The 57,671-nt window shown below is 62.6% G+C and carries 58 protein-coding genes (2 of these 58 only partly in view); 7 read left to right on the top strand and 51 right to left on the bottom strand.

Going from position 1 to position 57,671, the window contains the following annotated elements; all coding sequences use genetic code 11:
- From LDL32_RS06785 to LDL32_RS06795, 3 genes are all read right to left on the bottom strand, one after another.
- Window positions 1-209, bottom strand: the 5' portion of a protein-coding gene (locus LDL32_RS06785) for a site-specific DNA-methyltransferase (RefSeq protein WP_233065453.1). The gene continues 895 nt to the left of window position 1, outside the view; only the first 209 of its 1,104 coding nucleotides appear in the window; its start codon is at window positions 207-209; its stop codon lies off the left edge, out of view.
- Between the two features lie 7 nt (window positions 210-216).
- Window positions 217-870 (bottom strand): ribonuclease HII, encoded by a 654-nt coding sequence (locus tag LDL32_RS06790; protein ID WP_233065456.1) that lies wholly within the window; start codon window positions 868-870, stop codon window positions 217-219.
- A gap of 157 nt (window positions 871-1,027) precedes the next feature.
- Entirely contained in the window at window positions 1,028-1,330 is a 303-nt protein-coding gene (locus LDL32_RS06795) for a CsbD family protein (RefSeq protein ID WP_233065459.1), read from the bottom strand.
- Window positions 1,331-1,516: 186 nt separating this feature from the next.
- Between LDL32_RS06795 and LDL32_RS06800 the strand changes: the two genes are divergently transcribed.
- The 5 genes from LDL32_RS06800 (at window position 1,517) to LDL32_RS06820 (ending at window position 12,429) form a co-directional block, all read left to right on the top strand.
- A complete protein-coding gene (locus tag LDL32_RS06800) occupies window positions 1,517-2,902 on the top strand; it encodes an MFS transporter (protein WP_233068750.1) in 1,386 nt (461 codons plus the stop codon).
- 177 nt (window positions 2,903-3,079) lie between these two features.
- Entirely contained in the window at window positions 3,080-4,318 is a 1,239-nt protein-coding gene (locus LDL32_RS06805; RefSeq protein WP_233065462.1) for an efflux RND transporter periplasmic adaptor subunit, read from the top strand.
- Window positions 4,319-4,385: 67 nt separating this feature from the next.
- Window positions 4,386-7,562, top strand: coding sequence for an efflux RND transporter permease subunit (locus LDL32_RS06810; protein WP_233065466.1), 3,177 nt, complete (start codon window positions 4,386-4,388; stop codon window positions 7,560-7,562).
- Window positions 7,559-10,855 (top strand): efflux RND transporter permease subunit, encoded by a 3,297-nt coding sequence (locus LDL32_RS06815; protein ID WP_233065469.1) that lies wholly within the window; start codon window positions 7,559-7,561, stop codon window positions 10,853-10,855. The genes LDL32_RS06810 and LDL32_RS06815 overlap by 4 nt, the downstream gene beginning before the upstream one ends.
- A gap of 59 nt (window positions 10,856-10,914) precedes the next feature.
- A complete protein-coding gene (locus LDL32_RS06820; protein ID WP_233068751.1) occupies window positions 10,915-12,429 on the top strand; it encodes an efflux transporter outer membrane subunit in 1,515 nt (504 codons plus the stop codon).
- A 59-nt stretch (window positions 12,430-12,488) separates the two neighbouring features.
- On the opposite strand, the gene LDL32_RS06825 is transcribed toward LDL32_RS06820, so the two are convergent.
- The 47 genes from LDL32_RS06825 to LDL32_RS07055 form a co-directional block, all read right to left on the bottom strand.
- Complete coding sequence (locus tag LDL32_RS06825; protein ID WP_007399653.1) at window positions 12,489-12,665, bottom strand: DUF1328 domain-containing protein; 177 nt, start codon at window positions 12,663-12,665, stop codon at window positions 12,489-12,491.
- A 60-nt stretch (window positions 12,666-12,725) separates the two neighbouring features.
- Entirely contained in the window at window positions 12,726-12,983 is a 258-nt protein-coding gene (locus LDL32_RS06830; RefSeq protein ID WP_233065472.1) for a hypothetical protein, read from the bottom strand.
- Window positions 12,984-13,091: 108 nt separating this feature from the next.
- Complete coding sequence (locus tag LDL32_RS06835; protein ID WP_233068753.1) at window positions 13,092-13,904, bottom strand: ABC transporter ATP-binding protein; 813 nt, start codon at window positions 13,902-13,904, stop codon at window positions 13,092-13,094.
- A gap of 12 nt (window positions 13,905-13,916) precedes the next feature.
- Window positions 13,917-14,681, bottom strand: coding sequence for an ABC transporter permease (locus tag LDL32_RS06840; RefSeq protein WP_233065475.1), 765 nt, complete (start codon window positions 14,679-14,681; stop codon window positions 13,917-13,919).
- The gene (locus LDL32_RS06845; RefSeq protein ID WP_233065478.1) at window positions 14,678-15,721 is read right to left on the bottom strand and encodes an ABC transporter substrate-binding protein; all 1,044 of its coding nucleotides are present in this window, start codon (window positions 15,719-15,721) and stop codon (window positions 14,678-14,680) included. The genes LDL32_RS06840 and LDL32_RS06845 overlap by 4 nt, the downstream gene beginning before the upstream one ends.
- Window positions 15,722-15,888: 167 nt before the next feature.
- Complete coding sequence (rplQ, locus tag LDL32_RS06850) at window positions 15,889-16,314, bottom strand: 50S ribosomal protein L17 (protein WP_034933165.1); 426 nt, start codon at window positions 16,312-16,314, stop codon at window positions 15,889-15,891.
- 33 nt (window positions 16,315-16,347) lie between these two features.
- On the bottom strand, window positions 16,348-17,367 hold the full coding sequence (locus LDL32_RS06855) for a DNA-directed RNA polymerase subunit alpha (protein ID WP_007399646.1): 1,020 nt from the start codon (window positions 17,365-17,367) through the stop codon (window positions 16,348-16,350).
- Window positions 17,368-17,490: 123 nt separating this feature from the next.
- A complete protein-coding gene (rpsK, locus tag LDL32_RS06860; protein ID WP_233065480.1) occupies window positions 17,491-17,883 on the bottom strand; it encodes a 30S ribosomal protein S11 in 393 nt (130 codons plus the stop codon).
- 79 nt (window positions 17,884-17,962) lie between these two features.
- A complete protein-coding gene (rpsM, locus tag LDL32_RS06865) occupies window positions 17,963-18,340 on the bottom strand; it encodes a 30S ribosomal protein S13 (protein WP_007399643.1) in 378 nt (125 codons plus the stop codon).
- 229 nt (window positions 18,341-18,569) lie between these two features.
- Window positions 18,570-19,229, bottom strand: a complete 660-nt coding sequence (locus LDL32_RS06870; protein ID WP_233065482.1) for an adenylate kinase — start codon at window positions 19,227-19,229, stop codon at window positions 18,570-18,572.
- Window positions 19,226-20,575, bottom strand: coding sequence for a preprotein translocase subunit SecY (gene secY / locus LDL32_RS06875; RefSeq protein ID WP_233065484.1), 1,350 nt, complete (start codon window positions 20,573-20,575; stop codon window positions 19,226-19,228). Before secY ends, LDL32_RS06870 begins: the two co-directional genes overlap by 4 nt.
- A gap of 158 nt (window positions 20,576-20,733) precedes the next feature.
- Window positions 20,734-21,222: a 50S ribosomal protein L15 gene (rplO, locus tag LDL32_RS06880; RefSeq protein WP_233065486.1), complete on the bottom strand. Its 489-nt coding sequence runs from the start codon at window positions 21,220-21,222 to the stop codon at window positions 20,734-20,736.
- A 1-nt stretch (window position 21,223) separates the two neighbouring features.
- A complete protein-coding gene (gene rpmD, locus LDL32_RS06885) occupies window positions 21,224-21,412 on the bottom strand; it encodes a 50S ribosomal protein L30 (RefSeq protein WP_007399639.1) in 189 nt (62 codons plus the stop codon).
- A complete protein-coding gene (rpsE, locus tag LDL32_RS06890; RefSeq protein ID WP_233065488.1) occupies window positions 21,405-21,983 on the bottom strand; it encodes a 30S ribosomal protein S5 in 579 nt (192 codons plus the stop codon). Before rpsE ends, rpmD begins: the two co-directional genes overlap by 8 nt.
- A gap of 17 nt (window positions 21,984-22,000) precedes the next feature.
- Window positions 22,001-22,363, bottom strand: a complete 363-nt coding sequence (gene rplR, locus LDL32_RS06895) for a 50S ribosomal protein L18 (RefSeq protein ID WP_233065490.1) — start codon at window positions 22,361-22,363, stop codon at window positions 22,001-22,003.
- Window positions 22,363-22,896 carry a 50S ribosomal protein L6 gene (rplF, locus tag LDL32_RS06900; RefSeq protein WP_233065493.1) on the bottom strand — a complete coding sequence of 178 codons (534 nt, stop codon included), beginning with the start codon at window positions 22,894-22,896 and terminating at the stop codon, window positions 22,363-22,365. Before rplF ends, rplR begins: the two co-directional genes overlap by 1 nt.
- A 10-nt stretch (window positions 22,897-22,906) precedes the next feature.
- The gene (gene rpsH / locus LDL32_RS06905) at window positions 22,907-23,305 is read right to left on the bottom strand and encodes a 30S ribosomal protein S8 (RefSeq protein ID WP_010506719.1); all 399 of its coding nucleotides are present in this window, start codon (window positions 23,303-23,305) and stop codon (window positions 22,907-22,909) included.
- A 12-nt stretch (window positions 23,306-23,317) separates the two neighbouring features.
- Window positions 23,318-23,623, bottom strand: coding sequence for a 30S ribosomal protein S14 (rpsN, locus tag LDL32_RS06910; protein ID WP_025811609.1), 306 nt, complete (start codon window positions 23,621-23,623; stop codon window positions 23,318-23,320).
- A gap of 105 nt (window positions 23,624-23,728) precedes the next feature.
- Window positions 23,729-24,298 carry a 50S ribosomal protein L5 gene (gene rplE / locus LDL32_RS06915; RefSeq protein WP_233065495.1) on the bottom strand — a complete coding sequence of 190 codons (570 nt, stop codon included), beginning with the start codon at window positions 24,296-24,298 and terminating at the stop codon, window positions 23,729-23,731.
- Between the two features lie 10 nt (window positions 24,299-24,308).
- A complete protein-coding gene (rplX, locus tag LDL32_RS06920) occupies window positions 24,309-24,629 on the bottom strand; it encodes a 50S ribosomal protein L24 (RefSeq protein ID WP_014105023.1) in 321 nt (106 codons plus the stop codon).
- Window positions 24,629-24,997 carry a 50S ribosomal protein L14 gene (rplN, locus tag LDL32_RS06925; RefSeq protein WP_007399629.1) on the bottom strand — a complete coding sequence of 123 codons (369 nt, stop codon included), beginning with the start codon at window positions 24,995-24,997 and terminating at the stop codon, window positions 24,629-24,631. The genes rplX and rplN overlap by 1 nt, the downstream gene beginning before the upstream one ends.
- Before the next feature lie 15 nt (window positions 24,998-25,012).
- Window positions 25,013-25,294, bottom strand: coding sequence for a 30S ribosomal protein S17 (gene rpsQ / locus LDL32_RS06930; RefSeq protein ID WP_233065497.1), 282 nt, complete (start codon window positions 25,292-25,294; stop codon window positions 25,013-25,015).
- A 13-nt stretch (window positions 25,295-25,307) separates the two neighbouring features.
- Window positions 25,308-25,544 (bottom strand): 50S ribosomal protein L29, encoded by a 237-nt coding sequence (gene rpmC, locus LDL32_RS06935; RefSeq protein ID WP_233065499.1) that lies wholly within the window; start codon window positions 25,542-25,544, stop codon window positions 25,308-25,310.
- 1 nt (window position 25,545) lies between these two features.
- Window positions 25,546-25,962 (bottom strand): 50S ribosomal protein L16, encoded by a 417-nt coding sequence (gene rplP, locus LDL32_RS06940; RefSeq protein WP_007399626.1) that lies wholly within the window; start codon window positions 25,960-25,962, stop codon window positions 25,546-25,548.
- Window positions 25,963-26,016: 54 nt separating this feature from the next.
- Window positions 26,017-26,694, bottom strand: coding sequence for a 30S ribosomal protein S3 (rpsC, locus tag LDL32_RS06945; RefSeq protein ID WP_233065501.1), 678 nt, complete (start codon window positions 26,692-26,694; stop codon window positions 26,017-26,019).
- 3 nt (window positions 26,695-26,697) lie between these two features.
- Window positions 26,698-27,099, bottom strand: coding sequence for a 50S ribosomal protein L22 (gene rplV / locus LDL32_RS06950; protein ID WP_233065503.1), 402 nt, complete (start codon window positions 27,097-27,099; stop codon window positions 26,698-26,700).
- A 2-nt stretch (window positions 27,100-27,101) separates the two neighbouring features.
- Entirely contained in the window at window positions 27,102-27,380 is a 279-nt protein-coding gene (gene rpsS / locus LDL32_RS06955; RefSeq protein ID WP_007399623.1) for a 30S ribosomal protein S19, read from the bottom strand.
- A gap of 12 nt (window positions 27,381-27,392) precedes the next feature.
- Window positions 27,393-28,223, bottom strand: a complete 831-nt coding sequence (gene rplB, locus LDL32_RS06960) for a 50S ribosomal protein L2 (protein ID WP_233065505.1) — start codon at window positions 28,221-28,223, stop codon at window positions 27,393-27,395.
- Between the two features lie 16 nt (window positions 28,224-28,239).
- Window positions 28,240-28,536, bottom strand: a complete 297-nt coding sequence (locus LDL32_RS06965; RefSeq protein WP_010506732.1) for a 50S ribosomal protein L23 — start codon at window positions 28,534-28,536, stop codon at window positions 28,240-28,242.
- Window positions 28,537-28,571: 35 nt separating this feature from the next.
- Window positions 28,572-29,186, bottom strand: a complete 615-nt coding sequence (rplD, locus tag LDL32_RS06970; protein WP_233065507.1) for a 50S ribosomal protein L4 — start codon at window positions 29,184-29,186, stop codon at window positions 28,572-28,574.
- Window positions 29,187-29,198: 12 nt separating this feature from the next.
- Window positions 29,199-29,882 carry a 50S ribosomal protein L3 gene (rplC, locus tag LDL32_RS06975; protein ID WP_233065509.1) on the bottom strand — a complete coding sequence of 228 codons (684 nt, stop codon included), beginning with the start codon at window positions 29,880-29,882 and terminating at the stop codon, window positions 29,199-29,201.
- Between the two features lie 10 nt (window positions 29,883-29,892).
- Window positions 29,893-30,201: a 30S ribosomal protein S10 gene (gene rpsJ / locus LDL32_RS06980; RefSeq protein WP_007282720.1), complete on the bottom strand. Its 309-nt coding sequence runs from the start codon at window positions 30,199-30,201 to the stop codon at window positions 29,893-29,895.
- A 105-nt stretch (window positions 30,202-30,306) separates the two neighbouring features.
- The gene (gene tuf, locus LDL32_RS06985) at window positions 30,307-31,497 is read right to left on the bottom strand and encodes an elongation factor Tu (RefSeq protein WP_233065511.1); all 1,191 of its coding nucleotides are present in this window, start codon (window positions 31,495-31,497) and stop codon (window positions 30,307-30,309) included.
- Window positions 31,498-31,590: 93 nt separating this feature from the next.
- On the bottom strand, window positions 31,591-32,067 hold the full coding sequence (gene rpsG, locus LDL32_RS06990; RefSeq protein ID WP_007399617.1) for a 30S ribosomal protein S7: 477 nt from the start codon (window positions 32,065-32,067) through the stop codon (window positions 31,591-31,593).
- Between the two features lie 15 nt (window positions 32,068-32,082).
- Window positions 32,083-32,454, bottom strand: a complete 372-nt coding sequence (rpsL, locus tag LDL32_RS06995) for a 30S ribosomal protein S12 (protein WP_003621118.1) — start codon at window positions 32,452-32,454, stop codon at window positions 32,083-32,085.
- A gap of 414 nt (window positions 32,455-32,868) precedes the next feature.
- A complete protein-coding gene (rpoC, locus tag LDL32_RS07000) occupies window positions 32,869-37,065 on the bottom strand; it encodes a DNA-directed RNA polymerase subunit beta' (protein ID WP_233065514.1) in 4,197 nt (1,398 codons plus the stop codon).
- A 102-nt stretch (window positions 37,066-37,167) separates the two neighbouring features.
- Complete coding sequence (gene rpoB, locus LDL32_RS07005; protein WP_233065516.1) at window positions 37,168-41,340, bottom strand: DNA-directed RNA polymerase subunit beta; 4,173 nt, start codon at window positions 41,338-41,340, stop codon at window positions 37,168-37,170.
- A gap of 256 nt (window positions 41,341-41,596) precedes the next feature.
- Window positions 41,597-41,971: a 50S ribosomal protein L7/L12 gene (gene rplL, locus LDL32_RS07010; protein WP_233065517.1), complete on the bottom strand. Its 375-nt coding sequence runs from the start codon at window positions 41,969-41,971 to the stop codon at window positions 41,597-41,599.
- A gap of 102 nt (window positions 41,972-42,073) precedes the next feature.
- On the bottom strand, window positions 42,074-42,592 hold the full coding sequence (rplJ, locus tag LDL32_RS07015; protein WP_007399610.1) for a 50S ribosomal protein L10: 519 nt from the start codon (window positions 42,590-42,592) through the stop codon (window positions 42,074-42,076).
- A 281-nt stretch (window positions 42,593-42,873) separates the two neighbouring features.
- A complete protein-coding gene (gene rplA / locus LDL32_RS07020; RefSeq protein ID WP_233065519.1) occupies window positions 42,874-43,569 on the bottom strand; it encodes a 50S ribosomal protein L1 in 696 nt (231 codons plus the stop codon).
- 5 nt (window positions 43,570-43,574) lie between these two features.
- Window positions 43,575-44,009 (bottom strand): 50S ribosomal protein L11, encoded by a 435-nt coding sequence (gene rplK / locus LDL32_RS07025; RefSeq protein ID WP_233065521.1) that lies wholly within the window; start codon window positions 44,007-44,009, stop codon window positions 43,575-43,577.
- 112 nt (window positions 44,010-44,121) lie between these two features.
- Window positions 44,122-45,744 carry an efflux transporter outer membrane subunit gene (locus LDL32_RS07030; RefSeq protein WP_233065523.1) on the bottom strand — a complete coding sequence of 541 codons (1,623 nt, stop codon included), beginning with the start codon at window positions 45,742-45,744 and terminating at the stop codon, window positions 44,122-44,124.
- Window positions 45,741-47,027: an efflux RND transporter periplasmic adaptor subunit gene (locus LDL32_RS07035; RefSeq protein WP_233065525.1), complete on the bottom strand. Its 1,287-nt coding sequence runs from the start codon at window positions 47,025-47,027 to the stop codon at window positions 45,741-45,743. The genes LDL32_RS07030 and LDL32_RS07035 overlap by 4 nt, the downstream gene beginning before the upstream one ends.
- Window positions 47,024-50,230 carry an efflux RND transporter permease subunit gene (locus LDL32_RS07040; RefSeq protein ID WP_233065527.1) on the bottom strand — a complete coding sequence of 1,069 codons (3,207 nt, stop codon included), beginning with the start codon at window positions 50,228-50,230 and terminating at the stop codon, window positions 47,024-47,026. Before LDL32_RS07040 ends, LDL32_RS07035 begins: the two co-directional genes overlap by 4 nt.
- Window positions 50,231-50,392: 162 nt before the next feature.
- Window positions 50,393-51,790 carry an ATP-binding protein gene (locus tag LDL32_RS07045; protein WP_233065529.1) on the bottom strand — a complete coding sequence of 466 codons (1,398 nt, stop codon included), beginning with the start codon at window positions 51,788-51,790 and terminating at the stop codon, window positions 50,393-50,395.
- Complete coding sequence (locus LDL32_RS07050) at window positions 51,780-52,517, bottom strand: response regulator transcription factor (protein ID WP_233065531.1); 738 nt, start codon at window positions 52,515-52,517, stop codon at window positions 51,780-51,782. Before LDL32_RS07050 ends, LDL32_RS07045 begins: the two co-directional genes overlap by 11 nt.
- Window positions 52,518-52,568: 51 nt before the next feature.
- On the bottom strand, window positions 52,569-53,876 hold the full coding sequence (locus tag LDL32_RS07055; protein ID WP_233065533.1) for a DNA recombination protein RmuC: 1,308 nt from the start codon (window positions 53,874-53,876) through the stop codon (window positions 52,569-52,571).
- A 242-nt stretch (window positions 53,877-54,118) separates the two neighbouring features.
- On the opposite strand from LDL32_RS07055, the gene dctA reads away from it, so the two are divergent.
- Both dctA and LDL32_RS07065 read left to right on the top strand, forming a co-directional pair.
- Window positions 54,119-55,489: a C4-dicarboxylate transporter DctA gene (gene dctA / locus LDL32_RS07060; RefSeq protein ID WP_233065535.1), complete on the top strand. Its 1,371-nt coding sequence runs from the start codon at window positions 54,119-54,121 to the stop codon at window positions 55,487-55,489.
- A 55-nt stretch (window positions 55,490-55,544) separates the two neighbouring features.
- The gene (locus LDL32_RS07065) at window positions 55,545-56,861 is read left to right on the top strand and encodes an MFS transporter (protein WP_233065537.1); all 1,317 of its coding nucleotides are present in this window, start codon (window positions 55,545-55,547) and stop codon (window positions 56,859-56,861) included.
- A gap of 354 nt (window positions 56,862-57,215) precedes the next feature.
- Here the strand turns inward: LDL32_RS07065 and LDL32_RS07070 are convergent, their stop codons facing one another.
- Window positions 57,216-57,671, bottom strand: the 3' end of a protein-coding gene (locus LDL32_RS07070) for a DUF3971 domain-containing protein (RefSeq protein WP_233068755.1). The gene runs 2,868 nt beyond the window's last position; only the last 456 of its 3,324 coding nucleotides appear in the window; its start codon lies off the right edge, out of view; its stop codon occupies window positions 57,216-57,218.

The raw sequence follows: 57,671 nt of genomic DNA on the forward strand, positions 1-57,671 counted from the left end.
TGCAGGTCGGTGAATTTGTCCCAGTCGTCATCCACCCCGTCGACAATGCTGTCATCGGGACGGCGGAGTTCCCCCTTCAACTGAAGGTTGTAGGGCGGGTCCGCGAACACGCAGTCGATCGAAGACGCGGGCAGGGTCTTCATCATCTCGACACAGTCGCCCCGCAGCACCTGGTCCAGGGGCAATTCCATCATAACTGCACCGCTCATGAATTGTTCAGCATGATGGCTGCTCCGCGCTCTGGGGGGAAGAAGGGGAAACGGAGGCCTGCAGGATACGGCGCACCGTACCGAAGGCCGCACGGTGATGCGGGCTGGCACCCTGCGCCATGAGGCCGGAACGATGGATGGCGGTGCCGTAGCCCGCGTTACGCTCCCACCCGTAGCCGGGCCATCGCCGCGCAAGGCGGGTCATGAGCCGGTCCCGGATGACCTTGGCAACGACAGACGCCGCCGAGATGGACAGGCTGATGCCGTCACCGCCCACGACGCATTGCGCCGGACACCCGAAATCGGGCGCGGCGTTTCCATCAACCAGGACAAATTCGGGCGGGCGGGGCAGACGCCCCACCGCGCGCTGCATGGCAAGCCATGAGGCGCGCAGGATGTTGTATTGCCCGATTTCCGCCACCGAGGCAGCCCCCACCCCGATCAGGACACCGGGGCTGGCCAGCAGCACATCATAAAGCTGTTCCCTGACGACGGGCTTCAGCTTTTTTGAATCATCGAGCCTGTCGGCCAGCACGCCGGGCACGCTGCCGGGGAACATGACCGCCGCCGCGACGACCGGCCCGGCCAGCGGGCCGCGGCCGACTTCGTCAACACCGGCGACCAGCCCCCCCCGTGCATGCTCAAGCGCGTAATCTGGCATCCATTCCTTCCTGGCCGGATGCGAACCGGACCGTCATGGCCCGATTCGCATCAGATTTCCGTTCTGGAAGGATGGAAACCATTTTTATGCAGGGTTGCGCAAGATGCTGTGGACTCATCGAGTCCCTTAAAATGAAAAAAAACGACTCGAGGCCGTATCAGCCCTTGCGGCGGGGAATGAAAAGCAGCCCCATGATCGTGCCCAGCACGCCCGCAATCGCCAGCGAGAACAGCGGGCGCTCACGCACGAAGGTCACCGCACGCTCGACCTTGCCTTCGCCTTCTTCGTACAGATCGGCGAATTCCTGCCGCGCCATGCCCGAAAGCTGGTCCATCTTGCCTTCGGCCTGCATCCCCATGTCACCCGTCAGGCCACCTGCCGCGTCCTTTACCCGGCCAACGCCCTGATCCAGGACACCCTCGACCTTTTCACCAAATGCCTTTTCCTTGTCGTCCGCCATGATTTTCACTCCGTTAATAGCTGGATATCGCTGTTGTGTAGCGTGGACCCCTAACGCCACGATGGCATGCAGGGTTCCGTACCCGCTATACCATGCCTGATCATGCCATCATTGACGACCGTCGCCCCCGCACTGCCTGATCCCGCTCCCGGCATGCCGCCCCTGCCCCCGTCGCGCAAAAGGCTCATGGCGCTGATCGTGGCCAGCCTCATGCTCATGGAACAGCTTGACGGCACGGCGCTGACCACGGCGCTTCCCGCCATCGCGCAGGATTTCCGGGTCGGCATTCCCGCAACCTCCATCACGCTTACGGTGTACATGCTGGGGCTGGCGGCGCTGATCCCGGCATCCGGGCATATGGCCGAACGCTTTGGCAGCCGGCATACCCTGCGCTGCGCCATCATGCTGTTCCTGTGCGGCTCACTTGCATGCGGGTGGGCGCACAGCCTGCCCGTGCTGGCCATGGCAAGGCTGGTACAGGGGGCCGGGGGGGCCATGATGGTGCCGGTCGGGCGGCTGGTGATCCTGCGCAACGTGGCCAAGGCGGAACTGCTGTCCGTCATGGCATGGGTCATGCTGCCCGCCACCATCGGCCCCATGGCCGGCCCTGTCCTGGGGGGCGTACTGACATCGTGGCTGTCGTGGCGATGGATCTTCTACATCAACATCCCGCTCGGGCTGCTGGCCATCGTGCTGGCGGGCCGGTTCATCCCCCAGCGCAGGACCGCCAGCCCGCCCCCGTTTGACCTGTGGGGCAACATCCTGTCCGCCACGGCGCTGGGGGGGCTGATCTTCGGCATGGAACTGGTGGCGCATGACGGTTCCGCCCGCCTGGGCGGCATGGGGCTGCTGGCGATGGCCCCCGTTGCCGCCATGTCCTATATCCGTCATGCGCGCAGGGTGGTGCACCCGGTTCTCGACCTGTCGCTGCTGCGCATTCCCACGTTCCGCGTTTCCGTTCTGGCCGGGGGGCTTACGCGCATCGCCACGGCGGGGGTCATCTTTCTTCTCCCCTCGCTGCTGCAGACCCGTCTTGGCGCCAGCGCGGCACAGAGCGGCCTGATCACCTTCATCGCGCCGGTGGGGGCGCTGGCCATGCGGCTGGTGGTCTCGCATGTATACCGGGGGCTGGGTTTCCGTGGTGTCATGTGCGCGGCAAGTCTCGTGCTGCCGGGCATGTGCGCCCTGCTGGCACTGCTGCGCCCGGACATGGCGCCGGGCTGGCTCCTGCTGCTGCTTGGCCTTAACGGCATGGGGCAGACGCTATTGTTCACCGGCTACAACACCATTGCCTATGCCGACATGCCACCCGCGCGGATGAGTGCGGCGACCAGCCTGTACGCCACCTGCCAGCAGACCATGCTGACACTGGGCATATGCATGGCGGCCGGCATCCTGGCCATGGCGCAGGGGCTGCTGCCCGCGCCGTGGCGCGCGCATGACTACAGCCTGGCCTTTGTCCTGTGCGGGCTGGTGGCGGCTGGTGCGCTGCCGGTGCTGCTTCGCCTGTCACGTGATGCGGGGGCAAGCGTAAGCGGGCATGGAGCGGGCGAAAATGAAAAAAAACCGTAATGAAACATTTGTCCATTTCCCCCTTCCGCCCCGCCATGACGGTGTTACATTCGTTCACTAGGCTATTTGACAGGCTTTTCAATATGGTGCGGGAGCAGCCGTTCCGCAGTGGTCCGTGACACCGAACGGTCCCTTCACAACGGGCAACGCCCCAACAGCAGGCAGAAAACCGACCGCATGGATACTCCCCCCTCCCCGTCACGCAACCCGGCCCCCGGCACCGCCGCGCCACGCCCACGTCCGAGCCGGCGCGCACTTTATCTGGCCGGCGGGGCGCTGGCGGTCATTCTGGGGGTGGCCTTCCTGCGCCCGCACGGGGGCAGCGGCACCCACAAGCACGCTGCCAGCGGCAACCAGCCCGTGGCGGTCGCCACCATCGGCCGGGGCGACATGCCCGTGGTGCTGACGGAACTGGGCACGGTCGTGCCGATCACCAATGTCACGGTGCAGTCGCGCATTGATGGCTATCTCATGCAGGTGCTGTTTACCGAGGGGCAGCATGTGCACAAGGGTGACCTGCTGGCGCTGATCGACACCCGCCCCTATGACGTGCTTCTGGCCCAGTACGAAGGCCAGCTGGCGCAGGACGTGGCCCAGCTGCGGGCGGCACAGGTGGACAACGCGCGCTACCAGCGCCTGATCCAGCAGAACAGCGTTGCCGCCATGACCGCCAAAGACCAGCAGTACAAGGTCGAGCAGCTGGAAGGCACGGTCAAGGCCGACCAGGCGCTGGTCGACAACGAGAAGCTGCAGATCACCTACTGCCACATCCTGGCCCCGGTGGACGGACGCGTGGGCATCCGCGCGGTGGACATGGGCAACTACATCACCGCAGGCCAGACCAGCGGGCTGGTGACCCTGACGCAGATGCAGCCCATCTCCGTCATCTTCACCCTGCCTGAAAATGACATCGGCCCCGTGGCCGACCGCCTGCGCCAGGGCACGCCGCTGGCGGTGGAGGCGTGGGACAGCGCCAATCTCAACAGGATCGCAACCGGCCAGGCCAGCGTGCTGGACAGCCAGATCGACACCTCCACCGGCACGGTGCGCATGCGTGCCATCTTCGCCAATGCGCAGGAGGAGCTGTTCCCCAACCAGTTCGTCAACGCCCGCATGCTGGTCAGCACCGACCATGATGCGCTGCTGGTACCCACCAATGCGCTGCAGACCGGGCCGAACGGCCAGTTCGTGTATGTGGTGAAGGCTGATGACACGGTGGAGGTCCGCAACGTCAAGACCGGCCATGCCAACAACACCATGACCGTACTGACCGATGGCGTGAAGGAAGGCGAACGCGTGGTGACCGATGGCGTGGACCATCTCCGCGACGGCGTGAAGGTCACCATTCCCGCCGCGACCGGCGCCACCGATGCCGCCCCCGACACCGCCCACGGCACGTCCGGACAGAAAGGCTAGGCGTGCGCCCCCCCACGTCCATCCCCCTGCCTGAATGCCTGCCCAAGACGCCGCCGGAGATTGCCGCGTGAACCCGTCCCGCCTGTTCATACATCGTCCGGTCGCCACCACGCTGCTCATGCTGGCCATTTTGCTGGCCGGCCTGCTGGGCTACCATTTCCTGCCCGTATCCGCACTGCCGGAAGTGGAATACCCCACCATAACGGTCCAGACCTTCTACCCCGGCGCCAGCCCGGACGTGATGGCGACCTCCGTTACCGCGCCGCTTGAAACACAGCTGGGCGAAATGTCGGGGCTGGAGCAGATGACGTCACGCTCGTCAGGCGGGGCGTCGGTCATCACGCTGCGCTTCGGCCTGACCATGACCATGGACATTGCCGAGCAGGAAGTGCAGGCCGCGATCAACCAGGCCAATTCGCTGCTGCCGACCGACCTGCCCGCCCCCCCGGTCTATGCCAAGGTCAATCCCGCCGACACGCCGGTCATGACGCTGGGCATTTCGTCCAAGACCATGCCGCTGACGGAAGTGGAGGATTATGTCGACACCCGGCTGGCCGAAAAGATCAGCCAGATCTCGGGCGTGGGGCTGGTCACGCTTTCGGGCGGGAACCGCAAGGCGCTGCGGGTGCGCGTGAACATTCCCAAGCTGACATCGTTCGGTATTGATCTGGACACGCTGCGCACGACCATTGGCAACGTGAACGTCAATTCCCCCACCGGCACGTTCGACGGGCCGCAGCGCGCGACCACGCTGCGCATCGATGGCCAGATTTCGGGCGTGGACCAGCTGCTCAACCAGGTCATCGCCTACCAGAACAACGGCCCCGTGCGCATCCGTGACGTGGCCAGCGTAGTCATCGGCCCCGAGAATACGGAACTGGCCGCCTGGGCCAACCGCACCCCCGCCCTGGTCATGAACGTGCAGCGCCAGCCAGGTGCGAACGTGATCGCGGTGGTGGACAACATCAAATATGCCCTGCCGCGACTGCAGCAGTCGCTGCCGCCCGGCATCACCATAACACCGCTGACCGACCGGACCACGACCATCCGCGCATCGGTGGAGGACGTGGAGTTCGAGCTGGGTCTTGCCCTGCTGCTGGTGGTGGGCGTGATCTTCGTGTTCCTGCGCAACGTGCCGGCAACGCTCATTCCCAGCCTGTCGGTGCCGCTGTCGCTGGTGGGCACGCTGGCGGTGATGTACCTGTTCGGCTTCTCGCTCGACAATCTTTCGCTCATGTCGCTGACCATCGCCACCGGCTTCGTGGTGGACGACGCGATCGTGATGATCGAGAACATCGCCCGCTATATCGAGATGGGCGACACCCGCATGGAAGCCGCGCTGAAGGGCGCGGGCGAGATCGGGTTCACCATCATCTCGCTGACCGTATCGCTGATCGCGGTGCTGATCCCGCTGCTGTTCATGGGCGATGTGGTAGGCCGCCTGTTCCATGAATTCGCCATGACGCTGGCCGTCACCATCATCCTGTCCGCCGTGGTCTCGCTCACGCTGGTGCCCATGATGTGCGCCCGCCTGCTGCATGAACGCGACACGAAACATGCCGAACCCGCATGGTCGGCCATGGTCGAACGCTGGACGGTCGCAACCATCGAGGGCTATGGCCGCGCGCTGGACGTGGTGCTGCGCCACCGCAGGCTGACGCTGGGCGTGTTTGGCGCGACACTGATGCTGACCGGTGTCATGGCGGTGATCATTCCCAAGGGGTTCTTCCCCGTGCAGGACACGGGCGTGATCCAGGGCATATCGGTCATGGCGCAGTCCACGTCGTTCTCCGCCATGAAGCGCCACCAGCAGGAACTGGCGGACCGCATCCTGCACGATACGGACGTCGCCAGCCTCTCCTCCTTCGTGGGGGTGGACGGGCAGAATGTCACGCTGAACCAGGGCCGCTTCCTGATCAACCTCAAGCCCGTGGGCAAGCGCAGTGCGACAGCGCAGGAAGTCGCCACCCGCCTGCGCGCGGAAACGGCGGACATAGCAGGCGCCGACCTGTACCTGCAGCCGGTGCAGGATCTCTCGCTTGATACATCGGTCGCCGCCACGCAGTACCAGTTCCTGCTGGAAAATCCCGACTACAGCCAGTTCACCACCTGGGTGCCGAAATTCATTGCCCGCCTGCAGCAGGAAAAGGCCCTGACGGACGTGACATCGGACCTGCAGGCGGCAGGGCTGGTGGCGCATGTCGATCTGGACCGCACCACCGGGGCACGTTTCTCGATCACGCCGCAGACCATCGACAACGTGCTGTATGACAGCTTTGGCCAGCGCCAGATCTCGACCATCTTCACGCAGTCCAACCAGTACCGCGTGATCCTGGAGGCCACGCCCGGCTTCCAGCAGGACATGGCCTCGCTCAACCAGATCTACCTGCCCGGCATCAGCGGCAATTCGGGGGAAAGCACCTCCGGCCCGACCCGCTCACCCACATCGGGGCTGGTACCGCTGGCTTCCGTCACCACCGTGACACAGGATACGGCCCCCCTGCTGATCACCCATGTGGGGCAGTTCCCGGCCACCACGGTCTCGTTCAATGTCCGGTCGGGCTACGCGCTGGGTGACGCGACGGATGCGATCGAGCGCGCGGCGAAGGACATCCACCTTCCCTCCAGCTTCCAGAGTGCCTTCCAGGGCACGGCGGCGGCATTCCGCAGTTCGCTGTCGAACGAAGCCTGGCTGGTGCTGGCCGCCCTGATTGCCGTCTATATCGTTCTGGGCATCCTGTACGAAAGCTTCATCCATCCCATCACCATCCTGTCCACCCTGCCCTCGGCCGGGATCGGGGCGCTGCTGGCGCTGTGGGTGACGGGTTCGGGGCTGGATGTCATGGGCATCATCGGGCTGGTCCTGCTGATCGGCATCGTCAAGAAAAACGCCATCATGATGATCGACTTTGCTCTTGAGGCCGAGCGGGTCGAGGGCATGACCCCGCTGCATTCCATCCGCCATGCCGCCCTGCTGCGCTTCCGCCCCATCCTGATGACCACTCTGGCCGCCATGCTGGGGGCCGTGCCGATGATGCTGGGCACCGGCACCGGTTCCGAACTGCGCCGCCCGCTGGGTATTGCCATTGTGGGCGGGCTTGCGGTCAGCCAGCTGCTCACGCTGTTCACGACACCTGTCATCTACCTGGTCATGGATGGCATCAGCCAGAAGCTGGCCCGCCGCTTCGGCGGGGCGGATCAGGGTGGCAAGGACGGGCTGCCCGGGCCACAGGCTTCGGCATGAACCCGCTGGCCATCTTCGTCCGCAGGCCGGTTGCCACCATACTGCTGACCGTTGCGCTGATACTGGGGGGGGTGCTGGGTTACGTGACCCTGCCGGTGGCGGACATGCCCAATGTGGACTTTCCGGTCATACAGGTGCAGGCGCGCCAGTCCGGTGGCTCGCCCGAGGAAATCGCAAGCTCGGTCGCAGCCCCGCTGGAGCGGCATCTGGGGGCGATTGCCGGACTGACGGAAATGACATCGCAGTCATCCGCCAACCAGGCGCGCATCACGCTGCAGTTCTCGCTCGACCGCGATATCAACGGCGCCGCGCGTGACGTGGAGGCGGCGCTGCAGGCAGCGCATGCCGACCTGCCTTCCTCGCTGCGGCAGAACCCGAGCTATTTCAAGGCCAACCCCAACGGCGCGCCGGTCATGATCCTGGCGCTGACGTCACGCACCCGTACGGCCTCGCAGCTGTATGACCTGGCGTCCAACGTGCTGCAGCAGCATCTCTCGCAGATACAGGGGGTGGGCGAGGTCGAGATCGGGGGCAGTTCGCTGCCCGCCGTGCGGGTGGAGATGAACCCGCTGGCGCTGTACAAATTCGGCATCGGCTTCGAGGATATCCGCGCGGCCCTTGCTTCCGCCAACGCCCATACGCCCAAGGGCTTCATTGACCAGGGGGACCACCGCTTCACCCTGGATACCAACGACCAGGTGCATAACGCGCAGGCCTATCGTGACCTGATCGTGGCCTATCATGACAGCCGCCCCGTCCGGCTGGAGGATGTGGCCTCCGTGCGCGACAGCGTGGAGGACCTGCGCAACGCCGGGTACGTGGATGGCAGGCCCGCGGTGCTGGCCATCATCTTCGCGCAGGCGGGGGCCAACATCATCAACACCAACGACCAGATACGCGCCAAGCTGCCGCTCCTGCGTGAAGCGCTGCCGACGGATGTGGACCTTGGCGCCTTCATGGACCGCTCCACCACCATCCGCGCGGCACTGGCGGATACGCAGTTCACACTTGTGCTGTCGGTGGGGCTGGTGGTGCTGGTGGTGCTCCTGTTCCTGCGCTCGCCGCGCATTACCATCATCCCCGCCATCGTGGTGCCCGCATCCATCATCACCACCTTTGGCGCGATGAAGTTCATGGGCTACTCCATCGACAACCTGTCGCTCATGGCGCTGACCATTTCCACCGGCTTCGTGGTGGATGATGCGATTGTGGTGGTGGAGAACATAAGCCGTCATCTGGAAGCCGGGATGGACCGCGTGCAGGCCACCCTGCTGGGCACGCGCGAAGTGGCGTTCACGGTCATGTCCATCACCGTATCGCTGATCGCGGTGTTCCTGCCCATCCTGCTGCTGAGCGGGGTGGCGGGGCGCCTGTTCCATGAATTTGCCATGACCATGTCGATTACCATCGTCATTTCCATGGTGCTGTCGCTCTCGCTCACGCCCATGATGACATCCCGCCTGCTGCGCGTGCATGAACCTGCCCCCTCCCGCGGGGTGTTCGGGCGGATCGGCCAGTGGCTGGAACGCGGGCTGGTCGCCTCCCAGCAGGGCTATGCCCGGTCACTGGAATGGGCGATCACCCACCGGCGGCTGACCATCCTGTCACTGCCGCTGACCATTGCCATCATGGTCGGGCTGTTCATCAAGATGCCCAAGAGCCTGTTCCCCGAATCCGATACCGGCATGCTGATGGGCCACCTGATGGGGGACCAGTCCATTTCCTTCCAGGCGATGCAGGGCAAGATCGACACCGTGCAGAAGGCCATCATCACGGACCGGGACGTGGCCCATGTCATGGGCTTCATGGGCGGGCGGGGCAGCGCCAACCAGGCGAACCTGTTTGTCACGCTCAAGGACAAGTCGCAGCGCAATGACACACCAGCACTGACCATCGCACGCATCGGGCGGCGGCTGCGCAACATGGTGGGGGCGACGTTCTATGCCTCTGCACCGGGGCAGCTGCGCATTGGCGGGCGGCAGAGCAATGCGGCCTACCAGTATTCGCTGCAGTCCGACTCATCAAAAGACCTGTACCAGTGGACCCCGCTGCTGGTCTCGGCGCTGCAGAAGCATCCCGAACTGTCCGATGTCTCCTCGGACGTGCTGCAGGGTGGCTCGGCGCTGGATGTGCAGGTGGACCGCGATACGTCCAGCCGTCTCAACATAACCCCGCAGCTCATTTCCAACACGCTGTATGATGCCTATGGCCAGCGCTCGGCCTCGGTCATCTACAATCCGCTCAACCAGTACCATGTGGTGATGGAGGTTCAGCCCCGTTTCTGGCAGGACCCGACCACGCTCAAGCAGGTCTGGGTCAGTGTGGCGGGTGGCACGGCGGGGGGTGGCACCCAGTCCAACACCATCCGCGTCAGCACCGATTCCGGCACCACGGCATCGCAGCTGAGCGCACAGTCATTCCGTAACCAGGTGGCCAATACGCTGGCCGGGGGCAACAGTGCCTCCACCGGGTCTGCCGTGTCCACCAGTTCGGAGAGCATGGTGCCCCTGACACTGGTCTCGGTACTCAAGCCGACCAAGACCGCGCTGAGCATCAACCATGATGGCCAGTCCGTCGCCACCACCATATCGTTCAACCTGACCAATGGCGTGCCGCTCAGCCAGGCGGTGCAGATCCTTAATGAAGAGGCGGTCAAACTGCACATGCCCGCCAACATCCAGGGCAATTTTGCGGGCAATGCCGCGCAGTTCCAGAAATCGGTCAATAACGAGCCACTGCTCATCCTGGCGGCGCTGGCGGCGGTGTACATGACGCTTGGCATCCTGTACGAAAGCTATGTCCACCCGCTGACCATCCTGTCCACCCTGCCCTCCGCCGGGGTGGGGGCGCTGCTGGCGCTGCAGTTCTTTGGAGAGGCCTTTTCTCTCATTGCCATGATCGGGGTGATCCTGCTGATCGGCATCGTCAAGAAAAACGCCATCATGCTGGTGGATTTCGCCATTACCGCCGAGCGTGACGAGGGCCATACGGCGCTTGAAGCCATCCGCACGGCCTGCCTGCTGCGCTTCCGCCCGATCATGATGACCACGTTTGCCGCAGCCCTGGGTGCGCTGCCGCTCATATTCGGTCATGGCTATGGCTCCGAACTGCGCCGCCCGCTGGGCATCGCCATCGTGGGCGGGCTGCTCGTCAGCCAGGCGCTGACGCTTTATACCACGCCGGTGGTCTATCTCTATCTCGACCATATGGGGGTGGCCTGCCGCGCATATTTCAACCGGCTGTATGGGCGGCTGTCCCGACGCCATCGTCTTTCCCACCAGCAGGATTCCTGAACCGGATGACATTACCCCCGCCATCCCCCGCCCGTGCCACCACCCGCCTGCCCCGCACCATGGGCCATGCGCTGCGCCCGGCATTTCTGGCCCTGCCGCTCATGGTCCTTGCGGGATGCATGGTGGGGCCGAAATATCACCGCCCCACCGCCATCGTGTCCACACGGTTCAAGGAACTGCGCCCCGAACCCGGATGGGAGAACGCCAACCCGGCCATGGCCGAACTGCCCAAGCATGACTGGTGGACGATCTACAACGACCCCATCCTGAACGGGCTTGAGGCGCAGGTTGCGATTTCCAATCAGAACATCAAGGAATACGAGGCCAGCTACCGCAACGCCCGCGCCATGATCGACAGCGTGCGCGCGCAGCTCTTTCCCACCATAAGCGGCAGCCTTGGCTTCAACCGTGCGGGCCACGGGGCGGGGTCGCTGTCCTCCTCGGGCAGCAACTTCGCCAAGGAGGGCACGACCTACAACACCTATAACCTGGGGCCGAGTGCCAGCTGGGATCTGGACCTGTGGGGCAAGATCCGCCGGCAGGTGCAGGAGCAGGTCACCGCAGCCCAGGCCAGCGCCGCCGATCTGGCCAATGCCACCCTGTCCTATCAGGCGCAGCTTGCCACGGCGTATTTCAACATGCGCTATCAGGACAGCCTGACGGACCTGCTGCAACGCTACGTACACTTCAATGAACAGGCGCTGCAGATCACCCAGAACCAGTTCGAGGCCGGCACGGCGGATCCCACCGCCGTACTGCAGGCGCGCACCACGCTGGAGCAGAACCGGGCCTCCCTTGTTCAGGCCGGGATCAACCGGGCACAGTACGAACATGCGATTGCCGTGCTGATCGGCAAGCCGCCCGCCGATGTGTCGATCGCACCCGCCCCCCTGACACGCGTCGTGCCGCCCATTCCGGTCACGGTGCCTGCCGACCTGCTGCAGCGCCGCCCCGACATTGCGGCAGCCGAACGCACGATGGAGCAGTATAATGCCCAGATCGGCGCGGATATGGCGGCGTTCTATCCCGATGTCACCATCAACGCCAGTTACGAGCAGAGCGGCGGTGATCCGGTCACCTCGCTCATGAGCATTGCCAACCGTGTCTGGTCGCTCGGGGCCGCCGCAACCGAAACCCTGTTCTCGGGCGGGTCGCGCACCGCCGCCGTGCATGAAGCCAATGCCCAGTACGACAATGCGGTCGCCACTTACCGCCAGACCGTACTGACCGCGCTGCAGAATACGGAAGATGCGCTGTCCAACCTGCGCATCCTGTCCCAGCAGTCACTGCAGCAGCAGAAGGCACTGGATTTTGCCAACCGTACGGTGGAAGTCTCGCTCAACCAGTACCAGGCCGGGACCGAGATCTATACAACCGTCATCACCAACGAGAACTCGGCCCTGACATCCGCCGAGACCCTGCTGGGCATCCAGCAGCAGCGCATGGTGGACAGCGTAAGCCTGGTGCAGGCGCTTGGGGGTGGATGGGATGCCTCCCGCCTGCCCTCCAAGAAATCGTTGCAGAAGGACAACCCGCTCCTGCCATCCTTCATCCAGAAGGATACGAACAGATAGGCATGAAAAAACCCCCTGGGCCGGATGGCCGCAGGGGGTTTTTCGTAACAGGACAGGCTTCAGCCGGATAGCGATCGGGCTGTGAACAGTGCGATCAGCAGCACCACCACGAATATGGTGATTGCGATGAAGAATAGTATCTTCGCCATTCCGGCCGAAGCGGCGGAAATACCACTGAAACCGAATACACCGGCAATCAGCGAAACAATCAGAAAAAACAGTGCCAGTTTCAGCATGGTATCTGTCCTTGCATATCAGTCATGCCAGTCTAACGCGCCAGCATTCCATATGTTGCCTTACGCACGCCGCCGCATGAACAGGGTTACGACAAACCCCAGGAACGATGCCGCAGCAAGGGCCAGCAGCGGACGGTCCGCCGTCATGTCGCGCACCGTATCCAGAATATCGCCCATCCCCTGCTGCGCCATGGTGCCAGCGCCCTGCATCCGTGCCGAGAACGGTGCGCCGGAGTTGCCGCCAAGACCGTCCAGGCCATCCTGCAGGCGGCCAACACCTTCCTCCAGATGGGATTCGAGATTGGGGGGGATCGTCATGTTCTGTATTCCCTTGCGTGCAGTTGGGGGGAAAGGCGGTACGCCGCACCCTGCCCCGTTTGCCCTGCTGTCATGCCCGGGGGCAGCAGGCCCGATGGGACAGCCTTATCATATCTCCGACGCCTGCCAATAGGCCGCATCCGCGCCGGGGTCCTCTTCCCCCCCGATCAGCCGCTTCATGCGTTCCGCCATCGCCCGCATGCCGGGCGCGGCATTGTCACGCGGGCGGGGGCCAACCGTAAAGTCACCCCGCAGCCCGGCAGGATGGCCGGCCAGGATGATGACCCGGTCCGCCAGGACCAGTGCCTCATCCAGATCATGGGTCACGAACAGCACCGTACCATGCGTGCGGGCATGAATGCGCAGCAGTTCATCCTGCAGCGCGGCACGGGTAATCGCGTCCAGCGCGCCGAAGGGTTCGTCCATCAGCAGCAGGTCCGGCTCGACCGTCAGGGCACGGGCAACCCCCACGCGCTGGCGCTGCCCGCCCGAAAGCTGGCGTGGCCAGCGGTCCGCCTTGTCTGCAAGCCCGACCAGATCCAGCGCCGCCATGGCGCGCTCCCTTCGCGCGGTCCGGTCCAGTCCAAGCCCCTCAAGCCCCAGTTCCACATTTCGCAGCACGCTGCGCCACGGCATGAGCTTCGCATCCTGAAACACCATGGCTGCGGGCCGGTGCACAGTCGCGGGTGTCGACTGCAGCAGCACCCGCCCCTCGCCGGGTGGCATGAGCCCCATGATCACACGCAGCAGCGTGGACTTGCCCACACCCGATGGCCCGAGCAGGGCCACGAATTCCCCACGCCGGATTTCCAGATCAACATGCCGCAGGATAAAGCTGCGCCCATGGTCATGGGACAGACCGATATCTTCCAGCCTGACCACCACATCCGCCGTGCCGGCCGGTGTCACCACACTCTTCATTCCCACCCGTCTTTATCCCTGCCAGCCCAGCAGTCTCTTGCGCACCAGCATGAACAGCGTATCGGTCAGCGCATACAGCAGGGCCATGGTCAGCATGTAGACCACCACCAGGTCCGTTGCCAGCAGGCTGGATGCCTGCATCATCCGCGCGCCGATACCCGGCACGCCAAACAGTTCCGCCGCCACCACCGACATCCAGGCCTGCCCGAGCCCCGTCCGCAACCCCGCCAGCACGCCAGGGGCGGAAGCCGGTATCACCACCGTGCGCAGCCGGGCCCAGAAGCCACCGTGCCCGAAGGAGGCCGCGACTTCATACAGGTCCGGGTCAATCGACTGCACGGCCCCGTAAGCCGCGTAGAAATTGATCCAGAATACCGAAATGGCGATGACAAACGTCGCCCCCGCCGTATTGAGCCCGAACCACAGAATGGCGAACGGCACCCATGCCAGCCCCGGAATGGGCCGCAGCACCCGCACCACGCCAGACAGCAACCCGTCCAGCAGCGGGACCGCGCCGCACAGCAGACCCAGCAGCGTGCCCAGTACCGATCCCGCCAGCAGGCCGGTCAGGTAATGGGTCAGGCTGTCACGTATGGCCTGGGTCCATGCACCGCTGCGCACTTCATCCAGCCAGGCCGGCCCGAGGCTGGTGGGCGCGGGCAGCAGGCCCGAAGGCACCCAGCCCAGCCGGATGGAGGCCTCCCACACGCCAAACAGCACCACGAGACCCGCCGCGCCCAGCAGCGGGCGCAGCAGCACGGAACGCCGCGTGATCATTGTGCGATCTGCCTGTATGGCTCCAGGTCAAACAGGGCGGCGACCGGCTCGGCCTTTCGCAGCAGACCGCTCTGGACCTCGAATTCCTGCAACTGGCCCACCGCGTCCACAATCCGCGCCGGATCGGAGACAAAGCCCGAAGCAGAGGCTTTCAGCGCCTCGATAATGATGTCCTTGGGCAGCATGCCACCGCCAAGGGCCTGCTGCACATAGGGTTCGGCCTGTTCGGGATCCGTTGCCAGCAGGTGCGTTGCCTTGACAAAGCTGCTTATGAAAGCGGTCTTCCATGCCGCGCGGTCGGGTGCGTCCCCGTTCAGGATGGCAAGGACCGAACCCGGCTGGCCGGGCATGAGATCGTGCCCGGATGCAAGAACCCGCATGCCCGGCATGCGATGGCGGATGATGGTCAGCGCGGGTTCACGCAGGATGGCCGCATCCACCGCACCCGCCAGGAAAGCCTGCTGCGCGGCATCGATATCGATCCCGACAATATCAGCCACCTGCGCCGGGTCCAGTCCGTTGCGTGCCTTCAGCCAGTAGCGCAGCAGGGTGTCGGGCACCGACCCCATGGGCTGGGCCGCGATCTTGGGTTTGTGGCCGGCCCGGGCCGCAAAGTCGGCAAACCGCTGGCGGAGCGCATCGGGGGGCAGCAAGGTTGGCTGCTCGGGCAGGTCCGCCGCCAATGCGCCACGCGATACGACCTCCAGTTCCTCGGTCGCGGCACTGGCCACGACCTTTACATCCGCACCATGGGCACGGGCCTGCAGCAATGGCAGGACACCCGCCACATAGGCATCGATCTTGCCCGATACCAGCGCCTGTATCGCCTGCGGCCCGGACTGGAAGCGGACAAGCTGCATGTCGATACCCGCGTCCCGCGCCCAGTTCTGGCCCTGCATGACAAAAAGCGGTGCGGAACCGATAACCGGAATATAGCCCACACGCACCGTGGCGGCCCGGGCACTTCCGCACAGGGCCAGGGCTGCGGTCAGGGCATAAAGGCTGCGACGTAATACACGCCTGAAATGGGATACGATCATGGCAAAAGCCCTGTCTGCTACGCGTAAGGAATGCATGGATTAATACACTATCAAAAACATATGTAATCCAGTTTGGTCCGCTATATAACGATAAAATAGTGTTGGATTGAAAAAAGACACAAAAAAACCCGGCATGAGCCGGGTTTTCCTGAAAAGACCGGGTTGCCTCAGGCAGCCAGGTTTTCTTCATGGTTAGCTTCCGGGCGCGGACCGCTGTCCTGACCCTTGGCCGACACATCGCGGTCAACCAGTTCGATCACGGCCATGTCGGCCGCATCGCCATGGCGCATGCCCGCACGCAGCACGCGGGTGTAGCCACCCTGGCGCGTCTTGTAGCGGTCAGCCACGGTGGCGAACAGCTTGGACACGATCTTGTCGTCACGCAGCTGGGCGAAAGCCTGGCGGCGGGCGTGCAGGTCGCCACGCTTGCCAAGGGTGATCAGCTTTTCCACAACCGGGCGAAGTTCCTTCGCCTTGGGCAGGGTGGTCGTGATCTGTTCGTGCTTGATCAGGGCGACAGCCATGTTGCGAAACATGGCCAGTCGATGGGACGAGGTAACGCCGAGCTTACGGCCGGCAACACCGTGACGCATGATGTAATTTCCTGTTTTATCCGGTTCGGAGGGTCAGAACGGCTCGTCGAGCCTCTTCGCCAGATCTTCGATGTTTTCCGGCGGCCAGGCCGGGACATTCATACCCAGTGAAAGCCCCATGGCGGTCAGGACTTCCTTGATCTCGTTGAGCGACTTGCGGCCGAAGTTCGGCGTACGCAGCATCTCCTGCTCGGTCTTCTGAACCAGATCACCGATATAGACGATGTTGTCGTTCTTCAGGCAGTTGGCGCTACGCACCGACAGTTCCAGTTCGTCAACCTTGCGCAGCAGGTTGCGGTTGAACGGCAGGTCGTCCTGCGGCTCTTCCGTACGGACCGTGCGCGGCTCATCGAAGTTGATGAACAGCTGGAGCTGGTCCTGCAGGATACGCGCGGCAAGCGCCACGGCATCTTCAGGCGTTACGGCGCCATTGGTCTCGACCGTCAGCAGCAGGCGGTCATAGTCGGTCACCTGACCCACACGGGTCTGCTCGACCTTGTAGGACACGCGGCGGACGGGGGAATAGATGGCATCGACCGGGATCAGGCCGATCGGCGCATCTTCCGGGCGGTTTGCCGCCGCAGGAACATACCCCTTGCCCATGTTCACGGTGAACTCCATCCCGAACTTCACCCCTTCATCAAGGGTGCAGATGACGAGATCGGGGTTCATGACCTCGATATCATGACCTGTCTGGATCTGGCCGGCACGCACTTCACCGGGGCCCGTGGCCGTCAGCACCATGCGCTTCGGGCCTTCACCATGCATCCGCAGCGCAAGCTGCTTGATGTTGAGCACGATGTCGGTCACGTCTTCACGAACACCCGCCACCGACGAGAATTCATGCAGCACGCCGTCAATCTGGATTGCCGTAACCGCAGCCCCCTGCAGGGACGACAGCAGAACCCGACGGATCGCATTGCCCAGCGTCATGCCAAAGCCGCGTTCCAGCGGTTCTGCCACGACGGTTGCAATGCGCGAAGGTTCCGCCCCCGGTTCGACTTCCAGCTTTTCCGGCTTGATCAGGGATTGCCAGTTTTTCTGGAGGACCAAGGTAATGGCCTTTCAAGACTGATCTGCCGCCTGTCACGGCAGCAGATGGTACCCCACGGGGAGGTACCGGAATGACAATCTTCCCCCGGCAGGCGGGGGAATACGACTAACGCAGGGCGCGTATCAGACGCGACGGCGCTTGCGCGGGCGGCAGCCGTTATGCGGCACCGGCGTCATGTCGCGGATGGCCGTGATCGAGAAACCGACAGCCTGCAGGGCGCGCAGGGCGCTTTCACGCCCCGACCCGGGACCGGAAACCTCGATTTCCAGCGTCTCCATGCCGTGCTCGCGCGCCTTGCGGCCCGCGTCCTCGGCGGCAACCTGCGCTGCATACGGGGTGGACTTGCGCGACCCCTTGAAGCCCTGCGCACCTGCCGAAGACCAGGCAATCGCATTGCCCTGCGCATCAGAGATGGTGATCATGGTGTTATTGAAGGTGGACAGCACATGCGCCACACCGGCAATGATGTTTTTCCGCTCTTTCTTACGAATACGCGGAGCCGCAGCTTTCGCCATAGTTTTCTCGATCCTGTCAGTTCAAACGGTGCACGGGGCCCGTAGCGCCCCCATGCAGTCATACCAGGCAGTCCGCTGATTAGCGGGTTGCCTTCTTCTTGCCCGCAATAGCCACGGCCTTACCCTTGCGGGTACGGGCGTTGGTATGAGTCCGCTGACCATGGACAGGCAGCCCGCGCCGGTGGCGCAGGCCACGGTAGCAGCCAAGGTCCATCAGACGCTTGATGTTCATCGCCACTTCACGGCGAAGATCACCTTCCACGCGGTAGTTGCTGTCGATCAGTTCACGGATCTTGCCGATCTCGTCGTCCGACAACTCGTTCACGCGCCGCTCCGCCGGGATTTCCAGCTGGTCGCAGATCGCCTGGGCCTTCGTTGCCCCGATACCATAGATATAACGCAGGGCAATTGTGACCCGCTTGTTAGTTGGGATGTTCACGCCGGCAATACGTGCCACGCCACTTACTCCTCGTCCGCCCTGTTCGGGGCACTACATTTAGGCAGGGCTGCTTCACACCACCCGCCCGACTGGCAGGAGCGCCGTGAACATACCGGTTCAAACCGGCCAACCCCAGCATCATTCATTCAGGCCGCCCGAGCCGACGCATCCGCCCGACTCAATACGACATTCATACCTTGAGGGCGCGCAATATACTGCTGCCCCCCTATGAGTCAATTATTTCTGATCACTTTTTAGTGATACGGTCGATAACGGCAAAGACTTCCTGTGTCACCACATCGATATCAGCCATGCCATCAATACGATACAGACGTTTTTCCTCCTCGTAATAAGGCAGGATTGGCGCTGTCAGTTCCCTATAGGTCTTCAGGCGTGCCGCAACGGTCTCGCGCCGGTCATCCTCCCGGCGGATGAACTCATGACTGCCACAGACATCACACGTCCCCTCGACCTTCGGCCGCTTGGACACATCGTTATAGCCCGCGCCACATCTGGCGCAGGTATAGCGCCCCGCAATCCGGTCAGCTAGGGCGTTCTCGTCAACGTCCAGCAGCAGCACCGCATCGATATGCCGACCACTGCGCGCCAGCATCGTGTCCAATGCCTCGGCCTGTGCCCGCGTCCGCGGGAAGCCATCCAGAATGAAGCCCCTGGCACAGTCCGGCTGCTGGATGCGGCTTTCAATCATGGCGATGATCAGATCATCAGGCACAAGCGCGCCTTCGGCCATGATGGTCTTGACCTTCTGCCCTAGGGGGCTTCCGGCCGCGACTTCCGCGCGCAACATGTCCCCAGTTGAAATCTGGGCGATTCCGTACCGCTCTTCCAGCCGTTTCGACTGCGTGCCTTTGCCGGCACCCGGCGGCCCAAGAAAAATGATATTCAACGCATTCTGCCCTTTCTGCCCCGTCCCCGGCGCATAAGTCCCTGATACTGGTGCGCGACCAGATGCGACTGCACCTGTGTGACCGTATCGATCGTGACCGTCACGATAATGATCAGACTCGTGCCGCCAAAATAGAAAGGCACGTTGTAATGGCTGATCAGGATCTGCGGCAACAGGCAGACCGCCACAAGGTAGAGGGCACCGATGGTTGTGATGCGGGTAAGGATGCGATCAAAGAACGCGGCCGTATTCGCCCCGGGCCGGATACCCGGCACAAAACCACCCTGCTTGCGCAGGTTCTCCGCCGTTTCCTGCGGGTTGAACGTGACCGCCGCATAGAAATACGAGAAGAACACGATCATCGCCGCATAGAACAGCATGTAGAGCGGCTGCCCCTGCCCCAGTTCCTGCCCGAGGAAGGACAGCCAACCCGGCATGGAACTGTTATTGACGAATCCGGCAATCGTAACCGGAATCAGCAGCACGGATGAGGCAAAGATCGGCGGAATGGATCCGGCGGTGTTCACCTTGAGCGGCATATGGGTGGAATCCCCCCCGAACATGCGCTGGCCGACCTGCCGCTTGGGATACTGGATGACAACCCTGCGCTGCGCCAGTTCCATGAATACGATGAACGCAATGGTAATGGCGGCCAGCACGAGAAAGACCAGCACGAAAAACGGGGAAAGCGCTCCGGTGTATCCAAGCTGGAACAGGCTTGCCAGGGCATTGGGCAGATTGGCCACGATACCGGCAAAGATGATCAGCGAAATCCCGTTGCCAACCCCCCGGGACGTGATCTGTTCCCCCAGCCACATCAGGAACATGGTCCCGCCCACAAGGGTGAGAACGCACGAGACGATGAAGAATATGCCAGGCGAGACAACGGCGGAGCCTGCCTCCGTATGCATGTTTTCAAGCCCGATGGCGATGCCATAGGCCTGGAACAGGGCAATCACGACCGTCAGGTAGCGCGTGTATTCATTCAGCTTGCGCCGTCCGCCCTCACCTTCCTTCTTCAGGGCCTCGAGGGAGGGAATGGCCGCCGACATCAGCTGTACAATGATCGAAGCGCTGATATAGGGCATGATATTGAGTGCGAACACGGTCATGCGCCCCAGCGCACCCCCCGTGAACATGTCAAACATGCCCAGAATACCGCCCTGATGCCGGGCCAGAAGCTGCCCCATAACCGTCGCATCGACGCCAGGAACGGGGATATAGGTGCCAATCCGGTAAACGATCAGCGCACCCAGGGTGAACCAGATACGCTTCTTCAGTTCCGTCGCGTTGGCGAAGGAACTGAAATTCAAATTGGCAGCCAACTGTTCGGCCGCGGAGGCCATGCGCCCATCCTTTCACAAGAACAGCGCCACCGCTGGAGGCGGGACGCTGTCATGATAAAAAAAACCGCAGAAAGTAATAAAGCGATGCGCCCGCCAAGTGCAAGCAGCATCGCTTTTATCATGCTTCGGGAACAGAACGAGCCTGCATCCCGAACCGGTCATTCCGCGGCAGGAGCCTGCTGCTTCTGCGCCTTGACCTGCACCTTGCCACCAGCTTTTTCAACTGCGGCGACAGCACCGGCAGAAGCACCCGCCACTTCGATGGTCACGGCGTGGTTCAGTTCGCCATCACCCAGCAGGCGTACGCCCGCAAAGCGACCCGAACCGATCAGGCCAGCCTTGGTCAGCACGTCTTCCGTCACGACAGCCTTGGCATTGATCTTGCCCGCCGTGATGGCCTTGTCCAGCGTGCCCAGATTCACCACCGCATAATCCTTGCGGAAGATGTTCTTGAAGCCGCGCTTGGGCAGACGACGGTAGATGGGCAGCTGACCGCCTTCAAAACCGTTCAGCGACACGCCGGAACGTGCCTTCTGACCCTTGACGCCCTTGCCGGACGTCTTGCCCTTGCCAGAGCCGATACCGCGACCAAGGCGCTTTTTGGTATAGCGCGCGCCCTCGTTGTCACGAAGTTCGTTCAGGTTCATCTCAATCCTCCACCTTGATCAGGTGGGACACCTTGCGGATCATGCCACGGACTGAAGGCGTATCCTCCAGTTCGCGGGTCCGACCGATCTTGTTCAGGCCAAGACCGACCAGCGTAGCCTGCTGGCCCGGCTTCTGTCCGTTCCCGGAATGTAGCTGGGTGACGCGAATGGTTGCCTTGGTATCAGACATCGGCCGCAGCCTCCGTCGCTACCGTAGCCTCACGGCGCCCCAGAATGTCGGAAACCTTCTTGCCACGACGGTTGGCAACCGAGCGCGGGCTGGCACAACGCTCCAGCGCGGCAAAGGTCGCCTTGACCATGTTATGCGGGTTCCGGGTTCCAAGCGACTTGGCCACCACGTCATTGATGCCCAGGCTTTCAAACACGGCGCGCATCGGACCACCGGCGATGATGCCCGTGCCTGCATCGGCAGAGCGCAGGACAACCTTGCCCGCACCGAAGTGACCGGCCACATCGTGATGCAGCGTACGGCCTTCCTTCATCGGAACGCGGATCATGGTGCGCTTGGCGCGATCGGTTGCCTTGCGGATCGCCTCGGGGACCTCACGGGCCTTGCCCGCACCGAACCCGACGCGCCCCTTCTGGTCACCAACCACAACCAGTGCCGCGAATGCAAAGCGGCGACCGCCCTTTACAACCTTGGCAACACGATTGATCGTGACCAGCTTGTCGACCAGATCATCGCCTTCGCGGTCGCGATCGCGACCACCCCGGCCGCCTTCTCTCGGTTCACGTGCCATTATGCGTGACCCTTTCGTCAGAACGAGAGACCGCCCTCACGGGCAGCCTCCGCCAGGGCCTTGATGCGCCCATGATAGAGATACGCGCCGCGGTCGAAAACGACCTTCGACACACCTGCAGCCACCGCGCGCTCTGCCAGCAGCTTGCCGACCGCACCCGCCGCCTTAACATCCGTACCGCCCTTGAGCGCGGTACGTAGGTCCTTTTCCAGGGACGAGGCAGCAGCCAGCGTACGGCCAGCCGCATCGTCGATCACCCGCGCGTAGATGTTCTTGCCTGAACGGAACACCGACAGACGCGGACGGCCACCGCTCTTGTGGCGAAGCTGGAAACGGAGGCGCTGACGCCGCCGTTCCCGCAGATCCTTCTGCGTGCTCATTATTTCTTCTTGCCTTCCTTGCGACGGATGGTTTCCGTTTCATAACGGACACCCTTGCCCTTGTAGGGCTCGGGCTTGCGGAAGCTACGGATATCCAGAGCAACCTGACCAACCCGCTGCTTGTCGATACCCTCGACAGTCACGGCCGTCGGCCGCGGGGTGGTGATCTTGATGCCTTCGGGAATCGCATAGACGATATCATGCGAATAACCGAGGTTCATGACCAGGTTCTTGCCCTGCACCGCGGCGCGGTAACCCGTTCCGGAGATTTCCAGCGTCTTGGAAAACCCTTCGGACACACCCTTGACCATACCCGCGACCAGGGAACGCGTCGTCCCCCACATCATGCGGGCCTGCGCCACGGTACCGACCGGCTTGACCGCAACCTTGCCATCCGCAACATCGACCGCCACATGGCTGGACAGCGGCAGCTTGAGCTCGCCCAGCTTGCCCTTTGCCGTCAGCACGCCATCAGTGATGGAAACCTGAACGCCCGACGGAACTTCGACGGGATATTTGCCCACTCGCGACATTTATCCCTCCTCAGAACACACGGCAGAGGACTTCACCGCCAACATTGGCAGCGCGGGCCTCCGCATCGGACAGAACACCGCGGGGGGTCGACAGGATCGACACACCCAGCCCGGCATAGACACGCGGCAGTTCCTTGATCTTGGAATAGACGCGGCGGCCAGGCTTGGACACACGGTGGATTTCTTTGATGACCGGCTCACCATCGAGATATTTCAGCTCGATGCGCAGCTGGGCCACACCCTTGCGCAGTTCCTCACGCGAGAAACCACGAATATAGCCCTCGCGGCGCAGGGCCTCGAGAACACTGGCGCGCAGCTTGGAAGCCGGCGCCACGCAGGCAGCATGCCGTGCACGCTGCGCATTGCGGATCCGGGTGAGCAGATCACCCAATGGATCAGAAAGTGACATCGTTCCCTGCCCTTACCAGCTCGATTTGACCATACCCGGGATCTGACCATTGGAGGCCAGGTCGCGCAGGGCGATACGGCAGAGTTCGAACTTTCTGTAATTGGCGCGGGGACGTCCCGTCAACTTGCAGCGCAGACGCACGCGGACGCGCGAACCATTGCGAGGAAGTTCAGCAAGCTTGAGCGATGCATCGAAGCGATCTTCAACCGGCAGAGACCGGTCCATGATGATGTTCTTCAGTGCAGTCCGCTTAGCCCGGTCCCGGATTGCCATGCGCTCGCGCTTGACATTCCGGTTAACGGCGGAAATTTTGGCCATGCCTTGTTTTACCCTCCGGAACCTGTCGGGCCAGTCCCAACGGTTTTCCAAACAACGTGTGTATTAGGTCTTCTGGACTTCAGACGGAAGCCCTTTCTCCACATTTTATGCAGAGAAGGGCAGATCAAACGCCTTGAGCAGAGCCTTTGCTTCCGCATCCGTCTTCGCGGTGGTCACGAAGATGATGTCCATGCCACGGATCTCGTCGACCTTGTCGTACTCGATTTCCGGGAAGACGATCTGTTCCTTCAGGCCCATCGCAAAGTTGCCACGGCCGTCGAAACCCTTGTTCGCCGGCAGCCCGCGAAAATCGCGTACGCGCGGCAGGGCGATCGTCACAAGGCGATCAAGGAATTCGAACATCTGCGCACGACGCAGCGTTACCTTGCAGCCGATGGGAAGACCTTCACGGATCTTGAAGCCTGCAATCGCCTTCTTGGCAACCGTCTTGACCGGCTTCTGACCTGCAATGAGGGTCATTTCCTTCAGCGCCGCATCCAGCTTCTTCTGGTCGCCAGCCGCTTCGCCCACGCCCATGTTCAGCACGATCTTTTCCAGGCGCGGAACCTGCATCTCGTTCGCGTAACCGAACTGCTCACGCAGCTTGGTGCGCAGTTCCGCCTGGTAGCGCTGCTGCATGCGCGGCACGGGACGGGCTTCTTTCACTTCAGACATACCCGCCTCCTCAGCCTTCGATTACTTCGCCGGTCGCCTTGGCGACACGAACCTTGCGACCATCTTCCAGAACACGGAAACCGACCTTCGTCGGATCGCCGCTCTTGGGATCGATCAGCTTCAGGTTGGACAGGTGGACAGGCATTTCCTTCTGGACAATGCCACCCTGCTCACCCATGCGGGAGGGACGAGTGTGACGCTTGGCAATCGCGACACCACGCACCACGGCCTTGTTGGCCGCAGGCAGGACCGTAACGACCTCGCCACGGGTTCCCTTGGAACCACCGGTGATGACCAGAACCTGGTCACCCTTCTTGATACGAGCAGCCATTACAGCACCTCCGGTGCCAGCGAAATGATCTTCATGAACTTGCGCGCACGCAGCTCACGCACGACCGGGCCAAAGATACGGGTGCCAATCGGCTCCTGCTGCTTGTTGATCAGCACGGCCGCATTGCGGTCAAACCGGATGGCGCTGCCGTCAGCACGACGCACCGGGTAGGACGTACGGACGATCACCGCCTGGTGAACATCGCCCTTCTTGACCTTACCGCGGGGAATGGCTTCCTTGACGGACACGACAATCACGTCGCCGACCGAGGCAGTCTTCCGCTTGGAACCGCCCAGCACCTTGATGCACTGCACCTGACGGGCACCGGAATTGTCGGCGACGTCAAGGTTGGTCTCGGGATGGATCATGGTCTATGCCCTTCTTTACGCCTGCGTACCGGACGCAGCACCGGCGGCAGCCGTAAGCGGCTGGCCATTCCGGACAACGACAGTCCAGGTCTTGCGACGGGAAATCGGCTTGCATTCCTCAATGCGCACCGTGTCGCCCACCTTGCATTCATTCAAGCCATCATGCGCCGCATACTTCTTGGAGCGACGAATGAACTTCTTATACAGCGGGTGGATAACGCGACGATCAACAAGAACCGTTACGGTCTTGTCCATCTTGTCGCTGGTTACCCGCCCGGTCAGGACGCGCCTTGGCATCGCCCGTCTCCCTTCAGGACTTTACTGCCGGCGCGTGGCCAGCGGAACTCTTCTTCACAACCTGGGCTGCAATCGTCTTCACACGCGCGATGTCACGACGGACCTCGCGCATACGGGACTGACCCTCGGTCTGGCCGGTCGCATGCTGGAACCGAAGATTGAACTGCTCGCGCTTCAGATCAACGAGAAGCGTATCAAGTTCTTCAACAGTCTTGGCACGCAGATCGGCCGGCTTTGTTGCCTTTGCCATCTCACGCCTCTCCGATACGGGTCACGAACTTGGTCTTGATCGGCAGCTTTGCCGCACCCAGAGCCAGCGCTTCACGCGCGACTTCAGGCGGCACGCCTTCGATCTCGAACAGGATACGACCCGGCTTCACACGAGCCACCCAATATTCAGGCGACCCCTTGCCGGACCCCATACGCACTTCTGCGGGCTTTGTCGAGACCGGAAGATCAGGGAAAATCCGAATCCATACGCGACCGGCACGTTTCATGGCGCGGGTAATGGCACGGCGGGCGGCTTCGATCTGGCGGGCCGTGATCCGTTCAGGCTGGAGAGCCTTCAGGCCGAAGGCCCCGAAATTCAGGGTTGTGCCACCCTTGGCCAGCCCATGAATGCGGCCCTTGTGGGCCTTGCGGTACTTTGTCCGCTTGGGAGAAAGCATTTTCTAAATCCTCACGCGCCGCCTGGCGCATCTGGGTCCATTTGACCCCGCAGCTTAGCGCTGCGGAGCCTGTTCGGCGGCGCGACGGTCCTGCGCCAGCGGATCATGGGCAAGAATCTCGCCCTTGAAGATCCAGACCTTCACACCACAGGTGCCGTAGGTCGTCTTGGCGGTCGCCACACCGTAATCGATGTCCGCACGCAGCGTATGCAGCGGCACGCGGCCTTCACGATACCACTCGATACGCGCGATTTCCGCGCCGCCCAGACGGCCCGAGCAGTTGATCCGGATACCCTGCGCACCCAGGCGCATGGCGGACTGCACGGCACGCTTCATGGCGCGACGGAAGGCCACACGGCGCTCGAGCTGCTGGGCAATGTTTTCGGCCACCAGGGTCGCGTCAATTTCCGGCTTGCGGATTTCGACGATGTTCAGCGCGACATCGGTCTTGGCCATGCGGGCCAGATCCTTGCGCAGCACATCGATGTCCTGGCCCTTCTTGCCGATGACCACACCCGGACGGGCCGCGTAAATGGTCACGCGCGGCTTCTTGGCCGGACGCTCGATCACCACGCGGGAAACGCCCGCACCCGCCAGCTTGCGACGCAGGTAGGCGCGCAGCTTCAGGTCATCATGCAGCAGGCGCGCATAATCGGCATCGGCGTACCAGCGGCTGTCCCATGTCCGGTTAATACCGAGCCGCAGCCCGATCGGATTAACTTTATGTCCCATGGATCAGGCCGCCTTCTTTTCGGTTTCAGCTTCGGGCTTCTTTTCCGCCACGACAATGGTCAGATGGCTGAAGAACTTCTCGATGCGGGCCGAACGGCCACGACCACGTGCGTGGAAACGACGCATCACGATCGACTTGCCCACCTCTGCACGGGCAACGACCAGCTGGTCAACGTCCAGCTGATGGTTGTTCTCGGCGTTGGCAATCGCACTTTCCAGGGTCTTCTTGACCTGCTGGGTAATGCGGCGCTTGGAGAATGTGAGGGTGGCGATCGCCTGCGCGGCCGGCTTGTTGCGGATCAGACCCGCAACAAGGTTCAGCTTGCGCGGGCTGATGCGGATGTTCCGCGTCAGCGCCTGCGCCTCGGTTTCCGCGAGCGTGCGCGGATGCTTAGGCTTGCTCATGTTCAGCCCCGCTTCGCTTTCTTGTCCGAAGAATGACCCGTGAAGGTACGGGTCGGTGAAAACTCACCGAACTTGTGCCCCACCATATTCTCGGAAACCTGCACGGGCAGGAATTTATGCCCGTTATACACGCCGAACGTCAGTCCGACGAACTGCGGCAGGATGGTGGATCGACGCGACCAGATCTTGATCACTTCGTTACGGCCCGATGCGCGCGATGCATCGGCTTTGTTCAGCAGATACCCGTCCACGAACGGGCCCTTCCAGACGGAACGTGCCATCTTAAATGCCCCTTACTTGCCGGTCTTCCGGCGACGGATGATCAGACTGTCCGTACGCTTGTTGACCCTGGTCTTGTAACCCTTAGTCGGCTTGCCCCATGGCGTAACCGGATGACGCCCACCCGAAGTGCGTCCTTCACCACCACCATGCGGATGGTCAACCGGGTTCATGACGACACCACGGTTGTGCGGGCGGCGGCCCAGCCAGCGGTTGCGGCCGGCCTTGCCCAGGTGCTGGTTCATGTTGTCCGGGTTGGACACGGCGCCGATGGTCGCCATGCATTCCGCGCGGACGACACGCAGCTCACCGGACTGCAGCTTGATCTGGGCATAACCCACATCCTTGCCGACCAGCTGGGCATAGGTGCCGGCGGAACGGGCGATCTTGCCACCGCCACCGGCCTTGAGCTCGATGTTGTGGATGATCGTGCCCACCGGAATCGCGGAGAGCGGCATCGCATTGCCCGGCTTGATGTCGGCGCGCGCACCGGCGACCACCTGGTCACCCGCCTTCAGGCGCTGCGGTGCGATGATGTAGGCCAGTTCGCCGTCCTCATACTTGACGAGGGCAATGAACGCCGTGCGGTTCGGATCATATTCCAGACGCTCCACCGTGCCGACCACATCGAACTTGCGACGCTTGAAATCGACATAGCGGTAGGACTGCTTGTGTCCGCCACCGATGAAACGCGAGGTGGTGCGGCCGTGGTTGTTACGGCCGCCGCTCTTGTTCTTCCCCTCGGTCAGGCCCTTGACGGGCTTGCCTTTCCACAGCTCCTTGCGGTCGATCAGAACCGTTCCGCGCAGGCTGGGGGTAACTGGATTAAAGTGCTTCAATGCCATTTCTTGTCACCCCGCGTCAGACCAGCTTCGCGGTCAGGTCGATGGACTGACCTTCAGCAAGCTGGACAAACGCCTTCTTCACATCCGAACGCTGGCCGGGACGTCCCTTGAAGCGCTTGGCCTTACCCTTCTGGATGAGTGTGTTCACACCCAGAACCTTCACACCGAAAAGCGTCTCGACCGCAACCTTGATCTCCGGCTTCGTCGCGTCGATCGCGACCTTGAAACCGACCTGATTCTTTTCGGACAGGGCAGTTGCCTTTTCCGTGATCAGGGGGGCGCGGATGATGTCGTACATCGCTTCCCGGGACATGCGTTCCGCCTTTTTGCGGATTGCCAGGATATTGGTCATGCCAGACGCTCCTTCAGACCCTCAACGCCTGCGCGGGTGATGGCCAGCACATCGTGGTTCAGGATGTCATAGACATTCGCACCGATGGTCGGGAGAATGTCGATCTTCGGCAGGTTGCGCGCGGCACGGCCGAAGTTTTCCTCAACGGCGGCATCCACGATCAGCGCGGACGTCCAGCCCAGGACCTTCAGCTTTCTGGCCAGCTCTGCGGACTTGCCCGAGGCGGTCGCAGCATCCAGCACCACCAGCTTGCCTTCGGCAGCCTTCTGCGACAGCGCGGAAATCAGGCCCAGGCGGCGCACCTTCTTGGGCAGGTCATAGCCATGGTCACGCACGACCGGGCCATGGACCACACCACCCGTGCGGTACTGCGGCGAACGCAGCGAACCCTGACGGGCGCTACCGGTGCCCTTCTGGCGGTACGGCTTCTTGGTCGTGCCGGAGATTTCCCCCATGCCCTTGACCTTGTGCGTACCAGCACGGCGCTTTGCAAGCTGCCAGTGCACCACACGCGCCATGATGTCATTGCGCGGTGTTGCGGCGAAAATCTCGTCGGGAAGGCTGGCGGTACCTGCGCTTCCGTTATCGAGGGTTTTGATCTCGTAATCCATTGCCCTCTATCCTCAGCCCGCGGCCTCAACCAGGGCCGCCGGATACGGCGCCTCGGCATGACGGGCCTTCTTGATCGCATCACGAACCAGAACCGCCTCATTCTTTCCGCCCGGCACGGAGCCGCGGATCATGATCAGGTTCTTTTCGGCGTCGACAGCCGCAATCTCGAGGTTCAGCGTGGTCACACGCTCGGAACCGAGATGGCCAGCCATCTTCTTGTTCTTGAAAACCTTGCCCGGATCCTGACGGTTACCCGTCGACCCGTGCGAACGGTGACTGATCGAGACACCGTGGGTGGCTTCGAGACCGGCAAAGTTCCAGCGCTTCATCGCGCCGGCAAAACCCTTACCCTTGCTGGTGCCGGTAACGTCCACCTTCTGCCCCACCACGAAATGGGCGGCGGACAGAGAAGCCCCGACTTCCAGGACGGCGTCATCCGCAACGCGGAATTCGGCCAGCTTCTTCTTGGGCTCGACCTTGGCCTTGGCAAAATGGCCGCGGTTCGGCTTCGACACATTTTTGACCTTGGCCTTGCCCGCGCCGAGCTGAACGGCGGTGTAGCCGTCGCGTTCGGTCGTACGGACATCAACCACCTGCAGATCATCCACCTGCAGGACAGTCACCGGCACATGTGTGCCGTCTTCCTTGAACAGCCGGGTCATACCCAGCTTTTTTGCGATCAATCCGGTGCGCATCGTCTGGACCTTAGAGTTTAATCTCGACATCCACGCCAGCGGCGAGGTCGAGTTTCATGAGAGCGTCCACGGTCTGCGGGGTCGGCTCGACAATGTCGAGCAGCCGGCGATGGGTCCGAATTTCGAACTGCTCGCGGCTTTTCTTGTCCACGTGGGGGGAGCGGTTTACGGTAAACCGTTCAATATGCGTCGGCAGCGGGATAGGACCCCGAACCCGCGCACCCGTACGCTTCGCCGTATTGACGATCTCCTTCGTGCTGTTGTCTAGCACCCGATGATCGTACGCCTTCAGGCGAATGCGGATGTTCTGGTTGTCCATCTTTCTGTTTCAGTCCAACTTTACCTGATTCGGGGGAACCCGATCCGCAATGGAAACCCGGCCGGATTGCTCCGGCCGGGATGCCACAGTTCAGTTACTGCCCAATCACGCCGTGATGGAAGCAACAACACCTGCACCAACGGTGCGGCCACCTTCGCGGATAGCGAAGCGCAGGCCTTCATCCATGGCGATCGGAGCGATCAGCTCCACATCCATGGCGACGTTATCGCCAGGCATGACCATTTCCGTGCCTTCCGGCAGGTGAACGACGCCGGTGACGTCGGTCGTGCGGAAATAGAACTGCGGACGATAGTTGGTGAAGAACGGCGTGTGACGGCCACCCTCTTCCTTCGTCAGGATGTAGGCTTCCGCCTTGAACTTGGTGTGCGGGGTGATGGAACCCGGCTTTGCCAGCACCTGGCCACGCTCGACGTCTTCACGCTTCGTGCCACGCAGCAGCGCGCCGATGTTGTCACCTGCTTCACCACGATCAAGCAGCTTGCGGAACATTTCAACGCCGGTCACGGTCGTCTTCTGCGTCGGACGCAGGCCAACGATCTCGATTTCGTCGCCCACGTTCACGGCGCCACGCTCGACACGGCCCGTCACCACGGTGCCACGGCCCGAGATGGAGAACACGTCTTCGATCGGCATCAGGAACGGACGGTCGATCGGACGCTCCGGCTGCGGGATGTATTCGTCAACGGCGTTCATCAGGTCCAGGACGCGCTTCTCACCGACTTCCGGGTCGCCGTCTTCCAGCGTCACCAGGGCGGAACCCTTGATGATGGGGATATCGTCGCCGGGGAACTGGTAAGCGGAAAGCAGTTCGCGCACTTCCATCTCGACGAGTTCCAGCAGTTCCGGATCGTCAACCTGATCAACCTTGTTCAGGAACACGACCAGCGCCGGCACGCCAACCTGACGGGCGAGCAGGATGTGCTCACGGGTCTGGGGCATCGGGCCGTCAGCAGCGGACACAACCAGGATCGCGCCGTCCATCTGCGCCGCACCGGTGATCATGTTCTTCACATAGTCAGCATGGCCGGGGCAGTCGACGTGGGCGTAGTGACGCTTGGCGGTCTCATACTCGACATGGGCGGTCGAGATGGTGATGCCACGGGCGCGCTCTTCCGGCGCGGCGTCGATCATGTCGTATGCCTTGAACTCGGCACCGCCGGACTTCGCCAGCGTCTTGGTGATAGCAGCGGTCAGCGAGGTCTTGCCGTGATCGACGTGACCAATCGTGCCGATGTTACAGTGCGGCTTATTCCGCTCAAATTTAGCCTTTGCCATCGTTTTCTCCGTTAACTCGGCCTCGTGCCGAGAGTCGGGTTGGAAAGTTCCGTTTCGGAAGCCGGGCAGGTCAATAGACCGGCCTGACCGCCTTTACCAGCGGTAATGACTGAATGCCTTGTTGGCTTCCGCCATGCGGTGCGTGTCCTCGCGCTTCTTGACCGCTGCGCCACGATTGTTGACGGCATCAAGAAGTTCGTTCGACAGACGGTCCTGCATGGTGTTCTCGCCCCGCTTGCGCGACGCGTCGATCAGCCAGCGGATGGCCAGCGCCTGACGGCGCTCGGCCCGGACTTCGACCGGAACCTGGTAGGTCGCACCACCAACACGGCGGGAACGCACCTCGACAGCAGGCTTCACGTTATCCAGCGCGCTGTGGAACATCACCACGGGGTCCGCAGCTGCACCACCGCGGCGACGCAGGACCTCAAGGGCGCCATAGACGATCCCTTCGGCCGTGGACTTCTTGCCGTCGTACATCAGGGCGTTCATGAAACGCGTAATGACGACATCACCAAATTTCGGATCGGGAAGAATCTCGCGCTTTACTGCGCGATGACGGCGACTCATGCCTCGTTATTCCTTTTACTTAGGACGCTTCGCGCCATAGAGCGAGCGACGCTGACGACGCTTGGCGATACCCTGGGTGTCCAGAACGCCGCGCAGGATGTGATAACGCACGCCAGGTAGATCCTTAACGCGACCACCACGGATCAGGACAACGCTATGTTCCTGGAGGTTATGCCCCTCACCCGGAATATAGCTCACAACCTCATACCCGTTGGTCAGGCGAACTTTTGCCACCTTACGCAGAGCCGAGTTCGGCTTCTTCGGTGTGGTTGTATAAACACGAGTACAAACGCCACGCTTCTGCGGACAGCCCTGCAGTGCAGGAACCTTGTTGCGTTTGGCTGCGGGCTCGCGACCTTTCGCGATCAACTGGTTGATGGTCGGCATACGCCTTTCCCGATCCTTACAAAATTCGGCCGGCCAACCCCATATCTGGTTGCCGACTGTCGTTCACAACAAAACCCCAACGAATGACAACCATCCGTTCGGGCATCATATTTACATCCGGCCTGAGCAGTCCGATTCCCGAACTGCGGTACCGCATGTCTGCATGCTGCATTCGACGGCCAACAACGTCTTTCAGACAGGGCTAGCCGAGGGCGCGTTACCTACGGGCAAACTGACCAAAAGTCAAGCCTTGCGCAGGATTCGCTAGCAGTCCGGCAGAACGACTCTGCTCTGCCGGACTCGGAGCACCGCTCCGTCAGGGCGCTCAATACCGCCTGAATCGGATGGTGACAATAGTGCAGCACCGAATCATGCCAGATACCGACCATGCGGCATCTGGCATTTCTTCCGTATTTATTCGGCAGCCTTGGTCGTGGCCACCGCAGCGCGAGCCTGGGCTAGACGCTGCTTGTCCTCACCCGCCGCAACGGCACGGAGCTTGTTCATGACGCTACCCGTCCCTGCCGGGATCAGGCGGCCGACAATCACGTTCTCCTTCAGGCCGTTGAGCGTATCCTTCTTCCCGGCCGTTGCAGCCTCTGTCAGGACACGTGTCGTCTCCTGGAAGGATGCGGCAGAGATGAAGGACTGCGTCTGCAGCGAGGCCTTGGTGATACCCTGCAGAACCGGCATGGCAGCGGCAGGCCGCTCGCCCATGTTCAGGCGCTTGGTGTTCTCTTCCTCGTATTCGATACGGTCCACCGTCTCACCGATCAGGTAGGTCGTATCGCCCGGCTCGAGGATTTCCACCTTCTGCAGCATCTGGCGCACAATGACTTCGATGTGCTTGTCATTGATCTTCACGCCCTGCAGCCGGTAGACGTCCTGGATCTCGTTGACCAGGTAGTCGGACAGGGCCTCGACGCCCAGCACCTTCAGGATGTCATGCGGCACGCGCGGTCCATCGACGAGCGGGTCGCCAACCTGCACGAAGTCGCCTTCCTGCACGGACACATGCTTGCCCTTGGGGATCAGGTAATCCGTCTCCTCGCCCGTCTCGTCGTTCTTCACGATGACACGGCGCTTGGACTTGTAGTCCTTGCCGAATTCCACGCGCCCTTCGGTTTCCGAAATGATGGCGTGATCCTTCGGGCGACGGGCTTCGAACAGTTCGGCCACGCGTGGCAGACCACCGGTAATGTCACGCGTCTTGGAGCCTTCACGCGGGATACGCGCCAGCACGTCACCCGCATTCACCTGGGCACCGTTTTCAACCGACAGCAGCGAGTCAGGCGACAGGAAGTAGCGGGCATCGTTGCCGTTCGCCAGCTTCACCACATCGCCATTGGCGTCCTTGAGCTGAAGGCGCGGCCGCAGGTCGATCCCCTTGGAAGCCTGCTTGTAGTCCACGACCACCTTTGACGTCAGGCCGGTCACCTCATCCATCCGCTCCACCAGGGTGATGGAGTCGATCAGGTCAAGGTATTCGGCCTTGCCGGGCTGCTCGGTGATGATCGGCAGGGTGTACGGATCCCACTCGGCCATTTTCTGGCCACGGGTCACCTCGGCCCCATCCTCCACCAGCAGGCGGGCACCATAGGGCACACGATAGCGGGCGCGTTCGGTACCACGGTCATCCGTCAGCAGGATTTCGCAGTTACGCGACATGACGATGGGTACGTTCTGGCTGTTCTGCACGACGTTCTTGTTACGGATCGTCACCTTGCCATCACGCGATGCCTCGACCATCGACTGTTCGGCGCCACGCTGCGCCGCACCGCCGATATGGAAGGTACGCATGGTCAGCTGCGTGCCCGGCTCACCAATGGACTGGGCGGCAATCACGCCCACGGCCTCACCAATGTTGACCGGCGTGCCACGGGCCAGATCACGGCCATAGCAGTGACCACACACGCCAACCCGGCTGTCGCAGGTCAGGACGGAGCGGATCAGCAGGCTTTCGACGCCAGCCTTCTCGATCTGCTCGGCCTGGGCTTCCTCGATCAGCGTATTGCGCGGGAACAGGACCTTGCCGGTGGCAGGATCCATGACGTCGGCCGCCAGCGTGCGGCCCAGCATCCGCTCGGACAGGGAGGCGATGACTTTACCACCATCCATGACCGCACGCACGGTCAGGCCACGCTCGGTGCCGCAGTCTTCCTCGACGATGATGCTGTCCTGCGCCACGTCGACCAGACGGCGGGTAAGATAACCCGAGTTCGCGGTCTTGAGCGCGGTATCGGCCAGACCCTTACGTGCACCGTGGCTGGAGGTGAAGTAATCGAGAACCGACAGGCCTTCCTTGAAGTTGGCGATGATCGGCTGTTCGATGATCTCACCCGACGGCTTGGCCATCAGGCCACGCATGCCGGCCAGCTGCTTCATCTGCGCTGGCGACCCACGGGCACCGGAATGGCTCATCATCCATACCGAGTTGGTGGGCTTGCCGATTTCCTGCTTGGAAATTTCCTTCATCATCGCGGCCTGCACTTCATCCGTGCAACGCGACCAAGCATCGACCACCTTGTTGTAGCGCTCGCCCGCCGTAATCAGGCCGTCCTGATACTGCTGCTCGAACTCCTTCACTTCCGTTGCCGTGCGATCGACAAGTTCCTTTTTCTCGGTCGGAACGATCATGTCGTCCTTGCCGAAGGAGATGCCGGATTTTGCCGCATGACGGAAACCAAGGCCCATCAGCCGGTCACAGAAGATCACGCATTCCTTCTGGCCGCAGTGACGGTAGACCGCATCAATCACGTCGGACACGATCTTCTTGGTCAGCTGGCGGTTGATCAGCGAGAATGGCAGCGCCGCATGGCGGGGCAGGATCTGCGCGACCAGCATACGGCCCGGCGTGGTGACAACCGTTTCGCGCACGGGCTTGCCTTCGGCGTCGACCGTCTCGATCCGGGCGCGGATCTTGTCATGCAGCTTTACCGCGCCGGTGCTGAGAGCATATTCCACTTCACCGACACTGGAGAAGGAAGGCGCCCCCGTGACCGTAACCTGGCCCTTGTCATCGTAGCTGTTCTGGTCAGGTGTCGCGCGGAATTCCGGCGTCTCGAGGCTGAGATAGTACAGCCCCAGAACGATATCCTGCGACGGCACGATGATCGGCTTGCCATTGGCGGGGCTGAGGATGTTGTTGGTCGACATCATCAGCACGCGCGCTTCCAGCTGCGCTTCAAGGCTCAGCGGCACGTGCACGGCCATCTGGTCGCCATCAAAGTCCGCGTTGAACGCGGTGCAGACCAGCGGGTGCAGCTGGATCGCCTTGCCCTCGATCAGTACCGGCTCGAACGCCTGGATGCCCAGGCGGTGCAGCGTCGGCGCACGGTTGAGCATGACGGGATGCTCGCGGATCACTTCTTCAAGGATATCCCACACTTCGGGACGTTCCTTTTCCACCATCCGCTTCGCGGCCTTGATGGTGGTGGCGTGACCGTATTTTTCCAGCTTGGAGTAGATGAACGGCTTGAACAGTTCCAGCGCCATCTTCTTGGGCAGGCCACACTGGTGCAGCTTCAGTTCCGGACCGACCACGATGACCGAACGGCCGGAATAGTCGACACGCTTGCCCAGCAGGTTCTGGCGGAAGCGGCCCTGCTTGCCCTTCAGCATGTCGGACAGCGACTTCAGCGGGCGCTTGTTTGCACCCGTGATGGCGCGGCCGCGACGGCCGTTATCGAACAGCGCATCGACCGATTCCTGCAGCATGCGCTTTTCATTACGGACAATGATGTCCGGCGCACGCAGTTCGATCAGCCGCTTGAGGCGGTTGTTACGGTTGATGACGCGGCGGTAAAGGTCATTCAGGTCGGACGTGGCGAAGCGGCCACCGTCAAGCGGCACCAGCGGGCGCAGCTCGGGCGGGATGACCGGCACCAGTTCCAGGATCATCCATTCCGGGCGCGATTCACTGTCGGCAAAGGCTTCGACCAGCTTCAGGCGCTTGACCAGCTTCTTGCGCTTGGCTTCGGACGTGGTGTCCTTCAGTTCCTGGCGCAGTTCTTCCTTTTCCTGCTTGCAGTCGATGCGCTCGAGGATCTTCTTGATCGCTTCCGCGCCAATGCCAACCTCGATCCCCTCGTCGCCATGCTCATCCATGACATCAAGGTACTGGTCTTCCGTCAGCAGGCTGTACTGCTTGAGCGGCGACGTGCCGGGCTCAAGGACCACATAGCTCTCGAAATACAGGATCTTTTCCAGATCCTTCAGCGTCATGTCGACCATCAGGCCGATACGGCTGGGCAGGGACTTCAGGAACCAGATATGGGCAACCGGGCTGGCAAGCTCGATATGGCCCATGCGCTCGCGGCGGACCTTTGCCAGCGTGACTTCCACACCGCATTTTTCGCAGATGATGCCGCGGAACTTCATCCGCTTGTACTTGCCGCACAGGCATTCGTAATCCTTGATCGGACCGAATATCCGTGCACAGAACAGGCCATCACGCTCCGGCTTGAAGGTCCGGTAGTTGATGGTCTCGGGCTTCTTGATCTCGCCATACGACCACGAACGGATCTGCTCGGCCGAAGCCAGCTGGATCTTGATCTGGTCGAAGGTCATGGCCTGGCCGCCCTGGCCAAGGATCTTCATGAGTTCATTCATGCGCCGCAAACCCCCTGAGGGAATGAAGCGGAAACAGGCGCCGCACCTGCCTCCACTCCTGAAAGAAAAATATGTGGACCGCCGTGTAGGATGAGGCCCGGATCAGGAACCGCTCTGTTCCAGGTCAACATTCAGGCCAAGGGACTTCAGTTCCTTGATCAGCACGTTGAAGCTTTCCGGAATACCGGCCTCGAAGTCATCCTGCTCGCGCACGATAGCTTCATACACCTTGGTACGACCGGACACGTCATCCGATTTGACCGTCAGCATTTCCTGCAGTGTGTAGGCGGCGCCGTACGCTTCCAGCGCCCACACTTCCATCTCACCAAAGCGCTGCCCGCCGAACTGCGCCTTGCCACCCAGCGGCTGCTGGGTCACGAGCGAATACGGACCGATGGAACGGGCATGGATCTTGTCATCGACAAGATGGTGCAGCTTGAGCATGTAGATGTAGCCAACGGTGGTCTTGCGCTCGAACGGCTCGCCGGTGCGCCCGTCAATCAGCTGCGACTGGCCGGACTTGTCCACGCCTGCCCTCGTCAGCATCGCCTCGATATCGGGGATGGACGCACCATCAAACACCGGGGTCGCGATCGGCACGCCCTTACGCAGGTTGCCACACAGCTCAAGCAGCTGCGCGTCGGTCATGTCACCGATCTGCTCGTCATAAACCTTGTCGCCGTAAACCGACTTCAGTTCATCCAGCAGTTCCTGCCGCTTTTCGCCATGGCGCTGGTATTCATCGGCAAGCTGGGCCACCTGACGGCCGATATTGGCACAGGCCCAGCCCAGATGCGTCTCGAGGATCTGCCCCACGTTCATGCGCGACGGCACGCCCAGCGGGTTCAGCACGATGTCGACCGAGGTGCCATCCTCAAGGAACGGCATGTCTTCCACAGGTACCACGCGGGAGACGACACCCTTGTTGCCATGGCGGCCGGCCATCTTGTCACCCGGCTGCAGCTTGCGCTTCACCGCGACAAAGACCTTGACCATCTTCATCACGCCCGGCGGCAGTTCGTCGCCGCGCTGCAGCTTCTCGACCTTGTTGTCGAAGCGGGCCTGGATCTTGGAGACGGCGGCATCGAATTCACGACGCAGCGTTTCCAGTTCCGCCATGACCTCGTCGGAAGCCACGGTGATGTTGCGCCATGCGCCACGCGGATGCTCGGACAGGACCTCGTCCGTGATCTCGGTACCGGAGCGGATGCCCTTGAAACCGGCCCCTGCCGTCTGGCCGATCAGGTGTTCGCGCAGACGGTTGTAGAAGGAACGCTCCTGAATGGCGCGCTCGTCATCGCGGTCCTTGGCAAGGCGTTCGATCTCGGCGCGCTCGATGGCCATCGCACGCTCGTCCTTGTCCACGCCACGGCGGGAGAACACGCGCACGTCCACGATGGTACCCGTCGTGCCCGGCGGCAGCTTGAGCGAGGTGTCACGGACGTCGGATGCCTTTTCACCAAAGATGGCGCGCAGCAGCTTTTCTTCCGGCGTCATCGGGCTTTCGCCCTTTGGCGTGACCTTGCCGATCAGGATATCGCCGGGGTTCACTTCGGCACCCACGTAGACGATACCGGCCTCGTCGAGGTTGCGCAGCGCTTCCTCACCGACATTCGGGATGTCACGGGTGATTTCTTCCTGGCCCAGCTTGGTGTCACGGGCCATGACCTCAAACTCCTCGATATGGATCGAGGTGAACACGTCATCACGCGCGATCCGCTCGGAAATCAGGATCGAATCTTCGAAGTTGTAACCATTCCACGGCATGAACGCGACCAGCACGTTCCGGCCCAGCGCCAGTTCACCCAGTTCGGTGGACGGACCATCGGCAATGATCTCACCCGCACGCACCGCATCGCCCACACGCACCAGCGGGCGCTGGTTGATGCAGGTGGACTGGTTGGAACGCATGTACTTGCGCAGGCGGTAGATATCGACGCCCTGCGTCGCACCCCCGGCATCCGTAGCACGCACAACGATACGCGCGCCATCGATCTGGTCCACCACGCCATCACGGCGGGCGACGATGGCAGCACCCGAGTCATGCGCCACGGCCGCTTCCATGCCGGTGCCGACCAGCGGCGCGTCGGAGCGCACCAGCGGCACGGCCTGACGCTGCATGTTCGAGCCCATCAGCGCGCGGTTGGCGTCATCGTTCTCAAGGAACGGGATCAGTGCCGCCGCGACCGAAACCAGCTGCTTGGGCGAGACGTCGCACGCCGTGACATCGGTCGGGGGGACCTGGCGGAAGTCACCACCCCGGCGGACCGAAACCAGTTCATCCGTCAGGTGACCCTGCGTGTCCTGCTTCGCATCCGCCTGGGCGACGACCAGCTTTTCCTCTTCCATGGCGGAGAGGTATTTCCAGCCATCCTGCAGCACGCCGTCCTGCACCATGCGGTACGGGGTCTCGATGAAGCCGTACTTGTTGACCTTGGCATAGGTGGCCAGCGAGTTGATCAGGCCGATGTTCGGGCCTTCCGGCGTCTCGATCGGGCAGATGCGGCCGTAATGTGTCGGGTGCACGTCACGAACCTCGAAGCCCGCACGCTCACGTGTCAGGCCACCCGGGCCAAGTGCCGAAAGACGCCGCTTGTGCGTCACTTCGGACAGCGGGTTGGTCTGGTCCATGAACTGGCTGAGCTGGGAGGAGCCAAAGAACTCACGCACCGCAGCCGCTGCCGGCTTGGCGTTGATCAGGTCATGCGGCATGACCGTATCGATATCGACCGAACCCATGCGCTCGCGGATGGCACGCTCCATGCGCAGCAGGCCGACGCGATACTGGTTTTCCATCAGTTCGCCAACCGAACGCACGCGACGGTTGCCAAGATTGTCGATATCGTCAATCGCGCCGCGACCGTCCTTCAGCTCGCACATGATCTTGACGGTGCGCAGGATGTCTTCCTTGCGCAGCACGCGCACCGTGTCAGGCACGTCCACGCCCAGGCGCATGTTCATCTTCACGCGGCCCACGGCGGACAGGTCATAGCGGTCGGGATCGAAGAACAGGCCGGAGAACATGGCTTCCGCCGTCTCGGGCGTCGGCGGCTCGCCGGGGCGCATGACACGATAGATGTCGGTCAGCGCTTCCTCACGCGCGGCGTTCTTGTCCACCGCCAGCGTGTTGCGGATCCACGGACCATTCGCCGCATCGATGGCAAGGGTGCTCAGCGTCGTCAGGCCCTCGGCCTCGAGTTCCTCCAGCTTCTGCTCGGTCAGTTCCTCACCGGCTTCGGCATAGATCTCGCCCGTGTGCTCGTTGACCATGTCCTGCGCAATGAAGCGACCGATCAGGCCCGCGGGGCCAACCAGCACTTCCTTGGTGGTCTCGGCAATCTTGCGCACCATGCGGGCGGTCAGCTTCGCATCGACGGGGGCGACTTCCTCGCCGGTCTGTGCATCGATCAGCGGTTCGAGCAGCTTCTGGCCGCGGAAGGCTTCCGCGTCGAAACGACGGGCCCAGCCCTTCTCGGTCTTGGTGAACTCGACCTTGCCATAGAAGTAGTTCAGGATCTCATCGGGGTCCATGCCCCGGATCTCCATGGATTCCACATCCCCGCCCTCGGCGGCCTTGGCGGCGCGTGCGGCTTCGGACGCCGCACCTTCCAGCGCGTACAGCAGCGTGGTGACCGGCAGCTTGCGCTTGCGGTCGATGCGGACGTAGATCAGGTCCTTGCTGTCGAATTCGAAATCAAGCCAGGAACCACGATAGGGGATGACACGCGCGGCGAACAGGAACTTGCCCGAGGAATGGGTCTTGCCCTTGTCATGATCGAAGAACACGCCGGGGCTGCGGTGCATCTGGCTGACGATGACACGCTCGGTCCCGTTGATGATGAAGGTGCCGTTATCGGTCATGAGCGGCATGTCGCCCATATAGACCGGCTGCTCCTTGATATCACGGATCGAGCGTGACCCGGTATCCTCATCCACGTCCCATACGATCAGGCGCAGGATCACCTTCAGCGGCGCGGCGAAGGTCAGGCCACGCTGGATGCATTCCTCGACATCGTATTTCGGCTCTTCCAGCTCGTAGCTGACGAATTCCAGACGCCCGCGACCGGCAAAGTCATTGATCGGAAAGACGGAACGGAAAACTTCCTGCAGGCCCGTCGGCGTCCGGCTGTCGGGCGCCACATTCATCTGAAGGAACGTCTCGTAGCTTGCCCGCTGCACGTCGATCAGATTGGGCATCGGAGCGACCTCGGGTATGTGCCCGAAGCTCTTGCGGATGCGTTTGCGTCCCGTGAACGATTTCGTAATCGCGTTCATCGCCTATCCAGCCCCCATCCACACAGGCCCGCACGGTTGTGACACGAATGTCATACGGACTGCGCGGCCCTTGAAAATCCTTGGCGGGCCAACCCCGACTGCCGTCCGGACCAACCCTATCTACCACCAAAGGCGCCCGAAGCCTTGCGGCCAGGGCGCCTGTAACGGCCAAGGGGGCGGAAACCAGATGGTTTCCACCCTTACTTGAATAACTCAGCCCGGGTGCACCATCACAGGCACATCCCGAAAGGCCAACTTATTTGATTTCGACAGAAGCACCGTTGTCTTCAAGGGTCTTCTTGATCTTCTCGGCTTCATCCTTGCTGGCGCCTTCCTTCACGGTCTTGGGCGCACCCTCGACCAGATCCTTGGCTTCCTTCAGGCCCAGACCGGTGATCGCACGGATTTCCTTGATCACGTTGATCTTCTTGTCGCCCGCCTTGGTCAGGACAACGTCAAACTCGGTCTTCTCTTCTGCCGGAGCGGCAGCAGCGCCCGGAGCAGCAGCGGCAACAGCAACCGGAGCAGCAGCGGAAACGCCCCACTTCTCTTCCAGCAGCTTGGACAGCTCGGCAGCTTCCAGAACGGTCAGAGCGGACAGGTCTTCAACAATCTTGTTCAGATCGGCCATGGTTTTGGTCTTCCTAATTTATACACTGGTTGGCACAGCACAATCCCGTTTTTTCGGGAAAATGCCATTTTGTTGATAACCCGGCGGGCCGGGTCATAGGTCTCAGGCGGCTTCGCCCGTCTTGGCATAGGCACCAAAAACCCGTGCAAGCTGTCCGGCCGGCGCCTGGAGCACGCCTGCGATACGCGTTGCGGGTGTGGAGATGAGCCCCACCAGCTGCGCGCGCAGAACGTCCAGGGACGGCAGCTCGGCCAGAGCCTTGATGCTGTTGACGTCAAGCGTCTGGGCACCAAGCGATCCACCGAGCAGAACAAGCTTTTCATTGGTTTTGGCGAACTCGACCAGCACCTTCGCCACTGCCACGGGTTCATCCGCCCACGACAACGCGGTCGGCCCCTTCAGCAGCGGCTTGATGCCTTCGAACTGGGTCCCTGCCAGGGCGAGAGAGGCCAGCCGGTTCTTCGCGACCTTGTGTGTAGCTCCAGCCGCACGCACGCGACGCCGAAGGTCCGTCACATCAGCCACGCTCAGCCCGTCATTACGGGTGACAATGACCATGGACGTCTTCGCGAACACGGCTGCGAGGGAGGCAACAAACTCCCGCTTCTCCGTACGGTCCAAATCCCGTCTCCATCATCACCTGCCGGCATTGATGCCAGCAGATAGGGTTTACCCTGGGGATACGCCAGCACGCTGGCGGCATCCCGGTTCGCCTGTCCTTTCAACGGAACAACCAGTGTGGGCATTCGCCCCGATCCGGCAATCCCCGTCTTCCGGCTGCTCCCCTTTCGGGAAATCAAGGCTCGCGCCGCATCCGGTCATGGACAGGTTCGGAAGATGGTGGCGGACCACCATCCCCTGTCCCCCTCCCCTGACGGGGAGAGGTCATTCTTCAGCTGACGTCAGGCCGCCGTGAAGGCGGACACGTCAACCGTAACACCCGGCCCCATGGTGGAGGACAGGGCGATCTTCTTGACATACGTGCCCTTGGCGCCCGTCGGGCGGGCCTTCTGGACCGCATCCACGAACGCGCGGATGTTCTCGGCCAGCTTGCCGCCATCAAAGGATGCCTTGCCAACACCGGCATGCACGATACCGGCCTTCTCGGCACGGTACTCGACCTGACCGGACTTGGCGGCGGAAACCGCGCCCTTCACGTCCATGGTCACGGTGCCCAGCTTGGGGTTGGGCATCAGGCCACGCGGGCCGAGGATCTTGCCCAGACGGCCGACCAGGGCCATCATGTCCGCGGTCGCGATGCAGCGGTCGAACTCGATCTCGCCAGCCTGCACCTTTTCCGCCAGGTCTTCCGCACCGACCACGTCGGCACCGGCTGCCTTCGCTTCCTCGGCCTTGGGGCCACGGGCGAACACGCCAACGCGCAGGGTCTTGCCCGTGCCGTTGGGGAGTGACAGCAGGCCACGGACCATCTGGTCGGCGTGACGCGGGTCAATGCCGAGGTTCATGGAAATCTCGACGGTCTCGTCAAACTTCGCCTTGGCATTGCTCTTGACCAGGGCAATCGCCTCGTCAAGGCCATACTGCTTTGCGGTATCGACTGCGGCGCGGGCTGCGGTCAGACGCTTGTTCTTTGCCATTGTAATCAGCCCTCCACCACATCGAGGCCCATGGAGCGGGCGGAACCCGCCAGCATGCGCACGGCACCTTCGATATCGTTGGCGTTCATGTCTTTCTGCTTCGTCTCCGCGATTTCGCGCAGCTGCGACATCGTGACCTTGCCCACGGTCGCGGACTTGCCCACGGTGGAGCTGCCCTTGGAGACCTTGGCCGCCTTCATCAGGAAGTACGTGTTCGGCGGGGTCTTGGTGATGAAGCTGAACGTACGGTCGGCATAGGCGGTGATGACGACGGGAATCGGCATACCGGGCTCGAGACCCTGCGTCTTTGCGTTGAACTCCTTGCAGAACTGCATGATGTTCAGGCCGCGCTGACCCAGTGCCGGACCAACCGGCGGGGACGGATTCGCCTTGCCGGCGGGAATTTGCAGCTTGATGTAGCCAACGATTTTTTTGGCCATATCCGGGGCTCCTGACTGTTTCACCCGGACCGCGGTTCTGGTGGCCGCCCCCTGCCCCGGCTGGGGCCGGAGGGCGACCTCCCGCGTTCCGATAAGAGGCGCGCACCTACCGCTATTTGGCGGGTGCTGTCAAGTCCCTGTCATGAAATCCCTTGCCGGACAGGTCAAAGGATTCGGGGCCATTGTCGACATTCACGCCATTGACCGACCTTGGCATGCGCATATGGGTGTACTGCGCAATACCGAAGGGCCGGAGCGCCTTGTTGTCAGGCAGTTCCGCCGTGGTCCAGCCACCACCCAATGAACGGATCAGTTCAACCTGCGCCTGCATGTAGCGGGTTTCCACCTGCACTTCGGCAATGCGCGCCTGCAGGGCCGCGACCTGCGCCACCACCACGTCCAGATAATTGGTCAGGCCACCCGTATAGAGCTGCATGGTCATGTTCTGCGTGCGCATGGCGGCCTGGACCGCCTCTGCCTGCTGGCCGGCCTCGACGTTGAGGTCATGCGTCATGCTCAGCCCGTCCTCCACGTCCTTGAAGGCATCGAGCACGGTGGCGCGGTACTGGTCTTCCGCCTGACGGTACTGGGACCAGTTGCGCTGGACCTCCGCCCGGCGCAGCCCCCCCTGGAACAGCGGCAGGACCGCCTGAGCGGCATAGTTGTACATGCCGTTGGCGAATTTATCGAGCGTGAAGCCGTTATCCATGAAACCGGCCGTCGCACTGAAGGTTACGTGTGGGTAGAACGCCGCGCGCGAGACGCCAATCGCCCGGTTTGCCGCTGCCATGTGGCGCTCGGCGCTGGCGATGTCCGGCCTGCGCTCCAGCAGGGTTGCGGGAATGCCCACGGGCATCGCCACCTTGGGGAAGCTGATCTGTGCACGTGGTGTGATATGGAAGAGCGATGGCGACACGTTGACCAGAATGGCGATGGCATGCTCCATCACCGACCGGTGGGCCTGCAGGTCGGTATCGGCCGCCTGGGTGGAGGAAAGCTGCGTCTGCGCACGCGAGACGTCAATACCCGCGGCGATGGCGCCAGCCTGCCGCATGTGGGTGATCTGCACGGCGGTCTGGTAGTAGCGGATCGAGTCGAGATAGACCGCATGCTGCGCGTCCATGCCGCGCAGCTGCATGTAGTCATTGGCCAGTTCGGACTGGATGCTCAGTCGCGCCACCGCGAAATCGGCCGCCGCCGCCTGCGCCAGGCGCTGCTGCATGCGCCTGCGGTTACGGATGGCGGACCAGAAATCCGGCTCCCAGCGCGCGGTCGCGCTGTACTGCTCGGATGACATGTAGATCGGCCCCTGCGAACCCGCGCCACGCCACAGCCGATGGGATGATGCCTGGTTCTGTGATGCACCGGCCCCGCCCGTGATCTGCGGATAGAGGTTGGCCTGCGCTTCAGCCACGATGTCACGTGCCTGGGTAAACGCTTCCGCATCCGACTGCAGGTTGGGGTTCAGGTGGCTGGCGCGTTCCTCCAGTTCATCAAGGGTGGAGTCCTTGAAGACCTTCCACCAGTCCCCGCGGGCCGCCGCGTCCTGCGGGGTGCCGTACTGCACCACCCCGTCGCCCTTCCAGTTGTCTGGCAGGAGATAGTGGGCATGGCGGTATTTTGGGGCCAGGTCCACGCATCCGCCCAGCGCACCGGCCAGAAGGGCGCATCCGGCCAGCGAGAGCATGCGGCGTGACGGGACGGGGCATGACGGGTGGCGGGACACCGCATTCATTGACGCACTCCCGTATCACCCGCATTGCTGTCGCCCGTCGGCATGGCGCGCACATCATCATCCTTGTCAGCGGAGCGCGACGCGGTCGCACCCGCGTCGTTGTACCCCTGTGTCGCCCCGACCAGATAGACCTTCTGGCCCTCCAGCAACCCCGCCGAAGGGTTGTTCACGATCCGGTCCTTTGGCCCGATACCCGCCAGAATCTGCACATTCGTCCCCAGATTGGTCCCTACCGTTACATTCCGCAGGCGAATGCGGTCATCCGCATCCACGACCGCCACCTGCATGCCCTGCGCGCGGAATACCAGCGCGCCTTCAGGCACTATCAGGATATCGGGGTCACCGGGTGCGACAAAGTGTACATTGGCATAGGAATCGGGCCACAGTTCGCGCTTGTCGTTATCCACCACCAGTTCCGTCGTAACCGTACGGGTGCCGGCGTTGAACGCCTTGGCGGTTGCCAGGAACCTGGCCTTGAACACCCGGCCCGGATACTGGGGCACCGATACGTCACCTTCCAGCTTGGGGCTTATGATATCGGCATAATCCTGCGGCACGGACACGAACACGCGCATGCGGTGCACATCCGCCACCGAGAACAGTTCCGTCGCCGTCCCGCGTGAAGAAACATCCCCGCCGCCCGCATTCACATAGTCACCCACATCGGCCAGGCGCGATGTGACCACACCGTCAAACGGGGCAACAATCTGCTTGAACCCGATCAGCGCCGCGTAGCGGGACGTCTCATGCCTGGCGGCCTCGACCTCGGCCTGCTGGGCTTCGGCGTTCGCTGCCTGCACATCGACTTCCTGCTGCGAGACGGCCTGCGTGCCCTGCAGCGCCCGCCAGCGCTTGGCGGTGATCTGGGCCAGACGGTAGCGGGCCATCGCCACGTCGAAATTGGCCTTGGAAGCCGCATACTGCGCATCCAGCCCCGGCGTGTCGATGGTGGCAAGGATCTCGCCCGCCTTCACCTGGGCGCCGATGTCCTTGTACCACATCTGCACATAACCCGAGACCTGCGCGTAGATGGGCGCCTGGTACCATGCCGAGATATTGCCCGGCAGATCCAGCGTGCGGGTCTTTGGCCCCTGCTGCGGCAGGATGACCTGCACACGGGGGATGGCGGCATCCTGCGCCGCGTTGCGCAGGTGGGCGACATGGACGCGGCGTTCGATGATGCCGCCCGCAACGATGACGGCCAGCACAACCCCGCCCAGGGTGACATACAGCCGCCCACGACCGGACATGCGTGGCGTCTGGTTTTCCCCTGTGGCGGTCATGCGTGTTCTCCTTCGCCGGCGGCGGCGGCCTTCTTGGACTTTCTGGAATGGATCAGGGCGAATACGCACGGCACGAACAGGAGCGTGGCGAAGGTGGCCACCATCAGGCCACCCATCACGGCCCGCCCCAGCGGCGCGTTCTGCGAGTTGCTCAGCGACATGGGCAGCATGCCGATGATCATGGCCGATGCGGTCATCAGCACCGGGCGGATACGTTCATACCCTGCCTCGATCGCGGCACGCAGCGCATCGCCATGCAGGTCCATCCGCTCACGCGCAAAGGATACGACCAGAATGGAGTTGGCCGTGGCCGTGCCCATGCACATGATCGCCCCCGTCAGCGCCGGCACCGACAGCGCCGGCACCGACAGCGCCGTATGCGTCAGGAACAGGCTCCATGCAATGCCGGCCAGCGCACCGGGCAGCGCCGTGATGATGATGAACGGGTCCATCCATGACTGGAAGTTGACCACGATGATCAGATACACCAGCAGGATCGACATCGCGAGCCCGCCAATCAGCTGGGCATAGGCCCCGTTCATGGTGGAAGCCTGGCCCAGCACCGACAGGCTGGAACCCGCGGGCAGTTCCTTGCGCGCCTGGTCCACCACGCGCGTGACTTCGCGCGAGACGGCGCCAAGGTCTAGCCCCTCGTTCGAGGCATAGATATTGAACACCGGCATGATGTTGTAGTGCGAGACCTCACCCGGCGTGCCGGTCTGCACGATCTGGCTCAGGCCACCCAGGATCTGGGGCGCCCTGTCCTGCGGGTTGCCATCCCCTTTGTCGATGGGAATGGTCTCGAGGTCGTTCATCGTCTGCAGGAACTGCAGCGGGGTCTGGATATCGACCAGATGGGAAACCCCGGTCTTGGGGTCCAGCCAGTAGGTCGGCGCCACCTGCCCGCTGCCCGACAGCACGGCCAGCGCGTTGTTGGCCACGTCCGATTCGGTCAGGCCGGTGCCCAGCGCATACGTCCGTCGCGCATTGACGCGCAACGTGGGGGTATTGAGCGGTTCCTGCACCGATACATCGGCAATGCCGGTCACATGGCGCAGCTTTTCGGCCAGTTTCTCGGCAAAGTCGAAATTGGCGTACAGGTTGCGCCCCGTAACCTGCACGTCCAGTGGCGCGGGCAGGCCGAAGTTCAGGATCTTGGCCGTCAGGTCAGCGGGCATGAAGGTGATGTCGGTACCGGGGAATTTCTCCGCCAGCCCCTTGCGCAGGATGGTACGGAATCTGGCAACCGGCGCTTCATCGTCCTTCAGTGTCACGGTCAGGTCACAGTCCTGCGCACCCACGGTGGGTGTGGGAATGAAGGCCTGGTTGAGCGGGCTGAACGGCAGGCCGCAGTTGTTGACGATCCCTTCCACCTGACCCGGCAGCAGGCGTTCGATCTCGGCATTGACCAGCATGGCGATCTTGCCTGCTTCCGCGATCTTGGTGCCCATGGGCGCACGCATGTGGATGGCCAGCGCGTTGGAATTGATCTCGGGGAAGAAGTCCTGCCCGGCAAAGAACAGCAGCGCGAGCGACGCGAACGCCCCCAGGCCGAATATCGGCACGAAGCGCGCCCGGATGCTGATCAGGTGGCTGAGCAGCCCCTGATAACGGGTGCGGAAGGACTGGAACCTGCGCTCGAATCCCTGCTGGAAACGGCTGAAGATGTTGCCCGGCGCATGGTGGCCGCCTTCCGCCTTCGCCTTTGCATGGGCCGCGACCTGGGCTGCCAGCATGTATTTGGCCATGGTGGGCACCAGCGTGCGCGACAGGATGAACGATGCGATCATGGCGAAGATGATGGCCTCGGCCATCGGCATGAACAGCCAGCCCGCCACCCCGGTCAGCTGGAACAGCGGCATCCACACGATACAGATGCACAGCGTGGAGACGAAGGTGGGAATGACGATCTGGTTGGCGGCATCGATGATGGCCGTCTCCAGATCCTTTTCCATTTCCAGATGGGCGTCGATGTTCTCGATCATGACGGTGGCGTCATCCACCAGAATACCCACGGCAAGCGCCAGCCCGCCCAGCGTCATGATGTTGATGGTCTGCCCGGCCACCCCCAGCCCGATGACCGAACACAGCATGGCCAGCGGGATGGACGTGGCGATGATGACCGTCGAGCGCCACGAACCCAGGAACAGAAGCACCACGAGGCTGGTCAGCACGGCGGCGGTGCCCATTTCCTGCACCACGTCGCGCACCGCCTCCTTCACGAAGGTGGAGGCATCACCCAGCACGGTGATGTCCACCCCCGGCGGCAGGGTCCGGACAATGGAGGGCAGCAGCGCCTTGATCCCGCTCACCACCGACAGCGTGGAGGCATCGCCGCTTTTCATGATCACGATCAGCACGGCCTGATGGCCCTTGACCAGCACCATGTTGGTCTGTGGCGGCCCGCCGGCATGCACCCATGCCACATCCCGCAGGTAGACGACGGAATTGCCCTCCTGCTTGATGGGCATGTTGTTGAAACTGTCTATCTCCTCGGGCGAGGCATTGGTCTGGACCATCCAGTCGAATGCGCCGATCTGCTGGTCACCCGCGGGCAGCACGATGTTCTGCTTGCCCAGCGCATTGCCGATATCGGTAGCCGACAGCCCATGGGCGAGCAGCTTGCTCTGGTCGAGATCGACCATAATGTTGCCCGGTTGTCCGCCATAAGGATTGGGAATGGCCGCACCCGCCACCGATACCAGCGCCGGGCGGATCAGGTTGGAGGACATGTCATAGATCTGCGACGCCGTCATGGAATCGGAGGAGACCTGCAACGTCAGCACCGGCACGGAGGACGCGTTGTAGGTCAGCACCAGCGGCGGGGTCATGCCCGCCGGCATCTGCTTGATCACGGTCTGGGAGACGGCGGTGATCTGTGTCTGCGCCACGGCGGTATCGGTGCCGGGCTGGAAGAACACCTTGACGATGCCACGCCCGTAGTAGGACTGGCTCTCGATATGTTCGATATTGTTGACCGTGGCGGTCAGGGCGCGCTCGTAATAATAGACCACGCGGCCGGACATGTCCTCGGGCATCAGGCCGGTATAGGTCCAGCAGATCGCGACAACGGGGATGTTGATGCTGGGAAAGACGTCGGTCGGGGTACGTAACAGGCCCCGGACACCGAACACGACAATCAGGATGGACAGGACAACGAAAGTATAGGGCCGCTTGAGCGCGGTAACGACGATACCGTTCATGCGCGGGCTGCGCCCCCCCGGCCGGTCGGCCAGCCCCCCGTGGCGGACCCCGCACCACGGGCCGGTCCGGGCCGGAACAGGTCGTGTTCTTGCATATCTCGTCTCCCCGTCTGTCCTTCAGGTGTTAATCGGGGCGGGGCGGGTGGCAAATGAAATTTCTATTTAGTTTACGGCCGGAACCATTCCCGCCGGTGGAAAAACGATGCGCATCGTCACACCGGGCAGGCTGTCATGCAGGCGGGTGGGCGTGATCTCCAGCCGCGCATGGTGCAGCGCCAGAATCGCGGAAACAAGGCTCAGCCCCAGCCCGCTGCCCGGAATATGGCGGCTCTTGTCCGAGCGGTAGAAACGCCCGGTCACCGCCTTGCGTTCCTCCAGCGGAATGCCGATTCCCGTATCGATGATCTCCAGCAGCGCGCAATGTTCGCTCATCCGTGCGCGAATTTCGACACGCCCGCGTTCGGGGGTGAATTTTATGGCGTTGTCCACCAGATTGGCCAGCACCTCTATCAGCAGGTCGCGGTCGCCCTGCACCTGTATCGCCTCCTCCCCCGCATCGCAGGACAGGGTGATGCCCTTGGTCTCGGCAATGGGTTCATACAGGTCGACGATATCGGCCATGAGCGTGCCCAGTTCCACCACGCCGAACCCCGCGCGCCTGCGGCCGTTCTCGATCTCCCCTATGCGCAGGAGTGCCGTGATGATGGCGAATGACTGGTCAAGGTCATCAATGGTGCGGGAAATGACGTTGCGCAGCGCCCCGGCCGAATGCCCGGCGCTGAGCGCACGGTCCAGCCGCGCCCGCACGCGCGTGAGCGGTGTGCGCAGGTCGTGGGCGATGTCGTTGCCCACGTCGCGTATTTCGTCCAGCAGCTGCTCCAGGCGGTCGAGCATGCGGTTGACGCTGGCGGCCAGGCGCTGGAGGTCGTCATTCTGCCGCCCGGCAGGCAGGCGCTCATGCAGGTCGCCTTCCATGATGCGGTCGATCGCCTCATGCATTTCCTTGACGCGCGAGAGCGCACGATGGCTGAGGATGATGCCGGTAACCAGCGCGAACAGCACGGTCGGCACGATGGAGACCAGCATGGAATGCCGCATCATCAGCCGCAGTTCGGTGCGCATGTGCCGGCTGCGCCCCAGCACCAGGTACCGCCCGCCGGACACGGGCAGCGCCACCATGCGCAGCACGGTCGATGAGCCGCCGCCCGTGGCCTCGGGGTCGACCACATGCACATGGCCATCTGCCACCAGCCCCGTGGGCCATGTATGCTGGTCACCTACAATGTAGTGCTGCGCGGAATCGAACAGGGTGGTGACATTCATGATCACGCGCAGGTCATCGGTCGCACGGTCACGGACCTGCTGTTCCAGCACGGCGGGGGATTCGCGCTGGAGGATGCTCGCCTCCCGCAGCAGCAGCATGTCGGAGCGCCTGGCCTCGAACACGCTGGCCTGGCTGTAGCCGAAAAAGAACTGCAGCGCCGCCGAACCGATCATGGCCGCCACCACCGCCAGCGTCAGGCGGAAGGTGGCGGTACGGAACAGCTCGTTACGAAACACGCAGCATGAACCCCGCGCCCCGGATGCTCTGGATCAGGGGGGGCCTGCCGCTTTCATCGATCTTGCGGCGCAGCTTGCCGATATGGACATCCACCAGGTTGGTCTGGGGGATGAAGCGGTAGTTCCACACATCCTCCAGCAGCATGTTGCGGGTCAGCACCTGGTTGGGGCGGCGCATGAGGTATTCCAGCAGCCTGAATTCACGCGGCAGGAGTTCGATCGGCACGCCCTCGCGCTTTACGGTGCGCTCGATCAGGTCCATCTCCAGCGGCCCCGCGCGCAGCATGGTGTGGCGCGAATTGTCGGGCCTGCGCAACAGCGCTTCCAGCCTTGCCGCCAGTTCCTCCATGGCAAAGGGCTTGGTCAGGTAGTCATCCCCCCCCGCCTTCAGCCCGCTGACCCGGTCATCCACGGCCGAAAGGGCGGACAGTACCAGCACCGGCACATGGACCCTGCGCTCACGCAGGGTCTCGATCAGCGTCAGGCCGTCAAGCTCGGGCAGCATGCGGTCCACGACCATCACATCGAAATGCGCGTTCAGGCCCATATCCAGCCCCGCCGCCCCCGATACCTCATGCTGGACATGATAGTGCCGGCTTTCCAGTTCCTCGATCACTTCCTGCGCGATCTTGCTGTCATCCTCCACCAGCAGGATGCGGGCAGCGGCATCATGCGGGGGGGATGGGGGCGCCGGTTCGGGGCGATTGTTTTCGGGGGGAAGGGTCATGTCCCCTTCCTTATGCCGCGCGCGCCGGAATACGGCCAATTAAATTAGTGTTCAGCCTGGACCCGCACCATCCGGGCCATCGTCCTTCCATGCGGGAGCCATGTCACCCTGAGCCGCCCCTTCCGGCACGGATGCCCCCTGGGTGTCCACGTCCAGTTCGCGCAGCCTGCGGGTGACCAGCCCGGTGCGCCTGCGTGCCTCATCAATGGAGGAGGACATGGCGGAGGCATTGCGGGCCAGTTTTTCCAGCACGCCGTCCATGCGCAGCATTTCCTGCCGGGTCGCGCCCAGCAGGCGGGCAATGTCATCCGTACGCCGCTCCAGCGCCAGCGTGACATAGCCCAGATGGATGGTGCGCAGCATGGCGGGCATCAGCCCCGGCCCCATCACGATGACGCGATAGGTACGCCCGATTTCATCCAGCAGGCCGGGAATCCGCGCCACCTCCGCATACAATCCGTCGGTGGGCAGGTACAGCACCGCGAATTCCACCGTTACGGGCGGGACGATGTACTTGGTCGCGATCTTGCGCGCCTCGATCCGCAGGGTGGTTTCCAGCGCACGGCGGGCGGCGCGCTCGGCATCGGGATTGCAGTCATCCACCGCCTGCAGCAGGCGTTCATACGCCTCGGTCGGGAATTTGGAATCGATGGCCAGCACAGGCGGCACGCTGGCGCGCACGGGCATGCGCACGGCGAACTCCACCACCTCGCGACTGTCATCACGCAGGCGGCGATTGGTCTCGTAAGCCCCTTCGGGCAGGACGTCATCCAGTATGCTGCGCAGCTGCGCCTCCCCCCAGCCGCCCCGGGTCTTGACGTTGGAGAACAGGCGCTTGAGGTCACCCACCTGCGCGGTCATGGCCGAGACCTCGCCCATCGCCTTCTGCATGGCGCCGATCTGTTCCAGCACGCGCTGGAAGGATGTCTGCATCTGCTTTTCCACCGCCTGGTGCAGGCGTTCATTCACGGCGGCGCGCAGCGCGTCGCTCTGCCGCCTGCCCTCCTCCGCCATCTCGCGCAGGGATTCGGACTGGGCGACACGCATTTCGGACAGGTCACGGCCCATCATGCGGGCAATGCGGTTGAAGGTTTCGGTCATTTCCTGATGACGCTGGTCAAGACGGGTGCCGAGCGCACGCTCGATCTCGGCCAGGCGGGCGCGCTGGACCTCGTTCTCCGCCACGCGGGCGGCGGTCTCGCGCTCCACCATCACATACAGGCGACCCAGAAGCTCCTCATCCGTCCCCTGCCCCGCCATGAGCGAAAGACGGCGCAATACAATCAGGGAAAGCAGGCACGACACCGCCGCGCAGAGCATTCCGATCCAGATGGCGGGGGACGCGGACAGATCGGGCATGGCGGATTATTTCCCACAAGAAAGAACAAAACATGTCCGTGCCCTGTAACCGACGCGATGTAAACCCTCCATGTTTTTTTGGAATATCTGGCAACCATGATATGCACCAACCACAATATCCGCAATCTCACCTGATTTTCAGGTTCCCGCAGCGCCAAAACCCCCTAGCGTGCCACCAGCACGCCTGCATCCCGCCCATCCGCGGCACATGAAACGTACCATTCCCGAGGACTCCCGCCATCATGCCCGAGCAACCGCAGACCTGCCCGCGCGGCCAGCCCGCGTCCGGCAGATCCATCTTCCGCAGTCTGTACGCGCAGGTGGTCATTGCGGTCATTGCGGGAGTGGTGCTGGGACATTTCTGCCCCCACGTGGCGGTAGCACTCAAGCCGATGGGCGATGCATTCATCCGCCTGGTGAAGATGGTGATCCCGCCGGTCATTTTCCTGACCGTGGTAACGGGTGTCGCAAGCCTTTCGGACCTGGGGCAGGCAGGCAGGCTTGCGGCCAGGGCCATGGTGTATTTCCTCACCTTCTCCTCTCTGGCGCTGGTGGTGGGCATGATCGTGGCCAATGTCGTGCGCCCGGGCGCGCACATCCACGCCAGTCCCGCAACACTGGACGCCCATGCGGTGGCCGCCTACACGGCAAAGGCGCAGGCGCATTCCTTCGGTGACTTCCTGCTCAACATCATTCCGGACACGGTCATCAGCGCCTTCGTATCGGGTGATATCCTGCAGGTGCTGCTGGTCGCCATCCTGTTCAGCATCAGCCTGTCGCACATGGGGGCGAAGGGGCATGCAATCCTGACGCTGCTCAGGCAGCTGACCCAGCTGGTGTTCGGCGTGGTGCGTCTGGTCATGTATGCAGCCCCGCTGGGGGCGCTGGGGGCCATGGCGTTCACCATCGGGCGTTTTGGCGTGGGTGCTGTGCTGCACCTCGCCTTTCTGGTGGCGACATTCTATGCCACGGCAGCGCTGTTCGTTCTGGTCATCCTGGGCGCGGTCGCGCGGTGGAACGGCTTTCGCATCCTGCCGCTGCTGGCCTACCTGCGCGAAGAACTGCTGATCGTGCTGGGCACGAGTTCGTCCGAATCAGCCCTGCCCAGCCTCATGACCCGTATGGAAAACGCGGGCTGCGCGCCATCGGTCGTGGGGCTGGTTGTGCCCATGGGCTATTCCTTCAACCTTGATGGCACCAACATCTACATGGCGCTGTCCGCCCTGTTCATTGCCCAGGCCACCGACGTGCATCTGGGGCTGGGCCAGCAGTTCACCCTGCTGCTGGTCGCCATGATCAGTTCCAAGGGTGCCGCGGGCGTGACGGGAGCCGGGTTTGTCACCCTTGCCGCCACGCTTGCGGTGGTGCCCGACGTGCCGGTGGCGGGGATGGGCCTTATCCTTGGCATCGACCGCTTCATGTCGGAATGCCGGTCACTGACCAACATCATCGGCAATGCGGTGGCCACCATCGTGCTGGCCCGGTGGGAAGGCGCGCTGGATACCGACCGCCTTGCCGCCGCCCTGTCGGGCCGGCTGGATGACGCGCAGGCCCTGACCCCCGTCATGCCCCGGCGGAACATCACGCCCGATGCCCCGCCCACCATCCACTAGGGCCGTTCCCCCGCCTTTTTTCCTGACTGTCACCTTGCGTCCATAGGTTTGCACCATGCCTGTTTTCCAGCCCCGGACCGGCGCACTCACCACCGCGCAGAGAATACGAAGCATTATTGCCGGTTCATCGGGAAATCTGATCGAATATTACGACTGGTATGTCTACGCGGCATTCTCCATGTATTTTGCCCGCTCGTTCTTTCCACCCGGCAATGCCACGACCGAACTGCTGCGCAGTGCCGCGGTGTTTGCCATCGGCTTTCTCATGCGTCCGGTGGGCGGATGGCTCATGGGGCTCATGGCGGACCGGCACGGGCGGCGCGCGGCGCTGAGCCTGTCCATCATCGCCATGTGCGCGGGTTCGCTCACCATCGCGCTGTGCCCGACCTACGGGCGTATCGGCCTTGCCGCGCCGGCGGTGCTGCTGTTCGCCCGCCTGCTGCAGGGGCTGAGCCTGGGGGGGGAATACGGGGCCAGCGCCACCTACCTGTCCGAAATAGCACCCCCCGCCCAGCGCGGGTTCTATGCCAGCTTCCAGTATGTGACGCTGGTCATGGGTCAGCTGCTTGCCCTTGTGGTACTGCTGGCGCTGCAGTTCGTGCTGCTTTCGCCCGCGCAGCTCGGGGCATGGGGTTGGCGCGTACCCTTTGGCATTGGCGCGCTTCTGGCGCTGTCCATCCTGTGGTTCCGCCGGGGCATGGCGGAAAGCGACCAGTTCAGCGCCGCCACGCGCGACACAAACGCCCATGGCGGCCTGCGTGTGCTGCTGCACCATCCGCGTGAGGTACTGGGCGTGTGCGGGCTGACACTGGGCGGTACGGTCGCATTCTATACGTTCACGATCTACATGCAGAAATACCTGGTCAACACGGCGGGGCTGAGCAAGGAACAGTCCACCCTGGTTTCAACCGCATCGCTGGCCGTGTTCGCGCTGGTGCAGCCCGCCTTTGGCGCGCTGTCCGACCGGGTGGGGCGCAGGCGGCTGCTGCTGTCCTTTGGCGTGGTCGGGTGCCTGGGCACCGTGCCACTCATGCAGGCCATCTCTACCGTGCAGTCACCGCTTGCGGCATTCCTTCTGGTCACGGCGGCGCTGGTCGGCATTTCGGGCTATACCTCGATCAATGCGGTAGTGAAGGCCGAACTGTTCCCCACCCGCGTGCGCGCGCTGGGGGTGGCGCTGCCCTACGCGCTGACCGTATCGGTCTTTGGCGGCACGGCGGAATATGTGGCCCTGTGGTTCAAGCAGATCGGACATGAGGGGCTGTTCTACTGGTACGTGACCGGGTGCATCGCCTGCTCGCTGCTGACCGTGCTGTTCGTCCTGCCCGGCCATGACCGCATCACGCACGAAGCCCCCCGCCCGCCCGGCTAGCAGCAGCCGGGGCGGCGTACCCGACCGTGCCGGCGTCGATCCCCTGATGTCCCTGCCGGTCGCCATACCGCGCAGGCCTGCGGCAGACAGAGGGTATGACAGCAGCAGGATACGGAAGAACCTGCTGTGCCGGGACATCCTGACGCGCCACCTTTCGCAACCTCGGCGCGGTCAGGTTGCGGCTGCCGTGCTTCTGTCAGCAGAACCGGGCAACCGCGTTTTGAGAAAAACGGGCATTCCGGGTGCCCTCCTTTCCGGAACAGCGCGGCACCCATGCGGGCCTTACCAAAAACACCCTGAATGATTGCAGGATGTTTCCGGACTGTCTTGCAGCGCCACCCGACCCTGCGCGGCTTAATGGATGTGCATGATATTGCGCAGGAAGCCGGGCAGCAGCATGGCATAGGGATTCACATGCACCGCCGGGTTCCCCATCGGCCCGGTGACCTGATAGGTGGCCGAGACCACGCCGCCATTTTTTTCGGGGCTGAACAGCCAGCCCAGCAGGCCCGGCAGGTGCCCGGGTGCCGCATTGACCGCAAAGGCCGGAATGATGGTGCCATCCAGGCTGAGGGTCTTTTTCTCCAGATTCACATCGCCTGATACGGTCGCGCCGAGGGAGGCGTTGCTGACCAGCCCGTCGGCTATGTGGATCGTGCCTTCATCCATCCTGACCGGGGCGACAAGCTGCTCGATCTGCATGCCCGGCGCATGCGGCGCGCGCAGCCAGCCGTAGATCGAGGCATTGTTGGCCAGTCTGACCACGGCGGGCACGTTGCGCAGCTTGAACGGCCCCATGGTCACCTTGCC

It is taken from the genome of Komagataeibacter sp. FNDCF1, from assembly GCF_021295335.1.
Taxonomy (GTDB): Bacteria; Pseudomonadota; Alphaproteobacteria; order Acetobacterales; family Acetobacteraceae; genus Komagataeibacter.

Coding starts and splice junctions, on each gene's coding strand:
- LDL32_RS06820 (WP_233068751.1), top strand. CDS start 10,915: ATGGGCCATGCGCTGCGCCCGGCATTTCTGGCCCTGCCGCTCATGGTC.
- secY (WP_233065484.1), bottom strand. CDS start 20,575: ATGGCCTCCGCGGCCGAACAGTTGGCTGCCAATTTGAATTTCAGTTCC.
- rpoB (WP_233065516.1), bottom strand. CDS start 41,340: ATGAACGCGATTACGAAATCGTTCACGGGACGCAAACGCATCCGCAAG.
- LDL32_RS06840 (WP_233065475.1), bottom strand. CDS start 14,681: ATGATCACGCGGCGTTCCGTGCTGCTGCGCCCGCTGCTGGGCGCGGCG.
- LDL32_RS07050 (WP_233065531.1), bottom strand. CDS start 52,517: ATGACCCTTCCCCCCGAAAACAATCGCCCCGAACCGGCGCCCCCATCC.
- rplK (WP_233065521.1), bottom strand. CDS start 44,009: ATGGCCAAAAAAATCGTTGGCTACATCAAGCTGCAAATTCCCGCCGGC.
- rpsK (WP_233065480.1), bottom strand. CDS start 17,883: ATGGCGAAAGCTGCGGCTCCGCGTATTCGTAAGAAAGAGCGGAAAAAC.
- rpsE (WP_233065488.1), bottom strand. CDS start 21,983: ATGGCACGTGAACCGAGAGAAGGCGGCCGGGGTGGTCGCGATCGCGAC.
- rplO (WP_233065486.1), bottom strand. CDS start 21,222: ATGAACCTGAACGAACTTCGTGACAACGAGGGCGCGCGCTATACCAAA.
- LDL32_RS07040 (WP_233065527.1), bottom strand. CDS start 50,230: ATGAACGGTATCGTCGTTACCGCGCTCAAGCGGCCCTATACTTTCGTT.
- LDL32_RS06845 (WP_233065478.1), bottom strand. CDS start 15,721: ATGATCGTATCCCATTTCAGGCGTGTATTACGTCGCAGCCTTTATGCC.
- rplE (WP_233065495.1), bottom strand. CDS start 24,298: ATGTCTGAAGTGAAAGAAGCCCGTCCCGTGCCGCGCATGCAGCAGCGC.
- LDL32_RS07035 (WP_233065525.1), bottom strand. CDS start 47,027: ATGACCGCCACAGGGGAAAACCAGACGCCACGCATGTCCGGTCGTGGG.
- tuf (WP_233065511.1), bottom strand. CDS start 31,497: ATGGCAAAGGCTAAATTTGAGCGGAATAAGCCGCACTGTAACATCGGC.
- rpsN (WP_025811609.1), bottom strand. CDS start 23,623: ATGGCCAAAATTTCCGCCGTTAACCGGAATGTCAAGCGCGAGCGCATG.
- LDL32_RS06795 (WP_233065459.1), bottom strand. CDS start 1,330: ATGGCGGACGACAAGGAAAAGGCATTTGGTGAAAAGGTCGAGGGTGTC.
- LDL32_RS06805 (WP_233065462.1), top strand. CDS start 3,080: ATGGATACTCCCCCCTCCCCGTCACGCAACCCGGCCCCCGGCACCGCC.
- LDL32_RS07065 (WP_233065537.1), top strand. CDS start 55,545: ATGCCTGTTTTCCAGCCCCGGACCGGCGCACTCACCACCGCGCAGAGA.
- LDL32_RS06815 (WP_233065469.1), top strand. CDS start 7,559: ATGAACCCGCTGGCCATCTTCGTCCGCAGGCCGGTTGCCACCATACTG.
- rplC (WP_233065509.1), bottom strand. CDS start 29,882: ATGCGCACCGGATTGATCGCAAAAAAGCTGGGTATGACCCGGCTGTTC.
- rplA (WP_233065519.1), bottom strand. CDS start 43,569: ATGGCAAAGAACAAGCGTCTGACCGCAGCCCGCGCCGCAGTCGATACC.
- LDL32_RS07055 (WP_233065533.1), bottom strand. CDS start 53,876: ATGCCCGATCTGTCCGCGTCCCCCGCCATCTGGATCGGAATGCTCTGC.
- dctA (WP_233065535.1), top strand. CDS start 54,119: ATGCCCGAGCAACCGCAGACCTGCCCGCGCGGCCAGCCCGCGTCCGGC.
- rplF (WP_233065493.1), bottom strand. CDS start 22,896: ATGTCGCGAGTGGGCAAATATCCCGTCGAAGTTCCGTCGGGCGTTCAG.
- rpmC (WP_233065499.1), bottom strand. CDS start 25,544: ATGGCAAAGGCAACAAAGCCGGCCGATCTGCGTGCCAAGACTGTTGAA.
- rpsQ (WP_233065497.1), bottom strand. CDS start 25,294: ATGCCAAGGCGCGTCCTGACCGGGCGGGTAACCAGCGACAAGATGGAC.
- rplQ (WP_034933165.1), bottom strand. CDS start 16,314: ATGCGTCACGGTGTTGCCGGCCGTAAGCTCGGCGTTACCTCGTCCCAT.
- rplP (WP_007399626.1), bottom strand. CDS start 25,962: ATGCTTTCTCCCAAGCGGACAAAGTACCGCAAGGCCCACAAGGGCCGC.
- rplL (WP_233065517.1), bottom strand. CDS start 41,971: ATGGCCGATCTGAACAAGATTGTTGAAGACCTGTCCGCTCTGACCGTT.
- rpmD (WP_007399639.1), bottom strand. CDS start 21,412: ATGTCTGATACCAAGGCAACCATTCGCGTCACCCAGCTACATTCCGGG.
- LDL32_RS06800 (WP_233068750.1), top strand. CDS start 1,517: ATGGCGCTGATCGTGGCCAGCCTCATGCTCATGGAACAGCTTGACGGC.
- rpsC (WP_233065501.1), bottom strand. CDS start 26,694: ATGGGACATAAAGTTAATCCGATCGGGCTGCGGCTCGGTATTAACCGG.
- LDL32_RS06825 (WP_007399653.1), bottom strand. CDS start 12,665: ATGCTGAAACTGGCACTGTTTTTTCTGATTGTTTCGCTGATTGCCGGT.
- LDL32_RS06790 (WP_233065456.1), bottom strand. CDS start 870: ATGCCAGATTACGCGCTTGAGCATGCACGGGGGGGGCTGGTCGCCGGT.
- rplX (WP_014105023.1), bottom strand. CDS start 24,629: ATGGCTGCTCGTATCAAGAAGGGTGACCAGGTTCTGGTCATCACCGGT.
- rplV (WP_233065503.1), bottom strand. CDS start 27,099: ATGAGCAAGCCTAAGCATCCGCGCACGCTCGCGGAAACCGAGGCGCAG.
- rpsG (WP_007399617.1), bottom strand. CDS start 32,067: ATGAGTCGCCGTCATCGCGCAGTAAAGCGCGAGATTCTTCCCGATCCG.
- rpsH (WP_010506719.1), bottom strand. CDS start 23,305: ATGTCACTTTCTGATCCATTGGGTGATCTGCTCACCCGGATCCGCAAT.
- LDL32_RS07030 (WP_233065523.1), bottom strand. CDS start 45,744: ATGAATGCGGTGTCCCGCCACCCGTCATGCCCCGTCCCGTCACGCCGC.
- rpoC (WP_233065514.1), bottom strand. CDS start 37,065: ATGAATGAACTCATGAAGATCCTTGGCCAGGGCGGCCAGGCCATGACC.
- rpsL (WP_003621118.1), bottom strand. CDS start 32,454: ATGCCGACCATCAACCAGTTGATCGCGAAAGGTCGCGAGCCCGCAGCC.
- rplR (WP_233065490.1), bottom strand. CDS start 22,363: ATGAGCACGCAGAAGGATCTGCGGGAACGGCGGCGTCAGCGCCTCCGT.
- rpsJ (WP_007282720.1), bottom strand. CDS start 30,201: ATGGACAACCAGAACATCCGCATTCGCCTGAAGGCGTACGATCATCGG.
- LDL32_RS06965 (WP_010506732.1), bottom strand. CDS start 28,536: ATGTCCCGGGAAGCGATGTACGACATCATCCGCGCCCCCCTGATCACG.
- LDL32_RS06835 (WP_233068753.1), bottom strand. CDS start 13,904: ATGAAGAGTGTGGTGACACCGGCCGGCACGGCGGATGTGGTGGTCAGG.
- rplB (WP_233065505.1), bottom strand. CDS start 28,223: ATGGCATTGAAGCACTTTAATCCAGTTACCCCCAGCCTGCGCGGAACG.
- rpsS (WP_007399623.1), bottom strand. CDS start 27,380: ATGGCACGTTCCGTCTGGAAGGGCCCGTTCGTGGACGGGTATCTGCTG.
- LDL32_RS06830 (WP_233065472.1), bottom strand. CDS start 12,983: ATGACGATCCCCCCCAATCTCGAATCCCATCTGGAGGAAGGTGTTGGC.
- rplD (WP_233065507.1), bottom strand. CDS start 29,186: ATGGATTACGAGATCAAAACCCTCGATAACGGAAGCGCAGGTACCGCC.
- rplN (WP_007399629.1), bottom strand. CDS start 24,997: ATGATCCATCCCGAGACCAACCTTGACGTCGCCGACAATTCCGGTGCC.